Source organism: Arthrobacter sp. UYEF20 (assembly GCF_040546335.1).
Taxonomy (GTDB): Bacteria; Actinomycetota; Actinomycetes; order Actinomycetales; family Micrococcaceae; genus Arthrobacter.
In genome coordinates, this window is the sequence record NZ_JBEPNP010000016.1 from 1 (window position 1) to 54,057 (window position 54,057).

63 protein-coding genes and 2 pseudogenes (1 of these 65 only partly in view) are annotated in these 54,057 nt (G+C 65.2%); 34 read left to right on the forward strand and 31 right to left on the reverse strand.

The features are described 5' to 3' along the window. Positions 1-90: 90 nt before the first annotated feature. A complete protein-coding gene (locus ABIB26_RS16670) occupies positions 91-1,140 on the reverse strand; it encodes an ABC transporter substrate-binding protein (protein WP_354245502.1) in 1,050 nt (349 codons plus the stop codon). Between the two features lie 137 nt (positions 1,141-1,277). On the opposite strand from ABIB26_RS16670, the gene ABIB26_RS16675 reads away from it, so the two are divergent. Both ABIB26_RS16675 and ABIB26_RS16680 read left to right on the forward strand, forming a co-directional pair. Further along, entirely contained in the window at positions 1,278-2,054 is a 777-nt protein-coding gene (locus tag ABIB26_RS16675) for a DUF6390 family protein (protein WP_354245505.1), read from the forward strand. Between the two features lie 878 nt (positions 2,055-2,932). After that, complete coding sequence (locus ABIB26_RS16680; RefSeq protein WP_354245507.1) at positions 2,933-3,226, forward strand: hypothetical protein; 294 nt, start codon at positions 2,933-2,935, stop codon at positions 3,224-3,226. A gap of 120 nt (positions 3,227-3,346) precedes the next feature. On the opposite strand, the gene ABIB26_RS16685 is transcribed toward ABIB26_RS16680, so the two are convergent. The 4 genes from ABIB26_RS16685 to ABIB26_RS16700 all read right to left on the reverse strand — a co-directional run bounded on the left by ABIB26_RS16685 (position 3,347) and on the right by ABIB26_RS16700 (position 5,402). Beyond that, positions 3,347-3,667 (reverse strand): hypothetical protein, encoded by a 321-nt coding sequence (locus ABIB26_RS16685; RefSeq protein ID WP_354245510.1) that lies wholly within the window; start codon positions 3,665-3,667, stop codon positions 3,347-3,349. 98 nt (positions 3,668-3,765) lie between these two features. Beyond that, entirely contained in the window at positions 3,766-4,143 is a 378-nt protein-coding gene (locus tag ABIB26_RS16690) for a hypothetical protein (protein WP_354245513.1), read from the reverse strand. A 75-nt stretch (positions 4,144-4,218) separates the two neighbouring features. Further along, positions 4,219-4,725: a J domain-containing protein gene (locus tag ABIB26_RS16695; protein ID WP_354245516.1), complete on the reverse strand. Its 507-nt coding sequence runs from the start codon at positions 4,723-4,725 to the stop codon at positions 4,219-4,221. A gap of 251 nt (positions 4,726-4,976) precedes the next feature. Continuing rightward, positions 4,977-5,402, reverse strand: coding sequence for an Hsp20/alpha crystallin family protein (locus ABIB26_RS16700; RefSeq protein ID WP_354245518.1), 426 nt, complete (start codon positions 5,400-5,402; stop codon positions 4,977-4,979). Between the two features lie 134 nt (positions 5,403-5,536). Between ABIB26_RS16700 and ABIB26_RS16705 the strand changes: the two genes are divergently transcribed. After that, positions 5,537-5,830 (forward strand): MerR family transcriptional regulator, encoded by a 294-nt coding sequence (locus ABIB26_RS16705; RefSeq protein WP_354245519.1) that lies wholly within the window; start codon positions 5,537-5,539, stop codon positions 5,828-5,830. 340 nt (positions 5,831-6,170) lie between these two features. Here ABIB26_RS16705 and ABIB26_RS16710 read toward each other — a convergent pair whose 3' ends face one another. Further along, positions 6,171-6,554 (reverse strand): Hsp20/alpha crystallin family protein, encoded by a 384-nt coding sequence (locus ABIB26_RS16710; protein ID WP_354245521.1) that lies wholly within the window; start codon positions 6,552-6,554, stop codon positions 6,171-6,173. Between the two features lie 423 nt (positions 6,555-6,977). On the opposite strand from ABIB26_RS16710, the gene ABIB26_RS16715 reads away from it, so the two are divergent. Genes ABIB26_RS16715 through ABIB26_RS16725 form a run of 3 tightly spaced genes read left to right on the forward strand, consistent with a single transcriptional unit; the run spans position 6,978 to position 7,819 of the window. After that, complete coding sequence (locus ABIB26_RS16715; RefSeq protein ID WP_354245524.1) at positions 6,978-7,193, forward strand: helix-turn-helix domain-containing protein; 216 nt, start codon at positions 6,978-6,980, stop codon at positions 7,191-7,193. A 51-nt stretch (positions 7,194-7,244) separates the two neighbouring features. Beyond that, a complete protein-coding gene (locus ABIB26_RS16720; protein ID WP_354245527.1) occupies positions 7,245-7,646 on the forward strand; it encodes a response regulator transcription factor in 402 nt (133 codons plus the stop codon). Next, on the forward strand, positions 7,646-7,819 hold the full coding sequence (locus ABIB26_RS16725) for a hypothetical protein (RefSeq protein ID WP_354245530.1): 174 nt from the start codon (positions 7,646-7,648) through the stop codon (positions 7,817-7,819). The genes ABIB26_RS16720 and ABIB26_RS16725 overlap by 1 nt, the downstream gene beginning before the upstream one ends. Before the next feature lie 486 nt (positions 7,820-8,305). Here the strand turns inward: ABIB26_RS16725 and ABIB26_RS16730 are convergent, their stop codons facing one another. After that, entirely contained in the window at positions 8,306-8,521 is a 216-nt protein-coding gene (locus tag ABIB26_RS16730) for a hypothetical protein (protein ID WP_354245532.1), read from the reverse strand. Positions 8,522-9,700: 1,179 nt separating this feature from the next. On the opposite strand from ABIB26_RS16730, the gene ABIB26_RS16735 reads away from it, so the two are divergent. Together ABIB26_RS16735 and ABIB26_RS23770 are read left to right on the forward strand one after the other, a co-directional pair. Then, entirely contained in the window at positions 9,701-10,045 is a 345-nt protein-coding gene (locus tag ABIB26_RS16735; RefSeq protein ID WP_354245535.1) for a hypothetical protein, read from the forward strand. A gap of 289 nt (positions 10,046-10,334) precedes the next feature. Further along, a complete protein-coding gene (locus ABIB26_RS23770; protein WP_502913697.1) occupies positions 10,335-10,445 on the forward strand; it encodes an Lsr2 family DNA-binding protein in 111 nt (36 codons plus the stop codon). 27 nt (positions 10,446-10,472) lie between these two features. On the opposite strand, the gene ABIB26_RS16745 is transcribed toward ABIB26_RS23770, so the two are convergent. From ABIB26_RS16745 to ABIB26_RS16800, 12 genes are all read right to left on the reverse strand, one after another. Beyond that, positions 10,473-10,673, reverse strand: coding sequence for a hypothetical protein (locus ABIB26_RS16745; protein ID WP_354245540.1), 201 nt, complete (start codon positions 10,671-10,673; stop codon positions 10,473-10,475). Positions 10,674-10,996: 323 nt separating this feature from the next. After that, positions 10,997-11,392, reverse strand: a complete 396-nt coding sequence (locus tag ABIB26_RS16750; protein ID WP_354245543.1) for a hypothetical protein — start codon at positions 11,390-11,392, stop codon at positions 10,997-10,999. Next, complete coding sequence (locus ABIB26_RS16755) at positions 11,389-11,988, reverse strand: Asp23/Gls24 family envelope stress response protein (RefSeq protein ID WP_354245545.1); 600 nt, start codon at positions 11,986-11,988, stop codon at positions 11,389-11,391. The genes ABIB26_RS16750 and ABIB26_RS16755 overlap by 4 nt, the downstream gene beginning before the upstream one ends. Further along, positions 11,985-12,542: an RNA polymerase sigma factor gene (locus ABIB26_RS16760; RefSeq protein ID WP_354245547.1), complete on the reverse strand. Its 558-nt coding sequence runs from the start codon at positions 12,540-12,542 to the stop codon at positions 11,985-11,987. Before ABIB26_RS16760 ends, ABIB26_RS16755 begins: the two co-directional genes overlap by 4 nt. Positions 12,543-12,701: 159 nt before the next feature. Continuing rightward, positions 12,702-13,325, reverse strand: coding sequence for a hypothetical protein (locus ABIB26_RS16765; RefSeq protein ID WP_354245550.1), 624 nt, complete (start codon positions 13,323-13,325; stop codon positions 12,702-12,704). Next, on the reverse strand, positions 13,322-13,903 hold the full coding sequence (locus ABIB26_RS16770) for a DUF6286 domain-containing protein (protein ID WP_354245553.1): 582 nt from the start codon (positions 13,901-13,903) through the stop codon (positions 13,322-13,324). Before ABIB26_RS16770 ends, ABIB26_RS16765 begins: the two co-directional genes overlap by 4 nt. Further along, positions 13,900-14,325, reverse strand: coding sequence for a hypothetical protein (locus ABIB26_RS16775; protein ID WP_354245555.1), 426 nt, complete (start codon positions 14,323-14,325; stop codon positions 13,900-13,902). Before ABIB26_RS16775 ends, ABIB26_RS16770 begins: the two co-directional genes overlap by 4 nt. Continuing rightward, on the reverse strand, positions 14,322-14,513 hold the full coding sequence (locus ABIB26_RS16780; protein ID WP_354245557.1) for a DUF2273 domain-containing protein: 192 nt from the start codon (positions 14,511-14,513) through the stop codon (positions 14,322-14,324). Before ABIB26_RS16780 ends, ABIB26_RS16775 begins: the two co-directional genes overlap by 4 nt. Beyond that, entirely contained in the window at positions 14,510-14,947 is a 438-nt protein-coding gene (locus ABIB26_RS16785; protein ID WP_354245755.1) for an Asp23/Gls24 family envelope stress response protein, read from the reverse strand. Before ABIB26_RS16785 ends, ABIB26_RS16780 begins: the two co-directional genes overlap by 4 nt. A gap of 272 nt (positions 14,948-15,219) precedes the next feature. Continuing rightward, entirely contained in the window at positions 15,220-15,438 is a 219-nt protein-coding gene (locus ABIB26_RS16790; protein WP_354245559.1) for a hypothetical protein, read from the reverse strand. A 30-nt stretch (positions 15,439-15,468) separates the two neighbouring features. Then, positions 15,469-15,780, reverse strand: a complete 312-nt coding sequence (locus ABIB26_RS16795; RefSeq protein ID WP_354245560.1) for a hypothetical protein — start codon at positions 15,778-15,780, stop codon at positions 15,469-15,471. Positions 15,781-16,236: 456 nt separating this feature from the next. After that, entirely contained in the window at positions 16,237-16,827 is a 591-nt protein-coding gene (locus ABIB26_RS16800) for a MarR family winged helix-turn-helix transcriptional regulator (RefSeq protein WP_354245562.1), read from the reverse strand. A 300-nt stretch (positions 16,828-17,127) separates the two neighbouring features. Here ABIB26_RS16800 and ABIB26_RS16805 point away from each other — a divergent pair, with 300 nt between their 5' ends. The 7 genes from ABIB26_RS16805 (at position 17,128) to ABIB26_RS16835 (ending at position 22,271) form a co-directional block, all read left to right on the forward strand. Beyond that, positions 17,128-17,781, forward strand: coding sequence for a hypothetical protein (locus ABIB26_RS16805; protein ID WP_354245564.1), 654 nt, complete (start codon positions 17,128-17,130; stop codon positions 17,779-17,781). A 69-nt stretch (positions 17,782-17,850) separates the two neighbouring features. Continuing rightward, positions 17,851-18,741, forward strand: a complete 891-nt coding sequence (locus tag ABIB26_RS16810) for a S26 family signal peptidase (protein WP_354245566.1) — start codon at positions 17,851-17,853, stop codon at positions 18,739-18,741. Positions 18,742-18,809: 68 nt separating this feature from the next. Then, positions 18,810-19,613: a LamG domain-containing protein gene (locus ABIB26_RS16815; protein WP_354245568.1), complete on the forward strand. Its 804-nt coding sequence runs from the start codon at positions 18,810-18,812 to the stop codon at positions 19,611-19,613. Between the two features lie 164 nt (positions 19,614-19,777). Then, positions 19,778-20,194 (forward strand): VOC family protein, encoded by a 417-nt coding sequence (locus ABIB26_RS16820; protein WP_354245570.1) that lies wholly within the window; start codon positions 19,778-19,780, stop codon positions 20,192-20,194. Positions 20,195-20,398: 204 nt separating this feature from the next. Beyond that, the gene (locus tag ABIB26_RS16825; RefSeq protein WP_354245572.1) at positions 20,399-21,076 is read left to right on the forward strand and encodes a DUF2382 domain-containing protein; all 678 of its coding nucleotides are present in this window, start codon (positions 20,399-20,401) and stop codon (positions 21,074-21,076) included. Positions 21,077-21,474: 398 nt separating this feature from the next. Beyond that, complete coding sequence (locus ABIB26_RS16830) at positions 21,475-21,810, forward strand: ArsR/SmtB family transcription factor (RefSeq protein WP_354245574.1); 336 nt, start codon at positions 21,475-21,477, stop codon at positions 21,808-21,810. After that, positions 21,807-22,271 carry an SRPBCC family protein gene (locus ABIB26_RS16835; RefSeq protein WP_354245577.1) on the forward strand — a complete coding sequence of 155 codons (465 nt, stop codon included), beginning with the start codon at positions 21,807-21,809 and terminating at the stop codon, positions 22,269-22,271. The genes ABIB26_RS16830 and ABIB26_RS16835 overlap by 4 nt, the downstream gene beginning before the upstream one ends. 450 nt (positions 22,272-22,721) lie before the next feature. Here ABIB26_RS16835 and ABIB26_RS16840 read toward each other — a convergent pair whose 3' ends face one another. The 4 genes from ABIB26_RS16840 to ABIB26_RS16855 all read right to left on the reverse strand — a co-directional run bounded on the left by ABIB26_RS16840 (position 22,722) and on the right by ABIB26_RS16855 (position 24,703). After that, positions 22,722-22,958 carry a hypothetical protein gene (locus tag ABIB26_RS16840; RefSeq protein ID WP_354245579.1) on the reverse strand — a complete coding sequence of 79 codons (237 nt, stop codon included), beginning with the start codon at positions 22,956-22,958 and terminating at the stop codon, positions 22,722-22,724. A 123-nt stretch (positions 22,959-23,081) separates the two neighbouring features. Then, positions 23,082-23,351: a hypothetical protein gene (locus tag ABIB26_RS16845; protein ID WP_354245581.1), complete on the reverse strand. Its 270-nt coding sequence runs from the start codon at positions 23,349-23,351 to the stop codon at positions 23,082-23,084. Then, entirely contained in the window at positions 23,335-23,778 is a 444-nt protein-coding gene (locus tag ABIB26_RS16850) for a hypothetical protein (protein ID WP_354245583.1), read from the reverse strand. The genes ABIB26_RS16845 and ABIB26_RS16850 overlap by 17 nt, the downstream gene beginning before the upstream one ends. Positions 23,779-24,085: 307 nt before the next feature. Beyond that, complete coding sequence (locus tag ABIB26_RS16855; RefSeq protein ID WP_354245586.1) at positions 24,086-24,703, reverse strand: recombinase family protein; 618 nt, start codon at positions 24,701-24,703, stop codon at positions 24,086-24,088. Positions 24,704-26,146: 1,443 nt separating this feature from the next. Between ABIB26_RS16855 and ABIB26_RS16860 the strand changes: the two genes are divergently transcribed. Beyond that, positions 26,147-26,698 (forward strand): flavin reductase family protein, encoded by a 552-nt coding sequence (locus ABIB26_RS16860; RefSeq protein WP_354245589.1) that lies wholly within the window; start codon positions 26,147-26,149, stop codon positions 26,696-26,698. Between the two features lie 274 nt (positions 26,699-26,972). Here ABIB26_RS16860 and ABIB26_RS16870 read toward each other — a convergent pair whose 3' ends face one another. Further along, on the reverse strand, positions 26,973-27,530 hold the full coding sequence (locus ABIB26_RS16870; RefSeq protein WP_354245592.1) for an NADPH-dependent FMN reductase: 558 nt from the start codon (positions 27,528-27,530) through the stop codon (positions 26,973-26,975). Between the two features lie 570 nt (positions 27,531-28,100). On the opposite strand from ABIB26_RS16870, the gene ABIB26_RS16875 reads away from it, so the two are divergent. From ABIB26_RS16875 to ABIB26_RS16910, 8 genes are all read left to right on the forward strand, one after another. Continuing rightward, entirely contained in the window at positions 28,101-28,442 is a 342-nt protein-coding gene (locus ABIB26_RS16875) for a YegP family protein (protein WP_211881908.1), read from the forward strand. Between the two features lie 478 nt (positions 28,443-28,920). Continuing rightward, positions 28,921-29,805, forward strand: a complete 885-nt coding sequence (locus ABIB26_RS16880; protein ID WP_211881907.1) for an AAA family ATPase — start codon at positions 28,921-28,923, stop codon at positions 29,803-29,805. A 3-nt stretch (positions 29,806-29,808) separates the two neighbouring features. Then, positions 29,809-30,912: a vWA domain-containing protein gene (locus ABIB26_RS16885; protein WP_354245595.1), complete on the forward strand. Its 1,104-nt coding sequence runs from the start codon at positions 29,809-29,811 to the stop codon at positions 30,910-30,912. Next, a complete protein-coding gene (locus ABIB26_RS16890; protein WP_354245597.1) occupies positions 30,905-32,071 on the forward strand; it encodes an XdhC family protein in 1,167 nt (388 codons plus the stop codon). The genes ABIB26_RS16885 and ABIB26_RS16890 overlap by 8 nt, the downstream gene beginning before the upstream one ends. A 90-nt stretch (positions 32,072-32,161) precedes the next feature. After that, positions 32,162-32,674: a (2Fe-2S)-binding protein gene (locus ABIB26_RS16895; protein WP_211881901.1), complete on the forward strand. Its 513-nt coding sequence runs from the start codon at positions 32,162-32,164 to the stop codon at positions 32,672-32,674. Next, positions 32,671-35,040 (forward strand): xanthine dehydrogenase family protein molybdopterin-binding subunit, encoded by a 2,370-nt coding sequence (locus ABIB26_RS16900; protein WP_354245600.1) that lies wholly within the window; start codon positions 32,671-32,673, stop codon positions 35,038-35,040. The genes ABIB26_RS16895 and ABIB26_RS16900 overlap by 4 nt, the downstream gene beginning before the upstream one ends. Continuing rightward, positions 35,037-35,891 (forward strand): FAD binding domain-containing protein, encoded by an 855-nt coding sequence (locus ABIB26_RS16905; RefSeq protein ID WP_354245603.1) that lies wholly within the window; start codon positions 35,037-35,039, stop codon positions 35,889-35,891. Before ABIB26_RS16900 ends, ABIB26_RS16905 begins: the two co-directional genes overlap by 4 nt. A gap of 22 nt (positions 35,892-35,913) precedes the next feature. Further along, a complete protein-coding gene (locus ABIB26_RS16910) occupies positions 35,914-36,648 on the forward strand; it encodes an SRPBCC family protein (RefSeq protein WP_354245605.1) in 735 nt (244 codons plus the stop codon). A gap of 307 nt (positions 36,649-36,955) precedes the next feature. Here ABIB26_RS16910 and ABIB26_RS16915 read toward each other — a convergent pair whose 3' ends face one another. Then, on the reverse strand, positions 36,956-37,108 hold the full coding sequence (locus ABIB26_RS16915; RefSeq protein ID WP_354245608.1) for a hypothetical protein: 153 nt from the start codon (positions 37,106-37,108) through the stop codon (positions 36,956-36,958). A gap of 318 nt (positions 37,109-37,426) precedes the next feature. Between ABIB26_RS16915 and ABIB26_RS16920 the strand changes: the two genes are divergently transcribed. Beyond that, positions 37,427-39,922, forward strand: coding sequence for an ATP-dependent Clp protease ATP-binding subunit (locus tag ABIB26_RS16920; protein ID WP_354245610.1), 2,496 nt, complete (start codon positions 37,427-37,429; stop codon positions 39,920-39,922). A 622-nt stretch (positions 39,923-40,544) separates the two neighbouring features. Here the strand turns inward: ABIB26_RS16920 and ABIB26_RS16925 are convergent. The 3 genes from ABIB26_RS16925 to ABIB26_RS16935 form a co-directional block, all read right to left on the reverse strand. After that, complete coding sequence (locus tag ABIB26_RS16925; protein WP_354245613.1) at positions 40,545-41,312, reverse strand: hypothetical protein; 768 nt, start codon at positions 41,310-41,312, stop codon at positions 40,545-40,547. Continuing rightward, positions 41,309-41,692 carry a hypothetical protein gene (locus tag ABIB26_RS16930; RefSeq protein ID WP_354245615.1) on the reverse strand — a complete coding sequence of 128 codons (384 nt, stop codon included), beginning with the start codon at positions 41,690-41,692 and terminating at the stop codon, positions 41,309-41,311. Before ABIB26_RS16930 ends, ABIB26_RS16925 begins: the two co-directional genes overlap by 4 nt. A gap of 542 nt (positions 41,693-42,234) precedes the next feature. Then, positions 42,235-42,876 (reverse strand): AAA family ATPase, encoded by a 642-nt coding sequence (locus ABIB26_RS16935; protein WP_354245618.1) that lies wholly within the window; start codon positions 42,874-42,876, stop codon positions 42,235-42,237. A gap of 621 nt (positions 42,877-43,497) precedes the next feature. On the opposite strand from ABIB26_RS16935, the gene ABIB26_RS16940 reads away from it, so the two are divergent. After that, positions 43,498-44,427 (forward strand): CAP domain-containing protein, encoded by a 930-nt coding sequence (locus ABIB26_RS16940; protein ID WP_354245620.1) that lies wholly within the window; start codon positions 43,498-43,500, stop codon positions 44,425-44,427. Between the two features lie 364 nt (positions 44,428-44,791). Continuing rightward, the gene (locus ABIB26_RS16945; protein WP_354245623.1) at positions 44,792-46,018 is read left to right on the forward strand and encodes a hypothetical protein; all 1,227 of its coding nucleotides are present in this window, start codon (positions 44,792-44,794) and stop codon (positions 46,016-46,018) included. A gap of 165 nt (positions 46,019-46,183) precedes the next feature. Here the strand turns inward: ABIB26_RS16945 and ABIB26_RS16950 are convergent, their stop codons facing one another. Continuing rightward, entirely contained in the window at positions 46,184-46,429 is a 246-nt protein-coding gene (locus tag ABIB26_RS16950; RefSeq protein ID WP_354245758.1) for an SOS response-associated peptidase family protein, read from the reverse strand. Positions 46,430-46,788: 359 nt separating this feature from the next. On the opposite strand from ABIB26_RS16950, the pseudogene ABIB26_RS16955 reads away from it, so the two are divergent. The 6 genes and pseudogenes from ABIB26_RS16955 (at position 46,789) to ABIB26_RS16980 (ending at position 52,171) form a co-directional block, all read left to right on the forward strand. After that, positions 46,789-48,029: pseudogene (locus ABIB26_RS16955) on the forward strand (IS256 family transposase). A 265-nt stretch (positions 48,030-48,294) separates the two neighbouring features. Beyond that, the gene (locus ABIB26_RS16960; RefSeq protein ID WP_354245626.1) at positions 48,295-49,143 is read left to right on the forward strand and encodes an IclR family transcriptional regulator; all 849 of its coding nucleotides are present in this window, start codon (positions 48,295-48,297) and stop codon (positions 49,141-49,143) included. Beyond that, a complete protein-coding gene (locus tag ABIB26_RS16965) occupies positions 49,140-49,985 on the forward strand; it encodes a transporter substrate-binding domain-containing protein (RefSeq protein WP_354245628.1) in 846 nt (281 codons plus the stop codon). Before ABIB26_RS16960 ends, ABIB26_RS16965 begins: the two co-directional genes overlap by 4 nt. 28 nt (positions 49,986-50,013) lie before the next feature. After that, entirely contained in the window at positions 50,014-50,748 is a 735-nt protein-coding gene (locus tag ABIB26_RS16970; protein ID WP_354245631.1) for an amino acid ABC transporter permease, read from the forward strand. Then, a complete protein-coding gene (locus ABIB26_RS16975) occupies positions 50,745-51,392 on the forward strand; it encodes an amino acid ABC transporter permease (protein WP_354245633.1) in 648 nt (215 codons plus the stop codon). Before ABIB26_RS16970 ends, ABIB26_RS16975 begins: the two co-directional genes overlap by 4 nt. Beyond that, positions 51,389-52,171: an amino acid ABC transporter ATP-binding protein gene (locus ABIB26_RS16980; protein ID WP_354245636.1), complete on the forward strand. Its 783-nt coding sequence runs from the start codon at positions 51,389-51,391 to the stop codon at positions 52,169-52,171. Before ABIB26_RS16975 ends, ABIB26_RS16980 begins: the two co-directional genes overlap by 4 nt. Positions 52,172-52,482: 311 nt before the next feature. Here the strand turns inward: ABIB26_RS16980 and ABIB26_RS16985 are convergent. Then, positions 52,483-52,725 (reverse strand): annotated as a pseudogene (locus tag ABIB26_RS16985) (transposase); the annotation flags it as partial. 258 nt (positions 52,726-52,983) lie between these two features. Here ABIB26_RS16985 and ABIB26_RS16990 point away from each other — a divergent pair. Further along, positions 52,984-53,268, forward strand: coding sequence for a rhodanese-like domain-containing protein (locus ABIB26_RS16990; protein ID WP_354245638.1), 285 nt, complete (start codon positions 52,984-52,986; stop codon positions 53,266-53,268). Here ABIB26_RS16990 and ABIB26_RS16995 read toward each other — a convergent pair. After that, positions 53,234-54,057: the 3' portion of an EAL domain-containing protein gene (locus tag ABIB26_RS16995; RefSeq protein WP_354245640.1), read on the reverse strand. It continues 175 nt past the right edge of the window; only the last 824 of its 999 coding nucleotides appear in the window; its start codon lies off the right edge, out of view; the stop codon is at positions 53,234-53,236. The two genes, ABIB26_RS16990 and ABIB26_RS16995, sit on opposite strands and share 35 nt — an antisense overlap.

A 54,057-nucleotide genomic window follows, 5' to 3' on the forward strand; every position in this document is an offset into this window, starting at 1 on the left:
GAAACGCCGGCGTGCTGCAGTCATGCTGATCTCTACTTTCAGTAGACCCCCATTTTAAGAGGGCCCACTGTCCGAGAACTCCGCGGCAGCTCAGTATTCGGTGACCTTGCCCCGCAGTTCCGACCGGGCAGCGGGGAACGCGATGTCGGAAAGCCAGTGCCACATGAGCGGCGACTCCTGACTCGGAGGATCCCAGCGGTATCCCCCGAGCGGCACCCGGTAGACGCGCCGTGAGCGCACGGCCGAGATGCTCTGCCAGACCGGGTCTGAGTAGATGTCCTGCGGCATCGCCGCATCGAAGTTACCCAGCAGGATGACTTCGGGGTCCCACTTCAGGACCTGCTCCACGTCCAGGCCAACCATGCCGACGCCCGGCAGCGGGTCCTTGCCGGTGGCGGGATTAGTGCCGCCCACCAACTTGATATAAAAGTCGTTGTAGGTGTCGGCCGCGGCGGCTTTCAGCCCGCCGGTAAACCTATTTAAATATAGAATGCTGGGTCCCGCGGAGGCGCGGCCCGCGGCCAGGGATTTGATTTCCGCGAGCTCTTTGTCGCTGTGTGCTTTGAGCTCCGTGGCCCGCTCCGGCTTTCCCAGCATGGCGGCGAACATGGCGGCCCAGGCGTCCACATCCTCCTGCCTGCCGTTGTATTTCAGGCCGAGCACCGTCAGTCCGGCATTTTCCAGGGGGGCGACCAGCTGGGCGTCCGACCACTGGATCACGACGTCGGGGTTCAGTGCCCGCACACTCTCCACATTGGGGGTGAAATCCTGAGTCGCGACGTCGTGCGGCAGTTCCAGCGCGCGGGGGAACATCGTTCCCATGACGCCGTCACGCATCGCAACCCACGATGCGTTGTGCATGGCGCTCAGATGGTCGGCACCGCCGTCGATGGCGACCAGAAGCGAGGCGGCAGGCATGGGAATGGTCACCACCCTGGTGACCGGTTTGGTGAAGGTGACCGTCTTGCCCCGCTGGTCCGTGATGCTGATGCTTTTGGAATCTGTGGAGGCCGTTGCGGAACCACTGGTGGACGCTGCAGGCTGCCCGCCTGCCGCACCGCATCCGGCGAGGAATGCTGCGGAGCCGCCGGCCACGAAAACCTGGAGCACGGTGCGACGGTTGAGATCGTCAACTCGCATGATAGACCCCCTGTGCGTAGGTTCTTCACAGGATCCGCCCGAAGGTCACGGCTGTCAACGGCAGCCGTGTTCCAGGCCCTTGTCGGCGGACGGTGCCGGTGTTAGGTTCAAAGAACCTTTTGGAGAAGGTGGCCAAAATGATGGTTGTCGACGGTGCCCAGCTGTTTATCCGTTACGCCTACCCGCCCAATTCCCGGGGCAGTTGCGGGCCCCCGGACAGCGATGCCCTGCTGCACTACGGCCAGTCCGGCGTGACGGACCAAGGCCTCCGCGAACTGGCAAAGGGCTTCGCCGGCGCGTGGCCATACCTGGAGCTGATCGCAGGATCCAACGGCATAGCCGACCCGCTCGACGCCCGCGTGGTGGAGGCGTACTGGGTGGGCAACAGCCTTCTGGACTCGGTGGGGATCACGAACATCGGCAATTCCATGGAGGACCGCTTCCGGGCCCGCACCGGACGCCAGTTCCCGCATCTGGCCGAGGGCGTCCTGGCCGGCGGGGTTCCGCATCACAGCTTCCATGTTTTGGAGATCTACCCCTGGCTTGGCCTGCTCCACGACGACCGCCGCCACGCCACGGCCCTGAGCGTCCTGGACCGCTGCAGGATTCGGTGGGGCACGGTGTTGGCGATTTCCGGAGACGAGGCGGTGGTGCGGTCCCGGCAGCTGGTGTGGGACGGCGCGGCTCTGGCCGTGGGCGAACCAATGGTGGAAACAGCCAAGTACGCCGTGAACGGAACGGGTTTTGTGGCTGGCCTGGCGGTCGACGATGTGGTGTCGCTGCACTGGGACTGGGTGTGCGACCGGCTCTCCCCGCTTCAGCTGCAACGGCTGAAACACTTCACGGCGCGCCATCTGCGCATAGCCAACAACGGCGTCGAACACCGCGGTGCGGCGATAGCGCTGGAACACTAGGCCGGCGACGCTACTGCGGCTGCGGCGCGGCGCTGTCCGGGTCCTCCGGAGGCTTCACCCCGGTTGAGTCGCGGGGCGAGGATTCACCCGCCGGCCGGCCGGCGTCGCATCCGTCCCGGTTCCTTCCCGTCCTTGCTTCTGTCCTTCCTGCTTGACCACGTCCTCGCCGCGACGGGTGGTGCTCTCACCGACGCCTTCAGGGGCGGCTGCCGGGTCGTCGGGGGTCTCGTCAGACGCGGGCTGTGCAGGTTCCTTGAGGGGGTTCGCTGCCGAAGGCGCGGGCCGTGCCGGGGGCCGTGCCCTCTGCGGGATCCTCGGCATCGGACGGATTTGTCGGTGCCATGATGCTCTCCTCGATCTGTTGGCCACGGGCGTGCCGTCCTCCATCACTTCATGTCACCTTCCTCGCATCCTTGGGCAATCCCGGGGCTTTCCTCTGAAATAAATTTTAGAAGCCCTCGGGGAGCGTTGCCATAGTCGCGGCGAGCTCCTTTCTCGTGAATATGTGCCCGGGGATCCAACCGAAATCGTTCTCCCGCGCGGCTGAGCAAAACAGTCACCGCCGGAAGCCTGGACGTCCGGTGGATCCTTTGTGGGCAGGCGAGCAAGGAGTCCACACCGGGCCCCGGCGTCCGCTTAGGCGGCCGTAGTCCGCTGCTCTTCCGGCTGACTTGATATGCATCAGCGGCTATAGATTTTTGATAGCACCGGTGTAAAACTGTTGCAAGAGGATATTCACGAAAAAGCAGTGCACAGTGGTCACGGCCCTCAGGGCATGCCCAGCGGAGCCGCCTGGTCCAGGCCGGGCGGGGAAGGCGCCGCTGGTCGGCTACGAAAAAGGTAACGGGGCAGTGGCCGAGCATGGGCTAAGGAGGCAGATGATGAACATCCAGCCGCAGGAAACTGGCCCGGAGGTGCCGGAGGATGATGCTCTTGAGCAGCGGACGCCGGTGCTGCCGGAGAACACCGAGGAGCTTCCCGACGCGGGCCGGCGGCCCGATGATGTCCCGGAAGCGGATTTCCTGGAGCAGCGCACGGCCGTGCAGCCCGTCAGTGCCGGGTACGACGGAATCGACGCCGGGGCAGGTGCGGACCTGATCGAGCAGGCGACCGGATCCTTCGCCGACGGCGAAGACGATTACCCCGACGCCCGGGAAGAATCCGACTATTAGAACAAGGCCGCCATGGCCGTGGCGGGTCCGTCCGGTGTGGGCGGGGACGGCGGGAGTTTCTCTTTGGGTGGCCGGGCTCCGGCCGCAGTGGTGCGTTCTCTGCCGGGGCGGGATGTTTCGTTATTGGTCAAGGACGCTGCCGATGAGTTCCTTGAGGATTTCCCAGAAGTCGCGGGCGCGGTATGAGGTGACCGGTCCCCTGCCCTGGGCTTCGCGGACGGCGTCGGCCAGGACGATGGCCTCGGCGAAAAGTTCGGCGGTGACAGCGGGCACCCGTTCCGGTTCAAGGGTCAGGGTGTGCCGGACCAGCTCGCGGGAGTGCTGCTCTGTGTCGCCGCCGGGGTCCAGGTGCAGACCGTTGCGTTCCAGCCGGGTTGATGCTGTGTCGAAGCCGTGGTTCACGTGCTGGCCGAAGCCCTCCTCCATGTACTGAACTGGCATTCTCAGTTTTCCTTCCAATGGGGTCTATTGCCCTGCCTGGCGGACACGGGTCGTTCCCGGCAGGCGTCCTGGGGGCGGGATCGGGATGCGGGGGCCGGTTAGGGCCGTGTGCCGTAGATGAATTCCTTGGCGTGGTCGACGGCTTTGCGGAAGGCGTCGTTGCGGAGGGTGATCTGTTCTTCGGTGATGGCCTTGGCGGGTTCGGTGTAGGCGGTGTATCCGGGGTGCAGTACCCAGATGCCCCCGACCGGGGGGAGGTAGAACACGCCGAAGGTGCGGTGCCGGGGGTCCTCGTCCCAGATGGGGACCACGGCGACGGCTGCGCCGGTATCGGGGTTGATCCATTGGGCCCGGGGCAGGGGCTGTTCGAGCGTCTCGGGGTCCAGGAACGGCGCTGTTCCTTTGCCCCAGCGTTGTTCAAATCGTTCGTAAAACGCCGGCAAGATGTTGTTGTCGTACGGGTGCCAGGCGCTCATGGCGGTTTCCTTTCCGGATGGCGTGTTTTCTGAACAGCGCGGCAGCAGGGCGTCGGTGACCTGGTCCGGGTCCGGTCATGGCAGGATCTGCCAGATGATCCGGTAGCGGCCCGGGCCGGAACGTTCAATGCGTGGTGCGAGGCGGCGTTCCTGGTGCAATGGTTCCGGGGCGCCGGTGGCCTGCTGGCCGGAGTCCGGGGGCTCGGGGCTTTCCCACCGGACCGGGCCGATGAACAGGAGCGGGGCCGAGGAAGCCGGTCGCCGCTTCCGTGTCTGTGGCGGGGCCGGTTCGGGGACCCGGGACCGCGCCTGCCGCTGGTGTTCCCGGTCGTAGGCGGTCGGCCTTGCCGGATCGCCCAGGAGGGCGTAGGCATCCATGATCTCGTGCAGCTCCTCGGCGGCGGCCCCACTGTCTGCGGCCGCGTTGCCGGCGGCCCCACGGTCTGCGGGTGCGGTTTCGGGTGGGCGGGTATCGGGGTGGCGGGTGCGCAGCAGTGAGCGGTAGGCGTGGGTGACCTCCCGGTCCGTCGCGGAGGGTTTGAGGTGGAGAACGTCGTAGGGATCACGGCGGTGTTCTCGCATGGTTCCGGCTTCCGGCTTCCATCGTCTGTTCTGGTCCCGTGCGCATTCCGGGGGCTCGTTGCGGGGCGCGGGGTGGTGGGGATGGTCCCCGGCCAACGAGGGCCGGGGACCATCGGTGCGGGAGGCATCGTCGGGGGCCGCTTTTTTCGGTGCGCAACTGGCGCGGTGGCGTGGCTACTCTGTGCATCGCCCTTTTACTCTTACGGCGGCCGGTCCAATGCTCCCGGTTCTGCGGGCCTGACCCCGGGGGATCAGGCGTGGATTTCCTGTCGCTGGTTTTTCTCCGATGCGATTTCGATGCGGCGCGGTTTGGCCTTCTCGGCCACGGGGATCCGCAGCGTCAGCACCCCGGCGTCGTAGCTGGCCTTCACCGCGTCGACATCGAGGGCGTCTCCCAAAATGAGCTGGCGGCTGAAGACACCGCGGGGCCGTTCCGCGGCGATCAACTCCGTATTTTCACCCGCCGGGTCCTTGCGCTCGGCCTTCACCGTCAGGACGTTGCGTTCAATGTCGATGTCCACCGAATCGACGGCAACGCCGGGCAGGTCGAACGCGACGACGAATTCTTCCCCCTCCTGCCAGGCGTCCATGGCCATGGCCGCCGGCCGGGCTGTGGTGCCGAGGACCTGCTGGGCGAGCCTGTCGAGCTCGCGGAACGGGTCGGTACGCATCAGCATGGTCTCCTCACTCCTTACAGATTGTTCCTTATCACTTACCCCCAGCCGCCTATCTGTTGTGGCTGGTATAGATTTTTTATAGCACTGCTGTGAAACTGGAGCAAGGGGTTTTTTCAGGTTTTGAGGAGGATCTGATGGAGCCGAACACCGGGAGAAGGACGGCGGTGTATGCCATCTCGGTGGCCGCGGAGCTGGTGGGGACAGGTCAGCAGAACCTCCGGCTGTATGAGCGCAAAGGCCTGCTGGAACCCGGGCGGACAACCGGGGGAACACGCCGCTACAGTGAACAGGATCTGGACACCCTGCGCCGGATCAGCGCACTGCTTCAGGACGGACTCAACCTCGCCGGCATCCGTGTCGTCCTTCAGCTGGAAGCGGTCAACCGGCGCCTGGAAGGTGAACTGGCGGCCGCCCGGACCCGGCGCTGAACAGCCGCCGTCGGAGGCTGCCCCGCCCAGGGAGGGCAGAACGCACAAAGGTCGACCAACAATACGGTCCCCGCACTCGGCCCGCTCCTGTCGGGGCGTGACACCGGGGGGGGGAGAAGAGTCCCCTGTGCGGCATCGTTTCAGGACCCGGTCCGGGCGGGGGCGCGCGGCCGCAGCCTCTAAACTCCCGGGCCACTGCCGCACATCAGCACCCTGCGGTTTCCCCGCGGAAACCGCCGGAGGCCGAAACTGTGCCGGACACGACACGCAACCCGACCGGTGGTTACGCCCAGGCGGTACCGCCGCCGGGCCAGGTGAAGGTGCCCGATGGCGACGGTATCTAGACGCGCGTGACGAGGACCTTCCGGCCCTCCCGGGGTCCTTGTTCCGGTACCGGTACGCGGATTTCCAGGATGCCATCGGTGTATGAGGCCGTCACGTCGCCCGGGTCAACTGCCGCCGGCAGGCTCACGGTCCGGGAGAACGTGCCGTGCCGGAATTCGGAGCGGTATCCTTCTTTGTCCTTGTGCTCGGTTTTTTCCTCATGCCGGACGGTGATCTGGAGTTCGTTTCCAGTCAAGGTGATGTCCGCGTCCTTGTCCGGGTCTATGCCTGGCACCTGGGCTTTCACGACCAGGGAGTCGGCGTCGCGGTACTCTTCGACTCGGAGCCAGGACTCCCGGTCTCCTTCGAGGAACCGTCGGACGGGTTCGGGAACGTCCACCCCCGCGCGGCGGAGAATGTTGCTCCTCGCTGTTACCTCCTATCGATGTCCCGGGCCCGCTTCGGGGACGGCGGGGCCGGGAGATGGATTATGGAACAAGTGCTAAAACGTGGCATCGCCTGATCGACCACATGCACATCGTCCTCGTGCCGATCGTCCTGGGCCGGCGCGAACGGCTCTGGGATGGACCCGAAGGACTCGAAAAACGCTTTGAAATCGAAGCGACCCCATCTCCGCACGGAGTTCTCCATCTGATCTTCACTCGTCGCACGGCCCGGTAGTCCGACTTGGGAGCGATCGCCCGTGAACGACCGTCCGTGAGACACCCTGCTCAATCAATGCCCAAAGCGGCGCGTCGTGTGGTTACGTCCACTAAGCGTGGTGTAACGGTACGCGGCCGAACGGGCGGCTCACGCGCGGGCGGTGGCCACGGCCAACGGCCGGCGGACCGGGCGCCCGTCCGTGGTCGATGCTGACAAGCTCGAACACGCTGCACTGCTCCGGGCCAGCGGCTCCTCCGCCCGGGAGATAACCGCTAAGACCGGACTGAAACGCACGACGCTGTACCGGCACCTGCCGCCCCGCTCCCCCTCCGCCGCCGCCGCCGCCGGGCAGGTTGTCATTCTTCCTGGTGCGTAGGACAGGGAGAGAAGGCCCATAGAATGGTGAGGAATTGGCCGGGGGGACCACATGAATTCACACGGGATTTGCCTTGTCATCGAAGATGACCTCGACATCCGGGAACTGCTCGTACTGATCCTCTCCGGCATGGGCTTTGAAGTACGGGCCGCAGCCACCGGGGCGGCAGGGATTCGCGCGGCCAAGGCACTGGATCCGACCCTGATGACGTTGGATCTCGGCTTACCGGACATAAGCGGCCACGACCTTGCCCGCAGCCTCAGGGAATATTCAAATGCGCCGATCATCATGATCACCGGACGGGCCAGTGCCGGTGACGAACTCGACGGCATGGCCACCGGTGCTACCGCCTACCTGACCAAACCCCTCCGGCCTGTACAGCTCAGGGAACTGTGCCCGCTGCCGTCGCCTGTCACTGCGCCAGCGCATGATGGGTTCAGTGGTGAGGACTGATGCCTGACCCGTCCACTCTTGCCTTTAGCCTGACGTACACGGGCACCCTCGTGGTGGCCCTGCTGATGTTCCTCGGCCAGGTCGCCGCATTCACAGCCCTGCTGGCCCTGGCCGGGGCCGTCAGACTGCTGGTCGTGTCGGTGCGGGCACTACTGCGCCCACGTTCCGACTGACGCTGTACTCGCCAGTAGCAGCCACGGAAAACACGGTTGGAGCAGCGCATGTAAATGGCCCCGGCAGATACCGGGGCCATTCGTCCACTCCACCTGAGTGCTGCCGGGCGTTTTGCATACCCGGCTGGCACCAGCATGTCACGCTGATGCACTCCGGGGTCCCAGGCCCCGGCGGCCTATCGGCATGGGATCACAACGGAAAGATGTATCAACGGAGAGGGTTGAGCCTGCCCCCTTTCCCGGGAGCCTTCACGCTGCCTTCGACAGTGTGAGCGTGGGGATCACTGGGATCATCCTGTCGCTGTCGCCCACCCCCGGAGCAGGGACGACTGCGTCGGCGCCGCACTGATGGGACCGATCGTCATCCTGGAGGCATGCTCCTGCATCGGAGTCGGCTCTTTCTGCCGGAACCGGCGGCCACTGCCTTAGCCGGACGGTCAGCCCAGCGGTCGACCGGGTCACGGCCCGGAGGCATCGGAGGTCTCCTCAGCGGGTATCTTCGATGTCTTCGGCCGCTTCGGCGGTTGCGTCCGGATCCTCTTCCGGCTCGAAGGTGTTCGGCTCCGTGCCCGCACCGAGCCCCACACCATCCGGTGAGCCGGGAATGGTGCCATCCCGGCCGAGGCCAGCAGGGCCTGTCAGCTTCCGGTCACTGGTGGAATCGTCGTCGCGGGGCTCTTTCCCTGCCTCATTCACGCTCATCGTCGTCTCCAGGATCCGCCTGCGGGTGGAACTTCACGGTAGCATTCCCGCGATGGAATAGTAAGCGTACTTCCGGTCTGCGTTCACCGAAGGATCGTGAGCAGCCCGGGTATCCGGTGGCGCGTGTCGAGCCAGCGTCGAAGGCGCATAGGTGCCCTTGAACAGTTTCCCCATCCCACCGTGGCGCAGCGTCCTCAGCCCGGACGGTCGCGTACGGCCTGTAGGCCAAGTACTCAGCCGGCCAGGAAAACGAGTACCGGCTACTGGTGTACGCCCCGATCGGGCGAACTACCGTAAGTGTCAGCAACAGGAAATGAACTATATCCGGGCGCTGAATCTTTCCCGGGCCTCATCGGCCCCGGGCCAGACTGTGCCGGCGGCGTGAGAGCTTTCTGAGACCGGGCTCTCCCCCAGCCGCCGCCGGCACTACGTCCCCCACTTCACCAGCCCTGACGGGGAGCGGGACTGGATCACTCCGCCCGCGAAGAGGAGCCCACCAGATGGCTACGGGCGCATTCAGGCTAGCTGTCGGCACCGCCCGGACGAGCCGGGAAGTCGGCGGAGGCTTTTCACCTGCGACAAATTGATCTGCACCAATAGGAGGCTGCAATGCTCTGGAACTGGACCCTCTCCGCATGTGTCACGGCCGGGCCACGTGCCCATGCAGGTGATCTTCGAATGCAGAAACTACGAGGAACATAAGGCATCCGACTTTCACCAAGCTTCCTATTACATGTCGGGCGCCGCAGGGTGCCGGCCAGTCAGATGTTGAGCCTGTCCACCTCGTCGAGGACTTCGGTCGCCGCCCACGGCGCTGGCTATCTCGTCCTGTGGATCTACGGGCTCATCTTCGGCGGAGGCGTTTCCCCGGCGATCTTTGTGACGCTGCACAACGCCGAAAAACTGGCTGCATCTGCTCTTGGGTATCGGAATGATCGCGCTCGGGCTCATCCTCTCCCGGAACGCGACGGCGACACACCGCTCTGCGGCCCGGATGTAACACCGGCTGACGGATCAGGAACGCTCTTCGTTCAAATGGCGGTGGCTTAGCGTGCTGATCAGGCAGGCCAAAACTACGCTGGAAGTGTCCGGACGTTGAGCAGCGGACGTGGTCCGGTGGCTGCCGGGGGGGTGTGCAGGGCCGCTGTGCGGAGTGCCTGCTCCGGCTACAGTAACGGCATGAGCGTGGAAAAACCTGCCTTGCCTGACGTGCACGTCATCCTGGAGCACATGGTCCAGACCCTGGCCACGGGCACGGAACGGATCCAGCAGCGTCTGGCGGATGCGTACGCTTTCAGCCGTTTCGGCGCTGAGATGTCGCAGGGGGATCTTCCGCCGGGGATCTATTCCCTGCAGCTTGATCTGCGGGCAGCGCTTTCGACGGTGCACGACGCGGAGCGGGGCAGCGCAACCGCCAGCGGTGCCTTGCTCACCGATGACCAGTGTGTCATTTTCGTCCTGAGGATCCTCGCCGCGGAACGCGAGATGCGGAAGCTTTCCGACGAAAATCCGAAGAGGCATTAGCCCGTACGACCGTCCATCAGCAACTGGCACCGCCCGACGCCCGACGCAGGCAAAGAGGGTAGCGGGCGGGCGTCCCGCCATTCCGGGGATCCAACGGCGGTAACCCCGGCGCCTGAATCCGTCGCCGATAGGTCTTCGGCAGTTGAAACAGTGACGTTCGCCATGGACGGCAGCACCTACGGGATCGACCTCAATGAGGCTCACACCACGCAATTGCGCGTTGCTTTGCGCCGTTATGTGGAAGCTGCCCGCAGGACAATAAAGTCCCGGGGCAAGGTCCGTCCGGTGGATCAGGGAAGGGGAGGAAAAATCCACCCAGGTCCGTGCCTGGGCCAAAGAACAGGGACTTCCCGTCAGCGACCGTGGCAGCATCCCGGCAACGTGCTGGAAAAATACGTAGCGGCCCGCTGACAGACACACCCGGAATCTATGTGGTGCCTGCCTGCATGTGGCGGGCGGCAATGGGGTCCAGGAACTGCGGTGTTCCCGACCCGGTGGGGTTTTGGCTGGCCGGCCCGGTGTTGTTGTTGTGGTCGATGAGGCCGTCGATCTGGTGCAGGATCCATTCCCGTACGGCCTGCTCTTCCTCCCAGGATTCGACGTACGTCCAGCGGGCGGCGATTTTCATCTCGGAGTTCGGGCAGTGTCTGGCGTTGGGCGCCGCGGCGGAACTGATCGGTGATGGATTCGCGCGCCTGGCGGCGCTGTTCCTCGTTCCACCGTTCCGGTTGAACGATGGAGCCGGATTCGTCGCGGATGACCGCGCCGGGACGTTCGTTCATCGGGAGCATCGGGTTCAGCGTCCTTTCCTTGTCGGGGTTTGTGTGGTCATGTCGTTTCCAGTATTGCTGTTCCGTCCAGCAACATGCAGCAGTCCGCAGCAGGAAAAGCGATGCGCGGATGGACCGGCGCCATGGCACGGCCTGAAGATCGGGCTGGGGCTCCGGAGAATTACCGCCTTGGCGGAGGATTCATCGGCCGGGCGCCGGGCCGGGCCCGGGTTCTGGTGTGTGCGGGCCGGTCGTGTGTGATGGAGCAGATCTGCACGGTGATGCGGGTTGCGGTGTGCGGATGCCCGGTCTGCAGCGCCGTCCGGAGGGTGCGGGCTGCCTTGCGTGCGATGTCCGGGGCGGGGGTGTCCAGGGCGACGCCGAGCCGGACCCGTACGGTCGTGTTCCCGTCCTCGGTCCGGACCTCGACGGGCGGAGTGTCCGCGGGTGGGTCCCCGCCGGTCAGGCGGGTTCGGGCCTGCCTGGCGGCGAGGCGCCAGGCAGGATCTGCGGGGTAGACCGCGAGGACTCCGTCGATGCCCAGCAGCAGGTCGCGGAGCAGGTCGGCTGTGGTCATGTTCCGATCCTTTCCGGGGTGGCGCCGGCGGTGTCTTCGACGAGGTCGGTGACGGTGATGTCGATGGCGGTGATGTTCAGTTCGGTGTGCAGGGCCAGGGCTCCGGAGAGTGTGCTCCTGAGCGTGTTGGCCAGCGCCGGTACGGGGTGTCCCCAGAACGCGGTGACGTTGATGTGGACGGTTATCGGGGCTCCGGCGGTGCTCAGGTCCCCGTGCAGCCGGCATTTGCCGATGGTGGCGCCGGGGAGGGTGTCTCCGACGGTGCGGATGAGGGCGATGACGGCGCCTTCGGTTTCTGAGAGGTCATCGTCCGGGTGCGCGCCGGCGAGGGGGATGGCCCGGCCGGCCCTGGTTTCGAGGCGGAGGTTCTCCAGGATGGTCTGCAGCCATGGCTCGTCGCCGCTGCCGGCCTGCCGGATGTCCAGGGCGATGAGGTCGGCGGTCAGGTCATCGAGGCGGCGCAGCGCCGCCAGCCCCGCCTGGCACTGCGGGCAGCTGCGCAGGTGTGGTGCGTCCGGGGAGGAGCCGGTGTGCAGGTAGTCGCTGAGTTCTTCCAGGGTCCGGCCGCAGTCGGGTCCGATGTTCTCGGGTGTCAACGCCAGGCCTCCATTTCCTTGATCAGGGTTGTCCGTGCCCGGGCCAGCCGGCCGCGGACGCTTTCGGTGCTGATCCCCAGGGTCCTGGAGATTTCCTCGCAGGACTGTCCGCCCATCTTCCGCAGTACCCAGCATTGGCGCTGCACCTCGGGCAGCCTGCCCAGGGCCGTGGCCAGGGCGGTCATGGACGAGACGGTGACGGCCGCCGATTCCGGCCCGGGCGCCGGGTCGGCGGCGGCCCGGGTTTCCTCGTCGAGTGCGGTGTCGTATGTCCGCCGGCGCAGGACGTTGATGGCGCAGCGGGCGGTGATCCGCATCATCCATCCTCTGACCGCCGCGGGATCCCGCAGCGCGGGCAGCTGCGACCAGCAGTGCATCAGCGCTTCCTGGACGACATCGTCTGCATCGGCAAGGGACCCGGTCAGCCGGCGGGCGTAGGCCCGCATGAGCGGGCCGTGGCGCCGGGCCAGTGCCTCGAAGGCTGCCGTGTCGCCGTCGCCGGCACGTTCGGCCAGCAGCGCATCCGAAGCTGCTGCCAGCCGTCGCGGCGTCATTCCGGGTCCTGTCATCGGCGTCGCTTCCCTTCCGCTGCTGCTCCCCAGAATAGGCGTGCCGCCCGGGACACGGTCGTGGGTGCCAGCCGTGGCGGCGGCGCCTGCTCCGGGTTGACGGCGGGGGCGGCGGGCTGCTGGCCGGTCCACCGGACGAACGGTTCATTGGACCCGCTGCGTGCCGGCGAAGCGGTTCCGCAGCCCGGTACTGATCCTGATCAGGACCGGGATGCTCCGGCCCAGTACCTGTTCAAGGCCCTGGATGGCTTCCTCGGCGGTGTCGGTGATGTCCCGCGGGGACGAGCCTTTGGCTGCCTGGATGGCGATCTTCAGCCCGCCGGTGCCTTTGATGTTCCAGCTGGTGACGCCGACGGATCGGATCCGGTCATCGTGCCCGAGGGCGTCCCTGATGGCCGCGGCGGCCAGGGAGGTGTCCACCGTGGTGGTCCCCGTGACCGGGCCGGCTCCGTGGTCTGCGGCTTCGGGCACGCCGATATGGCTGGTACGACCGCCGCCTTGGGAAAGGACCCAGCCCAGCACCAGGATGATCGCGATGACCAGCACGGCCAGTGCCGCGAGGGTCCACCAGCTCACGCCCAGGTTCCCGGCCGGTGCCGCCGCCAGCCGGCTGCGGATCCAGACCCGGGCGTTGCTGGCCCGGGCGGTCCAGACGGCGGCGGCCTGCGGGCTGTGGCCTGCCGCGGCGGTGAGGGTGCCGGCCGCTATCAGGACCAGCCCGAGCAGGCCCAAAAGGACGCGGTTGAGGCCGCGCAGAGTGCCTCTCATACCCCCACCGCTCCCTGCCTGCTGATGGTGATCGTCAGTTTCGGTGCCGGGACCAGCGCATAACGGTCAAGTTCGCTCTCCACGGCGGTGCGCACGGCGTCCCCGTCCACCGGGACACCCGAGGTCGGGTGGATCAGCACCTCGAGGCGGCGCCTGCTGACCCGGGCCGTGACCTGTTCGGGAACGAGCCGTGCGGCATGGCGGGCCGTACGGGCGATGGCGGCGGCAACCACGTCGTCATCGACAACGACGGCGCCGGGTCCGCCGCGTAGGGTGTGGCGGCCCCTGGTGCCGGGAAGCAACGCCAGCAGCACCAACACCAGCCCGGCCAGGGCCAGTGCGGCGCCGCCGGCGATCATTCCCGCAGGCAGGGTCGCTGCCGGCAGCCCGGCGAGCCAGCCGAGGGCCGCCGGCGGAGAAGCCAGCAGCGGGCGTGCACGGGCCATGGACAGGACAGCCTCGGTACCGGCCCAGGCGAGGATAAGAACGAGCACGATGCCCGTGACGACGGAGGCCGCGGCCCGGGAGGAGTGGGTTTCCCGGCGGGCCAGCCTGCCCCTGCTGGCGGGCTCTTTCATCGGACCCGCTCCTGTGCGGGGTGGTGCGCGGCGGTCAGGCGGATGTCGATGCCTCCGATGTCCGCTCCGGTGAGCCGGTGCAGCCGTTCGGCGATCGTGGCCCTGGCGGCGCCGGCCCGCTCATACAGTGTTCCGCCTCCGGCGCTGACCTGTTCGGGGTGGCGGGCAGCCTCGGCCAGGGGCAGGACGGTGACGGGTACCCGCACGCTGATGGCCAGCCGGCCCGCGTCGTCCCGGAGGCTGACCTTCACCTCGCCCGCCGGGACCGTGAAGGCTTCGGCGGTCACGGCCCCGATCGTGTGTGTCAGGGCGTTGGGGGCGATCCTGGTGTGTCCGGCCTGCGGTCCTGTGCGGTGCCCGATCCGCACCGCGTCGGGACGGACAGAGTTCAGATGCTCGGAACTCACGCGGGCGGAGGTCATGGTGACGATCGCTTGCCGCGCAGTGCGTCGAAGGCGCCGCGGAGATCGAGCCGGCCCTCGGCGGACCGGCCCAGGACGGCGCCGATGGCCATGAAGACTGCCACCAGAAGCATTCCCCAGAAGCCGAATACCAGGGCGCTGACCGCCAGGGTCGCGCCGACGGCCGTGCCGGCGACGGTCGGACTCATAGGACCCTCGGTTCCTTGTGCTCGACCTCGGCACCCTCGTCATCGGAGGGGACGTGGACGTCGGTGATGTCGATATTGACTTCGGTCACTTCCAGCCCCACGATGTCCTCCACGGCACGGTAGATGGCGTCACGGACGTCCCCGGCCACGTCCTGCAGAGGGTGCGGATACTCGACAACCAGGGACACGTCGACGGCGGCCTGGGTTTTTCCGACCTCCACACTGATGCCCTGGGACAGATCAGTCTGGCCCACGGCCCCGCGCAGCGCGCCCATGGCGCGGGCGGCACCGCCGCCGAGCGCGTAGACGCCCGGGATGTCCCGGGTGGCAATGCCGGCGACCTTGGCCACGACGGCATCTGCGATGGTCGTCTGGCCCTTCCCTTCCCGCCCGCCGGTCCGGCGGGCGGCAGCCGGCGGCTTAACGGACGACACAGCCGGGGATGCAGCGGGGTCCGCGGACGGCGGGCCGGAGGACTCTGCGAACGAATCAACAGTCTCGGTGTGCTGCAGTTCATTGGGCTCGTTGATCAAAACACTCACTCCTGGATCCGAATCGGCGGTCATCCCGGTGATGCCGTCACCCCTTGGACGCTCCGCCCCGGCCCTGCCGCACGCCCGAATGGCTGTGATGTTGATCACATGCATTCGCAGGCGATATCCGGTCGCCCGGAAAGCCGGCTGACCCCGCCGGCACGGGGCGGCGTTCAGGACCCGCCGTTGCCCCGGCGCCGGTAAGCGAAATACGCCAGCGAGGCCGCCGCGGCGAGAAACAGAAAGCCGGCCAGAATCGCCGAGACGACATTCGGCCCGGACAGCAGCACGGCGAAGCCTCCGGCCAGGCACGCCGGCGGAAGGAGCACAGCCGCGATCCAGAACCAGCCCTGCCGGCGCGGACCGGACCGGCCGTCCCGTTGCCCGGTCACAGGTTTTCACTGCCGTCCGGGGAACCATCCTTACGCATCCGGCCCGCCCGCTCCCCGGAACCGGAGCCACAACTCGCGTCTGCTCGCTGCCAGAGCATCGATGACCTCCTGCCTGGACCCGGCAGCCTCCGCCACCCCGAGAACCCGGCCGATCTCCCGCCACGGGATCCCGGCGGCAACAGCCCCCTGGATCGCCTCACCAAGGGCCTTCTCCACGGCCGTGGAAGCGCGGCAGCATACGTGCAGGTCCTCCACCGGATCCTGCCCCCGGCGTCCCCGCCGCCGCAGGCGCATCCGGACTGCCCGCCGTAACGGGCGGACCAGCTGACGGTGTGTGAACATGCCTGCCCCCTCTCCCCGGGTCCCTACACTTTCAGGCTAAGCCGAGCGGATGAACCGCACCAGTGGCCCAAAGGCTTCCGTCGAAAGCCGGCACCCCCCGGGTACCGCCCGAAGTCCCGGGACCTTCACCGCGGAGAAGGAGGGCACCGGCGCAGCGCCGCGAAGAAACAATCCGTGACCGCTCCGCCCCTGGTCCGCGGGCCTGGGATCCCGACAACGGCAATCCGCCCGAGGAATGGACAGGGGGCGCCGGGGGATAGGCTCCCGGTGGATTCCGAGGTCCGCGTGCTTCAGAGCCTCTTCGGGTCCGGCCGGCCTTTGATGCCTCTGCACCGGAAATTCATCATGGCAACCTCCCCCGGCCGGTTGCCTCTGACCAGACCACGTGGCCCTGGCGCCGCGCCACCGAAAAATCCATCATCCGGCGCGGCAACAAGCGCTCCGGGACGAGATGCTTCAGCCGGATATCGGTCCGTCCTGCTCCTGGCCGGCTCCGGGCGCTGAGAGGTCCTCCAGTGCCGTGGCGGTGCATTCGAGGAATTCAGCCAGTCCAGGAACAGACGGTGCGGCCTCACCGAGGATGGTGCCAGAGACCGCGCGGTGGAAGTGATCGTAGACCCAGTCCATGGCATGCGTGCCTGCCGGTGTGAGCTGCAGCAGCAGGCTTCGGCGGTCTGCCGGGTTGGGTCCTCGACGCAGGAAGCCTGCCCGTTCGAGCCTGTCAATCATCGAGGTGACGGATCCGGTGGTGATGTTCAGATCCAGGGAAAGATGTTTGGGCGTAAGGTCACCGCTGTCGCGGACAAACGCCAACGCGTTGAGCTCTGCCACGCTCAGCCCCAACTCCTTGGCCAGGCGGGCCCGCAGCCGCCCGTTGCCGATGTCCAGGTGCCGCATCGCCTTGACGATCGCCCGCACATCCGCAGCCGCCGTGTCCTCCGCCCCGCCCCGGGCGGGGCGGACTGCCGGCCGGGCCGGCTGTTGCGGGGTGCGCGCGGCGGGGTCGATCATGATGTGGTGCTCCTGCAAAGATGAGCCGAGTGGCAAGTAATCATTCTACTTTGGCGGAACGGCCACTGGCCGGGCAGTCCCCAGGGGGCCGGCGAAGGATGACACGGCTTGGCAACGATGTATCTCGGCAATCAAGCAATCCCTGCTAGTGTTCACTCCGGGCAGCATGAAGCAGCAGCGACCTCCCTCAGAACCGGCCGTGTGTGTGTTGGTCGACGAGCCGCGGGGCCGCGTGACGGTCAGCTGTGTCTTCTGCCCGCTACTCTCCCGTGTGCTGCCACGGCCGGAAGCCGGCCCGCAGCCGCGGCCTGTCCGTTGTCGTGAAAGGTCTTCACCATGTCTGATTCTGCTGCCGCGCCGAAGCGCCGCCATTTTGCCCCGATCGTCCTGCTGGCCGGGCTGGTCGGTACGGTGCTGCTGTCCCTGTCCCTGACCGGAACCCTGTCCGGTTTTGTTGCCAGCATCACCAACAGTGCGAACACGGCCGCGTCCGGCTCGCTGGTCATGCAGGAGCAGAGCACGGGTACGGCGCCGGTGACGTGCCTGAGCACCGACGGCGGCAGCGTCTCGACAAACTCTGCGACGTGCTCGACGATCAATAAATTCGGCGGCAGCACCGTCATGGTCCCCGGCGGTCCTGCGGTGACAACGGCCATCACGATCAAGAACGCCGGTTCCGTCGCGGCACGCACGTTCACGCTGACCCCGGGAACGAGCTGCACCCAGTCCCTGAACGGCGCCCAGAACGGCACCGCCACGGACCTGTGCGCGAAACTGAACGTCGTCATCACCTCCGGCGCCACCACCGTCTTCACCGGCACCGCGGCCAGCCTGGCCGGCGCACCGGCCGCCGCGATCACCATGCCCGCAGCCCCCGCGGCGGGCGCCAGCGTCCCCTTCAGCATTGCCGTGACCCTGGACACTTCCGCAGGCAACACCTACCAGGGCCTGGCCGCGTCACTGCCCCTGACCTGGACCTTCGCCAGCTAGACCCTGACCCGCACTGCCCGGCGCGGCACACCGCCGCACCGGGCAGCCCCTCTCCAGCGAAGGTGACACATGACAATCCTGGACACCCGGCCCGCTCCGGACACCACCCGGACGCCCGCGCCCCGGCGCCGCAGGGGAGCCTGGCGCCGGGGTGCCGTCGTTGTACTGGCCACGATCCTGGGTGTCCTGCTGACCGGGGCGCTCCTGTTCTCACTGGCCGGCGGACGCTGGTTCGTGATCAGCACCCCGTCCATGGCAGAAGCGGCCCCGGTGGGCACGCTCGTCCTCACCTTCCCGGAGCCCGCAGAGGACATCCGCGCCGGGGACATCATCACCTTCCATCCCCCGACCGCGCCGGATCAGACCTACACCCACCGCGTGCGGGCCATCACCGCGGCGGGAGGAATCCTCACCCGCGGGGACCTCAACGGCGCGGATGACCCCTGGACCCTGACCGGCGGCGACCTGGTGGGAAAATCCATCACCGTACCCGGCCTCGGATGGCTCATCCGGGCACTGCCCATTCTCATCCCCGGCATCGCCGGGCTATGGATCCTGACCGGACGGTTTACCCCAGGCCCCTGGCGGCTGCCGCTGAGGGTGGTCGGGGTGCCGCTCGTCATTTCCGTGGCCACCATCATCCTGCGCCCCTTCATCGGGATCAGCGTCCTCACCGCAGGGATGGCGGAGGGAACGCCCCAGGCGACGGTCGTCTCCACCGGCATGCTCCCCATCAGTGTCCATGCCGACGGCGGAGAACCGGCACATCTGACAGCCGGCAGCGTCGGACAGGTCCCGCTTCCCTCCCTGGACCGGACGGACCACTACCAGATGGCCTCGGCCCTGGACCTGCCGGCCACCGGGTGGATCCTGCTGATGCTGGTCTGCGCGCTCCCGCTCCTGTGGTCCCTGGCCTGCAGCCTTCCGGCACTGGTCAAAGACCGGAGCGACCGGGCATGACGTTCCGCCCGCCCGCGGATGCTGGGCGGCGCCGGCCGCCCGGGCCCCATAGTCTTGTCACCGCAACCGTGCTTGCCGCACTGTGTCTGCTGGCCCTGTTCACGCCCTCCACCACCTCGGGATACTCGGCACGGCTCACCAACCCGACGAACACGGCAGGAACAGCAGCCTACTTTCTGTGCACCGAGGCGGTGCGGGCAGACATCGCCGGCGCCCTGTTCGCCTACCGCCTCAACGAAGCGACAGGCTCCGCCTTCGCCGGCGACTATTCGAACAACAACACCCCAGGCACCTACCGGGGCCCGATGACCGGCGACACCGCCACGAAATCTGCCTGCCCCCGGGACGCCGGCGGCGCCTACACGCTCAACGGCTCCACCAGCTACGTCTCCACCCCGACCCAACGGGCATCCGGGAACACCTTCAGCATCGAGGTGTGGTTCAAAACCTCCACCGGCGGGGGGAAACTGATCGGGTTCGGAAACGCCCAAACCGGCGCCTCCACCACCTACGACCGCCACCTGTACCTCACCGACACCGGCCAGGTCGTTTTCGGCGTCTACCCCAACCAGGTCAAAACCATCACCAGCCCCCTCAGCTACACCGACGGAACATGGCACCACGCCGTCGCCACCCTCTCCGGCGCCGGCATGAACCTGTACATCGACGCACAGAAAGTCGCCACCGACACGGCCACCACGACCGGCCAAAACTACGCCGGGTACTGGCGCATCGGCTACGACAACCTGGCAGGCTGGGGGGCAACCCAACCCGCCAACTTCTCCTACAAGGGATCCCTGCGCTTCGCCGCCGCCTACACCACCGCCCTGACACCCGGCCAAGTCACCGCGCACTACAACGCCGGCCGCTGACCCCGCCGCAACGGCCTCCGTCGGTCGACAGCCGGCAGGCTGCCCGGTGAAACCGCCGCCGCGGCCCGTGCCTTGAACAGGGGGTGGAGGCCCCGGGTCTTCCCCTGCCTGCCGCCTCTGATCAATAATCACAGCGTAGACCCGACGAACGAGGAGCCTCACCCATGACCACCCGCCTCAACCCCTACCTTGGATTCCGCGACACGGCCCGGCAAGCGATGGACTTTTACCAGACAGTGTTCGGCGGCGAGCTGAACCGGAGCACCTTCGCTGAGTACAACGCCAGCGACGCACCGTCCGAACAGGACAAAATCATGCACTCCACGCTGACCACCGACAGCGGACTCGTGCTCATGGCATCCGACACGCCGAACAGCATGGACTACAGGCCCGGCAGCAACTACTCGGTCTCCCTCAGCGGCGATGACGACGCCGAACTCCGCCGCTACTGGGACAAACTCACCCAGGGAGGCGCGGTCACCATGGCCCTGGAACCCGCGCCCTGGGGCGACACCTTCGGCATGTGCACCGACCAATTCGGCGTCAACTGGCTCGTGAACATCGGCCCCGCCCAGCCTTAAGCCGTCACCGCGGGCCCCGCACCGGCCAATCCGCCGCCGCACCACATTCCTCCCCCGCCCACCGCCCACCGGCAACATGCGCCACGGCCCGGCCCGCTGCGGCTCCCGGCGCCGGCAACCGGACAGGCCCCGGCACCCCCATCCACCACACATCCAGTATCCGGAATCCGAATCCGAATCCGAATCCGAATCCAAGGAGTCATCATGATCGCCAAGGAAGACATTGACGGCCTGCTCCAAGGCCACGGCAACGTTCTGAGCCCCGACGGGGAAAAGATCGGCGGCATCGGCCAGGTCTACCTCGACGATGACACCGACAAGCCCAGCTGGGTCACCGTGAAGACGGGGCTGTTCGGCCTACGTGAGTCCTTCGTCCCGCTCGAAGGAGCCTGGATCCAGGGCGAGGACCTCATCGTCCAGTACGACAGGGACCAGATCAGGGACGCTCCCCTCGTGGATCCCGACGGGCACCCCGGGCCGGACGAAGAAGCCCGGCTCTATGAGCACTACCGGCTCGGCGGCGGGACGCGCACCTACACCGATGCCATCGATGCCGGCGGCAGCCGCGGCGACATCGACGGACCCGTCGAAAACGACTACGAGTACGAGGACGCCCCCGGCGCCGGAGGCCGGGACGTCCCCGGCCAGGCCGCCGATAATGCCCGGGCCGGGAAAAAACTGAACGCGGGCCCGGAGGGGCAGGACACCGGGCGGGCACGGCTACGCAAATACGTGGTGACGGAGAACGTCACCGGGACGGTCCCCGTCAGCCACCAAGGGGCGGCGGCCGGGCACGGACCCGTTCCCGGCGACGACACCCTCGACCAGGAACTGCGCCAGGAAAACACCGACGCCGGCGGCGAGGGTGAACACCTGCGCTGACAGCTGAGAAGCCCATCCCGGGCCGGCCGCCCCGATCCATACCAGCAGCCGCCAGAGCGGCGCGCCAGGTGGAGGCGGTTGAACTCCTCCCGGGAGACAGAGTTCCCCCGCACATGCCGTGAAGGGGGCTTGTGAAAAAGTGAAATATCCGACTGCAGGTTCAAGTGGTGATCGCAACACTTGAACCTGCCCACGTTAAGCCCTGGGCGCTGGACCCCACAGGCCGGGTTGCGGGAATCCCATGCGGCCATCGCTTCCCGCAAAGGCCGCTATGGACACCGCGGCGAACCACAGGTGGACGCCCGCCCACCTTGATCGCGGAGTTGACCCCTCGCCGTGGCACATGTGCCCCACGCACGTTATTGAACTTAATGGTTCACTAACCTATAGTGGACCATATGGTTCATCAACAGGTTCTCGACCGCACATTCGCGGCACTCTCCGACCCGACCCGCCGCGGCATCCTGACCCGGCTCGGCGACGGCCCGGCAACGATCGGCGAACTGGCGGAACCGTTCGGGATGACACTGACCGGCCTCAAGAAACATGTACAGGTGCTGGAGGATGCCGGGCTCGTCACCACGGAGAAGGTCGGCCGATCACGCCAGTGCCGTCTGGGCACCGAACGATTGGACGATGCCATGCAATGGATAGCGCTCTACCAGCGCCTCTGGGAACGTCGACTCGATGGCCTTGAGGCCTACTTCACCCTCAAGAAAGGAACAGGCAAATGACCGAAGAAACCAGCACCATCGAACTGACGATGACACGGCTCCTCCCCGCCACCCCGGAAGAGGTTTTCGACGCCTACACCGACGCCGGGAAGCAGAAGATCTGGTTCGGCATCCTCGACACCGAACCAGGCATCATAGAGATTGAGGTGGATCTGCGGGCGGGCGGTGAACAGCGGGCCGTCTGGGGACCCAACCGCGATGAGCTGTTCCACGAGACGCAGGTGTTCAGGGTGATCGACCGCCCGCACCGGCTCGTCACCACCTCAACCGGCGGCGGTCCGGACGGAATGACCATGACCACCGAGATCGAGATCACCTTCGAAGAGCAGGACGGCGGCACCCTCATGACGGTCGTGCAGAGCGGATTCCCCGCCGTTGAGGTGCGCGATTTCTTCACCCAGCAGGTCTGGGCCGGTGCCTTCGACCGCATCGAGGCCTACCTCGTGCGCGGCCGGGCGTAAAGGCAAAGAGGCGATGATCAAGGTAGTTCCGGCCACCCGACACATCGTGAAGCGTTCGTAGCTGGCGGCCGATACCTCCTTCGCGGCCGCCACCGCAGCCATGATGCTGCCGGGCGTGCTGCACGTGCCGAAGCCCCGGTCTACCGATCGGCCGGGGCTGGGTGCAACCATCTGAATTGATGCATGTGTTGAGGAGCGGACGGCGCTGATCGTCTAGTCCGAGCAGGTCGAGCCATTCACCATTCCGCCTTCATGGCAGTTGCCGAGATTCATGACCATGGCCTCAGCCCTATGGTGCAGACAACCCTTGGTACTCTGTGCGGCCGACTTCTGAAAATGACCAGACATCGTGACGGGAGGGCGATCGGCGGAGCACCATGGGAATTCGGCAAGTATTCTGGCCCCAACTAGGACACCCGACAAAACCTGAGCGTCGGATATTCCACTAATTCACAAGCCCCTAGTTGCGTCATCGTGGGATTTCGCCTGGATAAAGAGCCTGTCCTCCTCGGAGAGCAAGGTCTCTCCGTGGGTGTCGGTGTCGGTGTCGGTGTTTTCGCCGGTTTCGGTGTTGATGGCGGTCGTGATGGTGCGCGGCACGATCACGCATCCCGGGTTGTCGATGAACCATTGCCGGGTGGCCGGAGAGAGCCGTTTCCACTGTTCCTTGATGTGCATGTCAGTCATTTCTGCCTCGTAGGGGTTCGGTTCGGATCAAGAGTCTGCGCCGCAGGCGTGTGCATGACGGTACGGGGCAGGAATGCCTGCTCCGGTGTGCCGGCCGGACCCGGGACGGTCCTGCGGGGCGGTTCAGCCATTCCAGGTCACCGTGATGGCCTCACCGGATGCCAGGGCCGTGACGTGCAGGGACAGATCGAGGCCACCGGGTGCGCGGCAGGAATCAGAGCCTGTCGTGTCCGCGATCTGCTCGATCAGCAGGCTCACGGCACGGGCCAGGGCCCGGCCCCAGTCAGCGGGACGGGTGCTGGAGGCGTGCACGGTGACCGTCTGCCCCACCTCTCCCCCGCCGGTCCGGGTCAGGGTCTCTGCTGCCGGTTCCGGCTCAGGGGCTGTCTGCACAGGGAATCTCCATCCGGAATCCGCAGCGGCAATGCAGGACCCGGGTGCGCAGATAAACCTCCAGGTGTCTCTTGCGGGTCCGTCCGGCCGGGACCGCCGTGGCGGTCAGGGAGCGCCCCGCCGTGGTGCCGGTTCTCATGGGTTCACCGCAGTGGAGGTAGGGTCCGTGCTCGTTGTCGGGGACTTCCGGCGGGAACTGGCGAAGAATCGACGGGTCGATGCGGCCGGAAAGGACATCGTGGGCGTGGAACCCGTCACATTCCAGGCAGGTGTAGCTGACCTCGATGGAGGTGCCCGGCCAATTGGCGGAGCCTCCCACGGTCTCGATAAACAGATAGGCATCCGTCCCGCACGCGCTGCACCACGGACGGGTGCTGCTGCCGCGGGGTGCATTTCGGCGGGACGGTAACCGGGAAGCAGGCGCCATTGCCTTATCTCCTTGATCAGGAACTGCCGGCCAGCGGCCGACAGGTAGCCCCATTGTAGGAGGCACTCCCGCCCCCGTCCACGGCCGGGGTGCCTTGAGGTGCAGGACCGCGCGGCAGGCCGCGGCGATGGCTTTCGGGACCGGCGGCGGGCTGGGGCGAGCCACGAGGCATGGGGGATCCTTCGGTGCTCTACCGCCGCCGGCCTGCGTCAAGTCTACGTTCCGGAGCCAGCCGGCCGTTAGGGCGGTTGAGCGGGCCTCTTCGGTTCGCCGGGAGCGCCTATAGGGCCCAGTACTCCTGACGGTGTCATGAGGTGCCAGTGAGTTTGCGCTCCGTGGTGATAGGGGTGGCTGTCAGTGTTTGTTGGTGCCGGTACAGGGTGGCCCGGGACCAGCCGACCAGCTGGGCGGCCTGTTGCGCGGTTTTTCCTTCGGCGCGGGCCGTGGCGACGATCTGGAGCTTTTCGGCGGTCAGCGCGGGGTTGATTACTGGGCGCCCGAAGATGGTGCCGGTGGCGCGGGCGGCTGCGATGCCGGCGTTGACGCGTTCTGTGATGAGTTCGCGTTCGTACTCGGCCAAGGTCGCGAGCATGTTTAACATCAGGCGTCCGGTATTGGTTTCCGGGTCTATGCCGTCGGCGATCGAGCGGACCTTGATCCCCTTGTCCCGGAGCCCGTTGACGGTGTTCAGAACATCGAGCAGTGACCGGCCGAGCCGGTCGATGCGCCACACCACGATCGTGTCACCGCTGTGGGCGTAGCCCAGGAGCTTTTGCATGCCGGGGCGGCTTTTGGCTTCCTTGCTTCCGGAGGTCACATCGGAGTAGATGTCCCGGGCCAGGACACCCGCAGCGGTGAGCGCGTCGCGTTGGAGCCGGTCGTCCTGGCCGGCGGTGCTGATCCGGGTGTATCCGAGAAGTGCCATGACCGTAGTCTGTCCCATAAACCCCTAAAGACGTGCGTGAGACACAGCGCTCTATGAGACGACTTGTCAAGACATGGCGGTTCCGTGCCGCGGCGCGAAATTTCCCCGTCTTCCTGGGGCCCGACCGGGGTGTCTTGAAAATCTAAAGCTTTGCAAGACACTCCACGGATGTGCCATTGCTCGGCAACGGCCGTCGAGCCTACCCGCCCAGCTCTCGTCGTCGTCAGGACAGTGCCCAGGCCCAAGAGCTTGTGTGGGTCCGGAACGCAGGAGAGCGCGTCCAGCAGCGTGGCCAGCGTGACGCCCGGGTCCATTGTCACCAGCCGGCTGCTCCAGCCGGCCAACAAGGGTCTGGATGGGCGAAGACGGGCATGCCGGCATCAGCGCCACAACCCCGCACACGACTTTGCACCAGCCCTGGGTGCCGAGTCGGAGCAGGGCTTAGCGTGGGATTTTTTCCGTTTCCAGTAACCCAGATGAGATTGACATAGACACAGCATCGGGTTGGTTGACTGTTCCTGATGCGCCGTCAAGGGCACCGACGTGGCACTCCGTGAAACGCATCTGACTCACCGATGGCGGTTCTCAGGCGCTTCGCTGTGCCGCTGCCGTCCCGGATCGATAGGGTCTCACACCTGCCTGTGAGCCGCCGCGCAGCAGGGCCGTCACCGGCCGGGCGCTGCTGCCAGGATAGTCACCGGGCTCGGCAATGCTGGGGGCCGCGCCCGGTGACCAGACCCGAAGTGCGCGGACACCGTGCAACATCAGGACGGGGCAAGTCTGGTCGAAACTCCTTGTGAAAACCCCGAACGTAGACCCCGCCCGCGGGCAATGCACCCACCCCACGCCGGGGAGGGTCGTCCGCTGCGCGGCGGGCTGTGGGTGGCCGCGTCGGCAGGACTCCTCCGGTCGCGGTCGTTGTCTGCTCCCGGCAAGGTTTGAAGGACGTGCCGCCGTTCACCGTATGCGGTTACGAACGTTCAGGCAATGAGTCCGGGGCCAATCAATGCCTGGACTTCCTCGCTTCGGTTCCTCAAGCGCCGACGCACCGTTGACGAAAAGCCCGCCTCAAGCCGCTCAAAGGCCGTTACTGGCTCGCCGGGGGCTCCTCGGGGCCGTCTTCGGCTTCGGTCTTGTGGCGGGCCTCCTGCTGATGCTCCTCAAGCTTCTGTTCCGCATCCCGGCGACGCTGGCCCACGGTGCGCATCCCCTGGGTGGGCGGCGCTGCCTGATGTTCTCTGCTTGCCGGCGCCCGGTCATTCCTTCCCGCTCCATCAGTGGCGGGGGGCGCCGGACCTTTGTTTTCACTTTCGCTCATGCAGGCATGGTCCCACGATGCAGCCACGGGAAAAAGCGGCGCTCAACGCAGAAGGTTGATGCAGGGATGTCCAGTGCATGGAATAACAGCACTCCTATGGTTCGGCGCGTGAAACGATGTACTTTATGGAGAGTCCAGGGACGTTGGACGCGCACCGCCTTGACGGCGGACAGCCCTCCCAGGCGGACATCGATCTGTACCGCGTGCTCAGCGCGGACATCTCCGCCGGCGTCGCTGTGGTTTCCACATCCCTGCGCAAGCGCGACTACGCGGCAACGGTGACTGCTTTTCTCTCCGTCTCCTATGACCCTCCCACGATGCTGGTCAGCCTCTACGCGGGCTCACGCATCGGCGAAGCGGTCGCCGCGACGGGTACATGGGCGTTGAGTCTTCTGCGCAGCAAGCACCAAGGCGCGGCGGACTGGCTGGCCAGTCCAGGGACCCCGGTTGAGGGCCTGCTGGCCCAGGTCCCGTACCGCCGTGGCCCGGCCACCGGATCGGTGATCCTCGACGGATCGATCGCGTACTTCGAGCTGAGAACGGTTGCCATCCATCCGGCGGCTACACATCTGCTCGTCGTAGGAGAGGTAGTTGCGTTGGGCGGTGACGCTCCGGGGTCGGAGGTACCGGACCCGCTAATACATTTTGCTTCCGCATACCACCGCCTGGCGCTTTAGAAGCTGCCCGCCCGGATGTACTAACCGGTACGTTGGTGACGCGTTTGGTGGGTGAGGCGCCTTTGAGTGCCGTGTGGGGCCTGTGGTGATTGTAGTGCTCGATGAAGTCCTCGCTTGGGGGCGGTGCCGAAACCACAGTTACAGCAGAGTCCAGTGGTGACATCGCCGTCGTCGCGGCAGGCGGCGCCGACGAGGGAACCGTTGCTACCTGCCGGACGCATCCCGTCGGCGGATGCTCCGGGAGGTTCCTGCCGTGCTTTAGCCGCTTTCTCCTTCAGGGGCGCAGCGTTTTGAGGGCGCCGGCCCACGCGATGACCTGGTCGAAGACCGGTCCCAGGCCCTGCACCGCCAGGGGCGACGGGGTGAACGTGGTGTAGTTTTCGAACTCCGTGGCCAGTGGCAGGGAGACCTGGGCGCGGACATCGGCCATCTGCACTTCGGCGGCGATCTGCCGCAGATGTTCCACCGCCCGGGTCCCGCCGGCGCTGCCGTAGCTGACGAAACCGACAGCTTTGTTGTTCCACTCCCGGTAGAGGTAATCGATGGCATTCTTCAGTGCCCCCGGCACGGAGTGGTTGTATTCGCCCGTGACGATGATGTATCCGTCGAAGGAGGCGATGACCTGCGCCCAGGCCTTCGTATGCTCGTTCCGGTACCGCCCGCGGGAGGGCGGGAGCGGTTCATCCAGCAGCGGTAAACCAAAGTCGGCCACATCGACAAGTTCGAACTGTGCATCAGAACGCTTCTTCGCCTGCTCATAGACCCAGTCCGCGACGGCTTTCCCGACCCTGCCCGGGCGGGTGCTTCCCAGCACGATGGCTATCCTCACCATGGCACCTCATCTCCTTGCTTCCATGGCAGCCTGTACCCGTTAAAACACTGTGGGAAGGGCGCTTCTTCCCCTGAGACGGTCGCTGGAGCCATCACCGGACCCCGGGGGCTGCGCAGCACGTTTGCGGTGTCTCAGATACTTGGAAGGGGAACTTCAGGAGATGAAGCGAAGAAACGCCCGAAATCACCCGGAAAGGTGTTCCTAAAGCCCGGTTCAAGAGTCCGACCCGATTCATGTCTCCAGAGATAGCTGCTGAGGCGATGAAGTCGATCATGCCCGGCTGTCCGTCGGCTTTCGTTGGCCATTAGTCGCAGTTCGAATTGGCCGACTCTCAGAGGGTGCTTTCACCCCGGCATGGAATCACGTCGAGACGTTCGACGGCCGGGTCCGACGGTGCGCGGCGGAGCCGGTCCTTGGCCGGCGGGTTCTGTTCTTCTCCGTGGTGAAGGTGGCGGGTCCGCGCGTGCGGGTGCTGGGGGCGTGCCTGCCCCTGCCGGAAGCCTTTGGCCACTGGCGCAGTACCAACCCGGGGCTTGACAGACTTGTGTGCCCGCCTCCAGGAGGACCGCAATGACCGGAACTTTCGAACTCTTCGTTGACGAGGATTTTGGCTACAGGTTCACGCTGAAAGCCCCCGACGGAACCGTGATGGCCCTCTCCAGGTCCTTCCCGGACAAGCAGGCTGCCGTGAGCGGCATCAGTGGGGTGCGCGAGTATGCGGGAATGGGCCTGATCACGGACCTGTCCGAAACCGTCCACCCGGCAGCAGGAATCCCGGCCCGCAGCTCCCGGCACCGGACAAATCGTCCGGCCTTCCCCGGACAGCCATTCCACCGCCAGGCTGCGATCAGTGGCCGCGCGGAGCCTGAACAGGGTTGCCTGATCGCCCGGACCGGACCCGCGGACACCTGACACCGCTGCGGGCGTCGTCGTCTCATTCCAAGGATCTGGAACACCGTGTATTGACGGTCGTCGGCCTCAATGACGGGTAGCACCGTCGTGGCGGTCAGGGCTTCCACGGTTTCCAACCGGCGGGCGCGGGAGTCAGTGTCGGTTGCCGCATATACTCGTGCGTGGAGCTAGGCGATAGTGATGATGCAGACAGCCCTTCTCCGCCAGGTTATTTCGGTCGAGCGGGCGCCCGGATTCCAGAGCGATGAATACGCTGGTGTCCAGGATCGCCCGGATCATCGGATAGGGCCGAGATCGTCGGCCGTGTCGCCGGCGAGTGGTCCTAGGTAGTCAGGCAGCTTTGGGTTGCCGCCGTGATGAACTTCGTCGTGATCGGCCTCGTCTCCGTGACCACGCGGCAGCTGCATGATGTGTTTCCCCACTGGCGACAGGCCTCGAATCCCCGGACCCCGTCGATCAGTGGCCCTATGCTGGTGCCATGACGCAGACGTCGATCAGCTCCGCCGCAGAACTGGCCGAAATGCTGGCGTCCACCGGCTACCTCGCCGATGAAGGCCTGGCCACGATCGGCTACCTCGCCCTGGGCATGGAACGCCCGCTGCTGCTGGAGGGGGAACCAGGTACCGGCAAGACCTCCCTGGCCGAGGCCCTCGCGCAGGCCCTTGGGCTGCCACTGATCCGGCTGCAGTGCTACGAGGGAATCGATGCCACGCAGGCGCTGTACGACTGGGACTTCACCGCTCAAATTCTGCATCTGCGCAGCGTGGAGGCCGGCGGTGGGGCGGGGTTGAGCGTGGCCGAGCTGGAGCACTCGCTCTACGACAAACGATTCCTGCTTGCGCGGCCGATCCTGAAGGCGCTGCAGCAGAGCCCTGCCGTGCTGCTGATCGACGAAATCGACCGTGCCGACGACGAGTTCGAGGCATTCCTCTTGGAAGTGCTCTCCACCTACCAGGTCTCAATCCCCGAGTTCGGCACGGTCAAGGCAGACACCGCGCCGATTGTCGTGCTCACCTCCAACCGGACCCGTGACGTCCACGATGCACTCAAACGGCGATGCCTTTATCACTGGATCGACCACCCGGGGCTGGCCCGCGAGGTGGAGATCGTGCGCACGCGGCTGCCGGAAGTCCCCCCGCTGCTGGCCGAACAGGTGGTACGCGTGGTCCAGCAGATCCGGGCTTCCGACGACATACTCAAGCCTCCCGGCGTGGCCGAAACTCTGGATTGGGCCCGGGCTCTGCACCAGCTCGGCCGGGCCGAGCTCGACCTGGCCTCGGCCGCGGCGAGCATCGGCGCGCTTTGCAAGTACCGTGAAGACACCGAGCGGGTATCGGCAGCCATGGCCCGGATGCTCGGCTGACTGATGGCGGCCGCGGAGCACAGCGCCGAGGAGATCCTCCTGGCATTTGCCGCTGCGGTGCGGTCGGCCGGGGTGATGGTGACCGCGGACCGGGCCCGCAGCTTCGTCGATGCCGTAGGCAGGCTCGCCCTGGACCGCCGCGCCAGCGTTTTCTGGGCCGGCCGGGCAACTCTGTGCGCCTCGCCGGACGACTTGCCGACCTATCAGCGGACCTTCGAGGCCTGGTTCTCAGTGGAGCATTCCTCCGCCACCCGCGTCTCACCGTCTGCAACGTCCGTCAGCGGGGCCTCTTTGGACGACGACGGCGGCGGCCGGGAGGACGGCCGGAACCAACTGAGGGCGATCGCCAGCCGCCGGGAGCGGCTGAGGCACCGGGACGTGGCGACGCTGGATGACGCCGAGCGGGCGTTGCTGCACCGGATGTTCGAGGAGCTGCCGGTGCGGTTGCCGACCCGGCAGACCCGGCGCAAACACCCGGACCGGCACGGCGACGTCGATCGGGTGCGGACCCTGCGCGACCAGCTGCGCCGCGGCGGGGAACCGGGTCCGCTGCGCCGTGCCCGGGCGCCGCGCAAACCACGCCGGGTTGTCTGGCTGATCGATGTTTCGGGCTCGATGGCACCCTATGCGGACAGCCTGCTGCGGCTCGCCCACCGGGTCGTGGAGGCCGCCCCGCATCAGGTGGAGGTCTTCACCCTGGGCACGCGGCTGACCCGGGTGACCGGCGCTATGCGGGTGCCGGACACCGAAAAAGCGCTTGCCCTCGCGGGCCGCGCCGTACCCGACTGGTCGGGCGGAACCCGGCTGGGGGAAGTGTTGCGGGTATTCAACGACCGCTGGGGCCAGCGCGTGGTGGCACGCGGCGCCGTCGTCGTCATTGCCAGCGACGGTTGGGAGCGGGGCGACCCCGCCCTGCTGAGCCGCCAGACCGAGCGGCTGCATCACCTGGCGAGGCGCATTGTTTGGTCCAACCCGCATCGGGGCAAAGTGGGATACGAGCCCATACAGCGGGGGATTACGGCGGTGCTGCCGCACGTTGACTCCTTTATAGGGGGGCACTCAATGCAAAGTTTCGAGGAATTGTTGGACGTGCTTGCCAATGCGTGAGGTCTTGGATGATCTGGTTGCCGCGATACGGGCCGGCCACACCGTGGGACTGGGTACGGTGGTGCGTACCTTCCGGTCCGCGCCGCGGCCGGCGGGGGCAGCAATGATGGTCGACGCCGACGGCCGCGCGGTCGGGTCGGTGTCCGGCGGCTGTGTCGAAGGTGCGCTCTACGAGTTGGCCACCGAGGTCTCCCACGACGGTCGGCCGGTGCTGCAGCGGTACGGCATCACCGACGACGATGCGTTCGAGGTCGGCCTGACCTGCGGGGGGATCCTGGACGTCTTCGTCGAACCGGTCTCCACCGAGACCTTCCCGCAGTTGCCGCAGGTGGCCGACGACGTCGGCGCCGGCCGGCCGGTGGCCGTGGTCACCGTGATCGAACACCCGGATCCGGCCTGGCTCGGCCGCCACCTGGTGGTCCGCCCGGACGGATTCAGCGGATCCCTGGGCAGCGACCGCGCCGACCACGCGGTCTGCGACGACGTGCAGGGCCTGCTGGCTGCCGGCCGCAATGCCACCCTTAGCTATGGGCCGGACGGCCAGCGGCGAGGCGAGGGGATGCGCGTGTTCGCGGTCAGTTTCGCCCCGCACCCGCGGATGCTGGTGTTCGGCGCGATCGACTTTGCTGCCGCCGTCGCCAAACAGGGCAGCTTCCTCGGCTACCGGGTCACGGTCTGTGACGCGCGTCCGTTATTCGCAACGGCGTCGCGTTTCCCTCAGGCGGACGAGGTGGTGGTGGAATGGCCGCACCGCTACCTGCAGGCGCAGATCGGCGCCGGCCAGGTGGATGACCGCACGGTGATTTGCGTGCTCACCCATGATCCGAAATTCGACGTGCCGCTGCTTGAGGTGGCGCTGCGACACAACGTGGCCTACGTGGGGGCGATGGGGTCCCGGCGCACCCACCACGACCGGCTGGAGCGGCTGCGCGAGGCCGGCCTGACCGAGGCCGAATTGTCCAAACTTTCCAGCCCCATCGGTCTGGACCTGGGGTCCCGGACGCCCGAGGAGACGGCCGTCTCGATCGCCGCCGAAATCATTGCGCTGCACTGGGGCGGGGAAGGCGGACGATTGAGCAGCATGGACGCGCGGATCCACCACGAGCCCATGGCCGACCCCGACCATGAGGACGCAGCGCACGAACGTGGGAATCCCTGACCCGCAACCCTTCGGCTTGATGTAACGTGTGACACATCAAGACTGGAAGCCGGGCAGCCGGGCCCGTCCTCCCAGCGAGAGGAGATCTCAATGGCGAGTTCCAAAACGATCACCGTCGAAGTCGACAATGTGAGCTATACCGACGACGTCGAGCCGCGGCTGCTGCTGGTTCAATACCTGCGCGAACGGCTAGGGAAGACCGGGACATTGATTGGCTGCGACACCAGCAACTGCGGCGCCTGCACCGTCCATCTGGACGGCGTCAGCGTGAAGTCCTGCACCATGTTCGCTGTCCAGGCCGATGGCCACCGGGTCACCACCATCGAAGGCTTGGCCCGGGACGGGAAACTCGCCCCGCTGCAGCGGGCCTTCCACCAATGCCATGCGCTGCAATGCGGCTTCTGCACGCCGGGCATGATCATGCAGTCGGCGTCCCTGCTGGAAGAAAACCCTCACCCGTCCGAACAGGAAATCCGGGACGGTCTGGAGGGGAACCTGTGCCGGTGCACCGGGTACCAGAACATTGTTGCCGCGGTCCGGGCCGTCGCGGAGGGCACGGTGTCCTCGGACAGCGACGAAACGGAAACGGCAGGTGTGGCATGACCACCGCCGAAGTCGGCAGGGCCCGCCTCCGCAAGGAAGATGCCCATCTGATCACCGGGCGCTCCAGGTACACCGACAACATCACGCTGCCCGGCATGCTGCATCTGGCGATGGTACGCAGTCCGTTCGCCCACGCGAAGATCACCTCGGTCGACGTCGCCGCCGCGAAGTCCTCCCCCGGCGTCGTTGCGGTGCTCACCGGAGCCGACGTGGCCGCCGAGCAGGGCAGCCTGCCCAACGCGTGGCCGATTACGCCCGACCAAAAGGCCCCCGCGCACCCGGCGATCGCCGTGGATGAGGTTGCTTTCGCCGGCGAGGTGGTTGCCTGCATCATCGCCCGCAGCGCCGCCGCCGCCCGCGACGCCGTCGAGCTGGTCGACGTCGACTACGAGGAGCTGCCCGTCGTCCTGGATCTGGAGGAAGCGGCGAAGGACCAGGTGCTGGCCCACCCGGGCCTGGGCACCAACAAATCGGCCACCTGGGTCTTTGACTCGGGCGAGGCCGGCACCGGTAAACCGATCCGTGAGGCACTGGAGGGCGCCGAGGTCCTCATTGAGCGTACGTTCTACCAGCAGCGGCTCATCCCGTCGTTCATGGAGCCCCGCTCGACCGTAGTGGACCCCACCGGTGAGCAGATCACTGTGTGGTCCGCCACCCAGATACCGCACATTCTGCGATTGATGCTGGCGCTGACCCTGGCCATCCCGGAAAGCAAGGTGCGCGTGATCGCCCCCGACGTCGGCGGCGGCTTCGGCGGAAAATTGCAGGTGACCCCCGAAGAGGCCATTACCGTGCTGGCGGCCCGGCACACCGGCAAGCCGTGCAAATACACCGAGACCCGCAGCGAATCCCTGATGGCGGCCCACCACGGCCGGGCCCAGGTACAGCGGCTGAAGCTCTCGGCCACCAAGGAGGGGATCGTCACAGGACTGGACGTTAATCTGCTGGCGGACATGGGAGCCTATCTGGGCCTGGTCACCTCCGGCATCCCGATCCTGGGCGCCTTCATGTACAACTCGATCTACAAGTTCCCGGCCTACCGGTTCGAATGCACGAACCTGTTCACCAACAAGGCGTGGACCGACGCATATCGCGGTGCCGGACGTCCGGAAGCCACCTTTGCGATCGAGCGGATGATGGACGAACTCGCCGCCGAACTGGGTCTGGACCCGCTTCAGGTCCGGGAAAGGAACTGGATCAAACACGAGGAATTCCCGTTCACCACCGTTGCCGGGCTCGAATACGACAGCGGCAACTACGAGGCGGCGACCGCGAAGGCGCTGGAGCTCTTCGGCTACGATGCGCTCCGGGCTGAGCAGGCCCGGCGCCGCGAAACGAAGGACCCAGTCCAGCTTGGCATCGGCATCTCCACCTTCACCGAAATGTGCGGCCTGGCGCCGTCCCGGGTGCTCGGTGCGCTCAATTACGGCGCCGGCGGCTGGGAGCACGCCCAGGTGCGCGTGCTCCCCACCGGCAACATCGAGGTGGTCACCGGGTCCTCCTCCCACGGCCAGGGCCACGAAACCGCGTGGAGCCAGCTCGTGGCGGACAAGCTCGGCGTGCCGTTCGAGAACGTCGAAGTGCTGCACGGCGACACGCAGATCTCCCAGCGGGGCCTGGATACCTACGGATCCAGGTCGCTGACAGTCGGCGGCATGGCGGTGCTGGCCGCTGCGGACAAGGTGATCGAGAAGGCCAAGGTCGTGGCCGCTCACCTCATGGAGGCCAGCGAAGACGACATCGAGTTCGCCGATGGCAGGTTCAGCGTGAAGGGCACCGATCAGTCGACGGCGCTGGGTGAAATCGCGCTGGCGACTTTTTCGGCACACAACCTGCCGGACGGGTTTGAGCCGAACCTGGATTCCGACGCGACCTTCGACCCGCAGAATTTCTCCTTCCCGCACGGCACCCATCTGGCGGCCATTGAGGTGGACACCGAGACCGGACGGGTCTCGATCCGCAAGTACGTCTGCGTGGACGACGTCGGGGTTGTGGTCAATCCGCTGATTGTGGAGGGCCAGGTGCACGGCGGTCTGGCACAGGGAATCGCGCAGGCACTCTATGAAGAGGCTGTGTACGACGACGCCGGAACCCTGGTCACGGGCTCGTTTGTGGACTATCTGGTTCCCGGCGCACCCGACCTGCCGCACTACACCACGGCACGCACCGAGACGCCCTCGACCACCAACCAGCTGGGGGCCAAGGGGGTCGGGGAGGCGGGTACCATCGCCTCGACGCCCGCCATCGTCAACGGTGTTCTGGACGCGGTGCGGCATCTGGGCGTGAAGGACATCAGGATGCCCTGTTCGCCGTCCCGTGTGTGGGCCGCACTTGAAGAAGCCAAGATGACCGGAGGTGTCCGATGATTCCGAGCGCATTCGACTACGCCGCGCCCAATACCGTCGCGGAGGCGTTGAGCCTGCTGGCCTTGGCCGGCGACTCGGGGAAGCTGCTGGCCGGCGGGCAAAGCCTGATCCCGGTGATGAAGCTGCGTCTTGCCGACCCGCAGATGGTGATCGATCTGGGCCGGGTTGAAGGGCTGGCCGGGGTGCGCGAGGACGGGGATGCCCTGCTGATCGGCGCCATGACACCGCACCACCAGGTGGCCACCGACCCGCTGGTGGCCGCCTATGTGCCTTTGCTGGCAAAGGCCGCGGCAACGGTGGCGGATCCGCAGGTCCGCCACCGCGGCACGTTCGGCGGCGCCCTGGTGCATGCCGACCCGGCGGGCGACCTGCCCGCGCCGGTGTTGGCCGCAGAGGCGACGTTCATCCTGGCCGGCCCGGGCGGGGAACGCCGGGTGGCCGCCGCGGACTTCTTCCAGGGCTACTTCACCACCGCAATCGCCGAGGACGAGATTCTGACCCACGTGCGGGTGCCGAAGTACACCGGCTGGGGCGCGCACTACGAGAAGTTCACCCGGGTGGCCCAGCAGTGGTCCATCGTCGCGGTCGCCGCGATGGTCCGGGTGGAGGGCGGCACCATCGCCGAGGCCCGGATCGGGTTGACCAATATGGCCAGCACTCCTGTGCGGGCCACGGCGGTCGAGCAGGCGCTGGCGGGTGCTCCGCTGACCCGGGACGCGATCGCGGCCGCCAGCTCGCACGCATCCGAGGGGACCGATCCGGCCAGCGATCTCAATGGCGACGCAGCTTACCGGCGCCATCTTGCGGAGGTTTTGACCAGGCGGGCGGTCGTCACGGCCGCGGGGCTCTAGCGGAACACGGCGAGAGGCAGACGTGGAACTCAAACATCACTTCGTCGTTCCCGGTTCGCTGGAGGACACCTGGCATTCCTTCAACCAATTGGAAGATATCGCGCCGTGTTTCCCGGGAGCGGCTCTCACATCCGTGAGCGGCGACCGGTTCACCGGAACGGTCAAGGTCAAGCTCGGACCAATCGCCATGATGTATGCCGGCACCGGTGAATTCCTTGAACGCAACGAGGATTCGCACACCGTGGTCATTGCCGCGACCGGGAAGGACAAGCGCGGCAATGGCACGGCAGGTGCCACGGTGACAGCGGTGCTGACGCGGGATGGCGACGGCACCGCCGTGGACGTGGCCACCGACATGAACGTCACCGGCAAACCGGCCCAGTTCGGCCGGGGTGTCATCCAGGACATCTCGGACAAATTGCTGGCCCAATTTGTCCAGTGCGTGGTCGGGAAAGCGGGCGGCGGGGAGGCCGGGCAGACCGCGGAACCGGCAGCCGGGACGACCACGGGACCTTCGGCGACAGCACAGGACACCGTGGAACCAGCCGAGCCCGCCTCCACGGGCCCGCGGGCCGCGCCACCGGTAACCCGGCCTTCGGCGGGAGAGCCTCCGTTCAAACCCCAGTCCGTGCCGGCGGCCGAATTGGACCTTGGCTCGACCATGTGGCCGATACTGGTGCGCCGTTTTGGTCCTGTCGCGCTCTGCGTCGTCGCCGTACTGGTGCTCATCGTCTGGCTGGCTCGCCGACGCCGCTAGGCTGGCGATCCGCCTTATGCGCACGTGCTTTCCGACGCGACATCGTCGCAGCAGCCGACGACCGTCAAGAACCTGTCCCCCGCCCAAATAGGCAGGACAGATTGACAGTAGGCCACGGTCACTCACGTTTTACTCACCTTTTCCAACTAAATGCAATGACCAGCGATGACATGCCACCGAATGGAGGATCTTCGTTCAGGCCCGGAAATTCTTTGAAAGGAGTATCGCGGGAGGTTTCTTCACGAACTCATTCAAAACGGCTACGACGCGCATCCCCGCGGTACCGGCGGAGACGGAATTCGGATCCTCAGGTGGGAGGACGGACTTCGCAGACGACCCCACCCTGGACGGTGACCTTTTCCAGCAGCATCCGGGCCTTGGCCAGCCGTTTGGCGGATCCGGATCGCTCCAAGGCCTGCTCCCTGAACTCGGGCGGCACGTTCGACGCCCAGCGTTCCATGAGGGCTATTTCGTTCGAAATTGCCCATTTTGCGGGCGATGATGCAGCAGTCGTCCGTCCACCCCGGCGCGGGAGCTGCCATCGGGTCCCTTGGCGACAGCCATGGAGCGCCAAGAATCATCACCGTCAAGATGCCCGCCTGGGCTGTTTCGTGGAATCATTTGGTTTTGCCCGGATAGCCGGCTGAAGTTTCGGGCCCTGTTTGGCCGTGGTCACCGTCAGGAGCTCTGCGCAAAGGGCCTGGATCTGGCGCGAACACCCCAAGGGGGCCTGAGGCGACGTAGCATCAAGGTAGGCGGCAGCCAGGAGTGTGGCGAAATGTTTGAGCGATTTACGGACCGTGCCCGTCGCGTGGTTGTGCTTGCCCAAGAAGAGGCACGCATGCTGAACCACGGTTACATTGGTACCGAACACATCCTGTTGGGTCTGATCCATGAGGGTGAGGGTGTTGCCGCCAAAGCCCTCGAGTCGTTGGGCATTTCGCTCGACGGCGTCCGCGAGCAGGTGCAGGAGATCATCGGCCCGGGCCAGCAGGCCCCGTCCGGGCACATCCCCTTCACCCCGCGTGCCAAGAAGGTGCTGGAGCTCTCGCTGCGCGAGGCCCTGCAGCTGGGACACAACTACATCGGCACCGAGCACATCCTGCTCGGCCTCATCCGCGAGGGTGAAGGCGTGGCCGCCCAGGTGCTGGTCAAGCTCGGCGCGGACCTGGGCCGCGTCCGCAACCAGGTCATCCAGCTGCTCTCCGGCTACCAGGGCAAGGAATCCACCGGCGCCGGCCCCGGCCAGGACCAGGCCGAAGCGACTCCCGCCGGTTCCGTGGTCCTGGACCAGTTCGGCCGCAACCTGACCCAGGCCGCGCGTGAGAACAAGCTGGACCCCGTGATCGGGCGCGAATCCGAAATGGAACGCGTCATGCAGGTGCTGTCCCGCCGCACCAAGAACAACCCGGTGCTGATCGGCGAGCCGGGCGTCGGCAAGACCGCCGTCGTCGAGGGCCTGGCGCAGGCGATTGTCCGCGGCGACGTCCCGGAGACTCTCAAGGACAAGCAGCTGTACACCCTGGACCTCGGGTCCCTGGTGGCCGGTTCCCGGTACCGCGGTGACTTCGAGGAACGGCTGAAGAAGGTCCTCAAGGAGATCCGCACCCGCGGCGACATTCTTCTGTTCATTGATGAGATCCACACCCTGGTGGGTGCCGGTGCTGCCGAGGGTGCCATCGATGCGGCTTCGATCCTGAAGCCGTTGCTGGCCCGCGGGGAGCTGCAGACCATCGGCGCCACCACGCTGGATGAGTACCGGAAGCACATCGAGAAGGATGCCGCGCTGGAACGCCGTTTCCAGCCGATCCAGGTCAAGGAACCCTCTGTCGCCGACGCGATCGAGATCCTCAAGGGCCTCCGTGACCGGTACGAGGCACACCACCGGGTCACCATCACCAACGGCGCGCTGGTTGCCGCGGCGAATCTCTCGGAGCGTTACATCTCGGACCGGTTCCTGCCGGACAAGGCGATCGACCTGATCGATGAGGCCGGTGCACGGCTGCGCATCCGCCGGATGACGGCCCCGCCGGAGCTCAAGGTCTTGGACGAGAAAATCGCCGCCATGAAGCTGGCGAAGGAGTCCGCGATTGACGCCCAGGACTACGAGGGGGCCGCGTCACTGCGCGATGAGGAGCAGAAACTCGTGACCGTGCGTAAAGCGAAGGAACGCCAGTGGAAGACCGGCGGGCTGGACGACATCTCCGAGGTCGATGAGGAACTGATCGCCGAGGTGCCGGCGAATTCCACCGGTATTCCGGTCTTCAAGCTGACCGAGGAGGAGTCCTCCCGCCTGCTGAAGATGGAAGACGAGCTGCATCAACGTGTGGTGGGCCAGGAGGAGGCGATTAAGTCGGTTTCGCGGGCTATCCGCCGCACCCGTGCAGGCCTGAAGGACCCGAAGCGTCCGGGCGGTTCGTTCATCTTCGCCGGCCCCACGGGCGTCGGCAAGACCGAGCTCGCCAAGGCCCTCGCCGAGTTCCTGTTCGGCGAAGAGGACGCACTGATCACCCTGGACATGTCCGAGTACTCGGAGAAGCACACGGTGTCGCGCCTCTTCGGCGCACCTCCGGGCTACGTCGGTTACGACGAGGGCGGACAGCTGACCGAGAAGGTCCGCCGCCGTCCGTTCTCCGTGATTCTCTTCGACGAGGTCGAGAAGGCGCACGCGGACCTCTTCAACTCGCTGCTGCAGATCCTGGAGGACGGACGCCTGACCGACAGCCATGGCCGGGTGGTGGACTTCAAGAACACCGTGATCATCATGACCACCAACCTGGGCACCCGCGACATCTCCAAGAGCGTGGCCACCGGCTTCCAGTCCGGCACGGACACGCAGACCGGCTACAACCGGATGCGCGCCCGCGTCACGGAGGAGCTCAAGGCCCACTTCCGCCCCGAGTTCCTGAACCGGGTTGACGACGTCATCGTCTTCCCGCAGCTGACCCAGGACGAGATCATCGAGATCGTGGACCTGATGATCGGCCGGCTGGAGCAGCGGCTTGCGGACAAGGACATGGGCATCGAGCTCACCACCGCAGCCAAGGTGCTCCTGGCCACCCGCGGCTACGATCCCGCGATGGGCGCCCGGCCGCTGCGCCGCACCATCCAGCGCGAGATCGAGGACCAGCTCTCCGAGAAGATCCTCTTCGGCGAGCTGCACGGCGGCGACATCGTGGTGGTGGATGTGGACGGCGAAGGCGACGACGCCAGGTTCACCTTCGCCGGCAACGCCAAGCCGCGGATCCCGGACGCACTGCCCGCCGCGAGCTAAACGGAAAACCGCCGCTGGCCACCGCCGAGGCGGGCTGAAATCCGGTGTCCCACCTCATTGTCCTGCAGGCCGCACAGGATCGGCACGGGCAAATTCAGGCCCCTACCATCACCTTCCAAGGCTTAGCGTGGTATTTTTTCCGTTTTCTGAAGCGCCCCGCGTGTGGCCGAGAGAGTCACACGCGAGCTCATCAAGATTCGCCTCGCGCAGCTGGGCTACCTAGAAGCGGCTCTCAGCCCAGCGAATCGCGGCGTGCTTCGCCTCGCCCGGCGTCAAGGCCTCGACGACCAGCTCAGACTCATCGCTCCTATGTCTTCATAGAGAACCGCAATCCAAGCCGCTGAACCGGGGTACGACAAGGACTGGCCACACAGATGGACTATGTTCCGACTTACCGTGATCTCGTTTCCCCGCAGACCGGTCCTACCGAACTTCGCGGATTTGTGATTTTACCGGCCGACGCTGACCGCCGATCTGATGCAACTCCCGCAGATAAATCGAGTTTCCACGTGGACTGTACGCCGACAACGGCGCCGACAACGGCGCCTACGACGATGGGTGGATCCGCGGACGGACCTTTGGCCAGGCCTACTGGCCTCAATGGTCTGTCGTCGACGGTGCTTCAAAAGCAGCGGATTCCCAGTCGGCCGGCAGCAGTCTTGAGGGCGTCAGACCGCAGGCCGATGCCGGTTCCCGACGCCACCCGGAGCGTGTCCGCGCCGAGCCCGCCGTCCCGGCGGCGGAGCCAGTACGCGAAGCAGTCCCCGCCGAACTTGCTGGTGTACCTGATCCCGGACGGATGCGTTCCGTCATCCAGCACCAGCTCGCGCATCCAGCCGGCGATGCGTGTGGTGACCTCCCTGTTCGGCGCATGGATCTCTGCCAGTGTCACGTCCGTGCAGCCGGTCGCGGCGTGCAGGTCCTCACCCAGGACGCGGCGGATCGTGGCAATGGTGTCGGGATGACCGATGTCGATCCAGGATTCGGGCGCGCCCAGCTCCAGGCGGAAGAGCCGGCGGCGGTTCCGCCATTGCGCGGGAAGGCAGCCGCGCCCCATGTAGGAACCTTCCTCCCATTCCTCGGCGACCGCGGCCAGGAACTCCTCCAGCGTCAGACCGAGTGCGGCCGCATCCTTTTCAAGAGGGTTCCCGGACCCCAGCTTCTGCGCGAAGAGCGACAGGACTTCCTGGAAGGCCGTCTCCGGCGTCGACGCCAGATAAACCGTGGATCCGGTCGTGTCGAAACGGCCCCACGCGACACGGTCCGAGCCGGCAGACCTCGAGGGCGGACTCAGTGCCCCGTAGTCCCCCACCGCCACGCGATAACCGACGCTGAAACCATCGTTCAACCACAGACCTGTCCGGGTGCAGAGCCGGCCCTCCGGGCTCATGCGTCGTAGACGTCCTGCAGGAACGCGGTCACCGCGGCCGTGACTTCCTTGTGCCGGTCCTCACGGATGGCGGTGATCGGGGTGTCCTCCCCCAGCCACGGGTTTCCCCCGATAAACCAGGCCCGGGCCACATGATCCGACTCGGCATCAGCGAGATACCCCCACAGTCGGTGGGCCAGGCGAAGACGGTTCTCAAAGGCCGGACCGGGCGTAGGGCCGCCCTGTTTGGCCCACCGGATCGGCTGCTTCGCGTCCTTCGACCCCGACAGGGCAGCAACAAGCGTCGGGCCCAGATGCGTGTTCAGCCGGCGGACAAGCTCATGGATGTCCAGCCGCGCCGTCTCCATGTAGCCGCTGTTGATCACTGTAGCGATACTCATACACCCAGAATACACCCCGAACACACCGGAAAGGGTGCTTGAGCCAAACACGGGCAGGACTCTGCGTGGAGCCGCCCGCCAAACGCACAAAAGCTTGTCAACGCGTGATCAGGCCTGACACCAGCTCCTCAAGGGGGCATGTCAGGCTTCTTCAGCGCCTATGTAGCCAGCAATGCTCTGACAGTCTGCTTCGGTCGAGAAAATTTAGTACCAAAGTAGTACTAAAATAGTACTACTTTTTCTCGAGGTCGGCAATGGCCGGCCAAACGATCCTGTTCAGAATGTACTGAATACTTCGTTCTTCCTGGGCACACACAGCCTTGAGCCGCATGTGATCCGTCGGGGTCATCTTAAAGTTGAATCCAACGGACGTCGGTTCCTTCGCAACGGGCTTAGAACGCGCCGGCCATTGAGCCGCTGGCACGGCAGGCTCCTTAGCCTCGGCTGACGGCTCGGGAGCTGTCGTCGCGCCCTGGCTGAATGCCTCAATCCGCTTCTCCAGGTCCGGATCCACCGCTTCCCTGCGTCGATTGGGCGTAACTCTAGGCAAGGCTCATCATCTCCTGTACGAGTACCTGCGTTTCAGCCTTTGCTTTGGAATCGTTCCACTCCACCACTCCCCTACCCAATGGCATGACGTCCATGTAGGCGCTGCGCTGATACATCGTCGTATCGAACAGAGGCAGCTCGGGATAGTCGCCGAGGATATCCTTTGCGTCATCGAGCTTCTTGCTCATTGAATGAGTAGGCGCCTGTGTGAACAGTCCCCTCACCAAGAGCTCCGGATTGAAGTCCCGGAATGCGCCCAGCAAGTCCACGAACTGCGGGAGAGTGTCGAGATCAACGGGAGACGGCTTCATCGGGACCACTAGGAGATCCGACGATGTTGCAGCCGTCCTCATTTCCTGGCTGTCATAACCTCCGACATCAACGAGAACGACGTCGTAATTGGTGTCCAGCTCCTGCAACGTACTGCGAAGGTTTCCCTTCTTCTGAATGCCAATAATGGCGGCATGATCTGGGCTCTGCTTCTCCCGATCGCCAATCCAGTTGGCAGTCGTGCCGATGGGGTCAGCATCGACAACAATCGTTTTGTAACCCAGGCGTGTTAGTTCCGCAGCTGCATTTACCGTGGCAGTGCTCTTGCCCACGCCACCCTTTAGCGAACCTATCGTAATGATCATTTCGTCTCTTTAACTTTCAGTAAGCAACTCGTATCAAAACCAGTTCAATACTAATATTGTTGTGATTCACAACCAAAACAATACCAACATGGTTGTAGTGTTGTACTGTTTTAGTACCAAACTGGTACAACCTTACCTCAACATCCCAGCCCAGAACCGATTCAGGCCGGTATGGGGGCTTGAGGACCAATGCTCGGAAAAGTCACGCTTAGACCGGTGTCGGGAAAGGATCGCCTAACGACACCCGGCCGCGAGGAACAAACCCGGTAAATCCCCGTCGATAAGCCGTGTTGGGAATCAACGACGGAAAACTCTACTGACAACAGAATCGACGTGCTCAAAACAAAATTGCCGCAAGATCAGGGAAGACCAATCACTAGCGTGACTTTCCCGAGGGTTGGTCCGTTGAACCCGGTACTGGTCAGGCCGACGGCGAGGGCTGCCGACAGGAGGACGATTTGAAGACTGCAGATACTCATGACACCCATGTGTACGGCGCAACTGGAAATTGTTACCGTTTCCAGAATCGGTTACAGCCCGGCGGCATCAGGCACCTAAATGGAAGGCCGAGCCGTGTTAGGCTCCGGTTGGCCGACGGAATATCGTTAGGTGGGAAGTCTAATGGGGGAAATGATGAAAAAACGTCGCCGAAAACTCTTGATAGCAACCGTTATTGCTGTCAGTATTTCTTTGGCTGGCATCTCACCGGCCATTGCCTCCCCCGCCGCCATCAGCGTTTCCGCCGCGAAGCCTTTCACTGCTCCTGCAGTGACGATCAATAATCTGCTGAGTTCAACGACTGCGAATGCTTCCGCGAAACGCCTGCTCAGGCCCTCCTACACGGTCGGCAAAGGCGCCACTGTTGTCAGCGCACGCCTAACCGTCGTCACCGCTGCCGGCAAGGTCATCACGCCAAGTGCGACCAGCGTGAATGTCTCACCCGGCTCTTACCGGGTGACGACCACAATCCGGTACACGTACAAACAGGGCGGCAGCACTAGCACTATGACGGTCTCCAGTCTTCAGAACCTCGTGATCTGGGTGGCAAAGCCTGTTCCGGCAACTTCCTATACCGAGGTTTTCAACGGGCTCAATGCTCTTCGGGTGAAGAAGGGGCTTCCCGCGCTGAAGAGCAACCCCGCCCTCAACGGTTTGATTGCTGTATGGGCGAAGAGCCACCAAGCGGCCGGCAACCCAATGGGCCAGATGGCCGGGCTGGACCGACTGACGGGTCCTTCCGTCTACGGAGGCAGCTCGGTCTCCCTGCCCAAGTGGGTGGTCAACGACCTGACGTCCGAGCCGTGGTTTTCGAAAATGCTCTACGACCCTGGCTTCAACACCCTTTTCGTGACCACACAGGTCGTCGACAGGCGAAAGAAGTGCATGTCTATTTCGCCCATATTTCCTAACACCTGGCCGGGGCTGCGTCGTTCCTACCGCGGAGTCGCCAGGAACAACTCCTGGCTCACCCTGCGCACGGCAGGGCTGAACCTGCGCAGGATGGTCAATCTCGGACTTGCCAACAAAAGCGGAACCTGGGCCATCAGCTAAAAGGCCCCGGAAAGCCGCCGGGCAACCCGCAGCACACCCGCCAGCGCAGCCCCAAGAGCCACTCCGCAAAGCCTCCAAGCTCAGCCACCACAAACCGCGAACCGCCGCCAGACGGACACCCGAACCGCCCCAGGCCCGTCACCGACAAGCACTCCCGGCCAGATCGACCTTTGTTCAGCAGTGTCCTAGGGTCGTCACGGTGCAGGTGAGCAGCCATTCCCCCTGCTCCGGCAGGGACGGGTCGGCCAGAGCTGTAATCGGCTGGCACGCCGGGCCGCCGGGCCGCGCGCATCGGCGCTTCCCAGTTACTATGTCACTTAGACCCTCTGCCGGGTGCCAGCGGAGGCTGAATATTGGGGGAAAATTGAAGAGAGTAGTTCTACGCCTCGGTGCTGCCGGGACACTTGCCGCACTGGCGGTCTCAGCCGTCGGTATCCCGGCCAAGGCCGCCGACCAGCCGGCAAAGCCCGGGATCTCGACCGAGGCCGCGGCCCTGTCCGCACTCAAGACACCGAGCTACGTGGAGATCGGCAGCAACCCTGAGGTCGGGGCGAATTTCGTGGCCAGCTACGGAAGATACGACAACAAGGTTCCAACCAAGGACACCTACCAGTGGTTCCGGAGCGGTGTTTCGGTTCCAGGCGCCACAAGCGTCACCTACCGGGTCACCGCGGCCGATGTGGGCAAGAAGCTCAGCTACCGAGTCACGCTGTCGGCCGCCGGGTACCGGTCGGTCAGTGCGACGTCGGACAGTACCGCCGCCGTCCCGGCCGTCACTCCCGCACCGATCGTCACCGGCACAGCCTCTCCCGGGAACATCCTGCGCGGCACTCAGAAGAGCTGGGTAATGGCCGTCCCGGTGGTCATGAAGTACCAGTGGCTTCGCAACGGCAACCCCATCCCGGGCGCCACCGCCCTGACCTACAAGCTCACGACGGCGGACCTGAACACCCTGATCGTGCTGCGCACCCAAGGGATCGCCACCGGCAAGGTGGCCGCCAGTTCCTACTCTCTGCCGGTCAAGCCGTCCACCCTGAAGCCGCTGGACATTTCACCTCAGCACCCCTTCGGCGACCCGCGCAACCCTAAGACCGGTCCGTTCACGATCGGCGTGCTGCAGTCCGGCGATACCCTACTGCTCTCAAACCCGGTGTGGAAACAGGCCGGAGTCAAGAGCAGCATTCAGTGGCTGCGTAACGGAGCTGCAATCCCCGGCGCGACCGGCCCGAGCTACGCCGTCACGTCCGCCGACGTTGGCAGCAGGCTCGCGGCCATTATCACCGGCTCCCTGAAGGGTTATGCGGACACCATCGTGGTGGCTAACGTGCCCACGACCGCCGTTGCGCCGGAACCGGCCGCGGGCTCCGTGCCATCCATGACCGGCGACGCCAAGGTCGGGTCTGTTCTGACCGCCGCCTGGAAGAAGGACCCTAAGGCGCGATTCATGTGGTGCCGCAACAATCAGCCCATCAACGGCGCCAACGGTGCGACCTACAAGTTGACGGCCGCTGACAAGGGTGCACTGATTACCGTCATCGGGATGGGGACCGCATACGGGATCAAGTTCAGCCCGGGGGTCGTCGCCCGCTGATCCGTCGAAAGGGCCAATTGCGCAGCGGCCTGCTGCGCAATTGGCCCTTTCTGCGCTAGGAGCCCGCGGGCTCGATGAGTCCGGGCCTTTGTTCCGTACCGAGTTGACCCGGTCGCTGACGATCCGCGGAGTGAGGGCGGGTTCGGGGACGCTGTCCGGCAGCTCTTATACCTTGGTCTTGTCCCGCGTGTCCGGGTCCAGCGAGTCGGCCCACATCTCCCGCGGAACGATGACCGGCGCCCGGTCGTGGATATGGCCGAGCGTGTCGTGCGCTGTGGCCGTCAGCACGGTGCAGGTGAGGAGCCATTTCCCCGGGTAATCCTCGGGCAGGGCCGGATCGGGCCAGAACTCGTAGAGGCCGGCGAACACCAGGAGGTCCTCGTTCTCCGAGTAGAGGTAGTTGGGGTGAATCTTCTATATCTGTCAAGCTGCGATTGGGATCGCTTCTGTGGCAGATATAGAAGATTCACCCCCCTTTGGACAGATCCCCTGTGGACAGGTGCGTCGGGCCTGACGCAACCCTTGCCCCGTCGGGATGTACAAACTCTCGCCCGGCCTGTCTCGCGAGCCGCATGACCTGTCTCATATCCCTCATGTCGCAAAACTGGCGAGTTCAGGTGGTGAGTGCAACACCCTGAATTCTGTGGGGGGGTAGCGTCCATTAGCGTGGTGTAACGGCCCACCTCGGGCGTGTTGCCAGACGCAAAGGCGGTCACCGCGTGATCCTCGGAAATGACAGTCCAATGTCTTTCCTGAAGGAGAACTCCGCGATGACCGCACCTTATTCTATCGATCCGACCCGTTTTCTGTCCGAGCAGCTCGAGCAGGCGTCCCCTGACTTGCTGCGCCAGATGCTCCAGACCTTCATCACCGCCCTGATGGGTGCCGAGGCCGACGCCGTCTGCGGCGCCGAATACGGCATCGCCTCCACGGAGCGGGTGAACTCCCGCAACGGGTACCGACACCGGGACTTCGACACCCGTGCCGGAACCCTTGACGTCGCCATCCCGAAGCTGCGCCAGGGCACGTATTTCCCGGACTGGCTGCTGGAACGCCGCCGCCGGGCCGAGGCCGCCCTGACCTCCGTCGTGGCAACCTGCTACCTGCTCGGGGTGAGCACCCGGCGGATGGAGAAACTCGTCGAATCCCTGGGTATCACCCGACTGTCCAAGTCCCAGGTCTCCATCATGGCCCGGGACCTCGACGAACAGGTCGAGCAGTTCCGGACCCGGCCCCTGGATGCGGGCCCGTATACGTTCGTTGCCGCCGATGCGCTGGTGCTGAAGGTCCGCGAGGGCGGGCGGGTTGCGAACGTCCATGCCCTGGTCGCGACCGGCGTCAATGCCGACGGGCACCGGGAAGTCCCGGGGATCCAGGCCACCTCGTCCGAGGACGGGGCCGGCTGGCTCGGATTCTTCCGCGACCTCACCGCCCGCGGACTCTCCGGGGTCAAACTCGTGACCTCCGACGCCCACGCCGGGCTCGTCGCGGCGATCGGCGCGACCCTGCCCGGAGCGTCCTGGCAGCGCTGCAGAACCCACTACGCGGCGAATCTGATGTCCCTCACACCCAAGACCAGCTGGCCCTGGGTGAAAACCCTGCTGCACAGTGTTTACGACCAGCCCGACGCGGACGCCGTGCACGCCCAGTTCGACCGCGTCCTGCGCGCCCTGGAAGAGAAGCTGCCAAAGGTCGCCGACCACCTCGAAGCCGCCCGCGCCGACGTGCTCGCGTTCACGCCGTTCCCGAAGGGACTCTGGCGGCAGGTGTGGTCCAACAACCGCAGGAACGCCTCAATCGCGAGATCAGAAGGCGGACAGATGTGGTCGGAATCTTCCCCGACCGGACCTCGTTGATCCGCCTCGTCGGCGCCGTCCTGGCCGAGCAACCCGATGAATGGATCGAAGCCCGCCGCTACCTCGGCCTTGAACTCATCCAGCAGGCTCAAGCCACTGGCACGCCGACCACAGAGGAGGCAGGGAACACCAAAGAACTGGCGCTCAGCGCCTAAACGAACCAAGGATCACGCGGCAACCGCGTTACACCACACACTTGGACTTGACCGCTCAGTGAGGCAAGTCCGGCATGCTCGCACTGGATGTTGGGCACTCAACATCTCTCCGCAATCACTTCGAAACGAGGGTTCTTAACGCCGTCCAATTTCGTGAAACGTGGTTGTGCATGGCAAAAGATATTTTTGGTGAGTTGGCAAAAAGCCATTGCCTCGTCTGAATACCGCGTCTACGATAAAGCAACACATGAAATGGAGTTTTGCAATGCAAAACATTGAAGACGAAGCGCTCCCCGTCAAACGTAATGACTCGTCGTCGCTGCGGAAGGCCTTGGGAATCCTGGGTGCACTGACGGGGCCCACAGCCTCAGGTCATGGTGCCTCCCTGAGTGAGCTTTCATTGGTCCTTGGGATGAACAAGAGCACTCTTCTTCGCCTCCTTGAACCCTTGCGGGATGTCCAGCTTGTAGAGCAGAACCGTGACGGCCGATACCGTCTCGGCGTCATGGCGGTCACCCTGGGCGGCGCATACCTTTCCGGACTGGATCTGCGAGAGCAAGCGAGGCCCATACTGGAGCGCCTGGCTGCAAAGACCGGCGAGACCGTTCATCTGCTTGTCTATGGAGAAGGCCAGGTGACATACATCGAAAAAATTGCTGGCCCGTCATCTATTCAGATGGCGTCCAGAGTCGGAGACCGGGCACCGGCATATTGCACGGCCTCCGGAAAAACATTCCTTGCCTATCTACCCTTCAGCGAATTCGAGGCTGTGGTGGCCGCCGGCATGCCCGCGCGGACGCCGCACACGATTACAACTCCAACGCGTCTCCTGGACGAGCTCGAAGCCATCAGGGAAGCCGGGTACGCGGTCGATGACATCGAGAATGAACTCGACATCCGCTGTGTCAGCGCGCCCGTTTTCGACCACAACGGTCACATAGTGGCCGCCATCAGCGCCTCCGGACCGGAGACCCGGATTCACGGCACCATCGTTGCGGCAGTGGCCCGCGCTGTACGCAACGGTGCCGATGATCTCTCCTTGCGCCTAGGTGCTCCCCAACCGCTAGTCCCCGTTCACGCCAATATCGATCCAGAACAAGAGGCAACAAAATGAAAGTTTCCAAGCGATTCAGAGGCATCACAGCAGCGCTGACGGTGGCCGCCGCGACACTGGCAGTTTCGGCATGCACACCCATCGCAGGCGGCGGCCCGGGTGCCGCCGGGGGCGATTCCACGTCAGCACTGGCACAGATCCAGCAGCGGGGCACCCTGAAGGTTGCCGACTGCCTCAGTTTCGCGCCCTTCGGATTCAAAAACGACCAGGGACAGCCTGACGGCTACGACATTGACATCGCCAATGCCATGGCAAAGGATCTCGGGGTCAAGCTTGAGGTGACGGACACGACCTCAGCCAACCGCATCCCGAACCTCCAGACCGGCAAAGTCGACTTGGTGATCTGCAACTTCACCCGCAACGGTGAACGCGCAAAGCAGATCGAGTTCACCGACCCATACGTCGTTGCCAGCCAGGCGCTGCTGGTCAAGAAGGACAGCACGATCAACACCGTCCAGGACCTTGAAGGGAAAACCGTCGCCGCAGTCAAGGGATCCACCAACACCGACGTATTGAAGAAGGTCGGAAGCAGCGCGAAAACCCAGGACTACGACTCCTCCGCGGCTGCCATCCTCGCCGTCCAGCAAGGCCAGGCCGACGCCTTCATCGAGGACACCAACTTCCTGGCCTACCAGGCGAAGCTGGACAACACACTGCGTGTCACCAAAGACCAGCTGGTTCCGCTGGAATACAACGCCATGGGCATCAAGCAGGGCGACCAGGTCTGGCTGAACTGGGTCAACCAGTTCCTCTTCCGCTACAACGCTTCCGGCGAGAACTCCAAGGCCTACCAGGAGCGGTTCGGCGTGAAACAGCAGTACCCGCTGAACCCCCAGTACTGATACCCATGGCACCGAACGGAGGTACCCCGTGTACCAATGGCTAACCGTCTTCAGCTACCTGGAGGAATTCCTGCAGGCGGCACTGCTCACCCTCGAAATCACACTGCTCGCCTTCGCCCTCGCGGTGGTTCTGGCCATCGCGGCCGCGCTCGGGAGGGACTCCCACAGGGCCGTTCTGCGCCTCGTGGCCGGATTCTATGTCGAAGCGATCCGTAACACCCCGGTCCTTCTGCAGATCTTCGTCGCCTACTTCGCCATCCCGGCCATGGGTATCAACCTCACAGCCTTCGCCGCCGGAATAATCGCCTTGGGCGTCAACGTCGGCGCCTATCTTGCCGAGGTGTTCAGGGCCGGCATCTCCTCGGTCCCGACCGGACAGATCGAAGCCGCCGGCATCCTGGGGCTGAACCAGCACACGATCTTCACCAGGGTGGTCCTGCCCCAGGCCCTGCGCAACGTCTACCCTGCTGTGATCAACAACCTGATCCAGATCCTGCTGGGCACATCCCTGCTTTCGGCCATCGCCCTTCCGGAACTGACCGGTACAGCGTTGACCATCAACTCGCGGACACTGATCTTCCTGCCGGTCTTCGGCATGGCACTGGTGCTGTATTTGGTCCTCAGCAACGGACTGTCCTTCATCGGAGCGCTCATCGGACGGGTCGCGTTTAAGCCGGCCCTAGTACTACCCAAGGCAAACCTGGGTGCACGGCTGGTGGCCCGGCGGGCGGCCTCGGCCCGGAAGAAAGAAATGGCCACATGAACCTCTCGCTCCTGATCCCGAGCCTGCCGCTCCTCGTGCAAGGACTGGGTGTGACGCTGGCACTGTCGCTGGCGGCCATCGCCGGCGGCACGCTCCTTGGCCTGGTGGCCGCAACCCTGCGAACGTCCCGGCTGCCGGTGCTCTCCCAGATCGCCCGCCTCTATATTGAGTTCCTGCGCGGATCCCCGCTGCCGATCACCTTGTTCTTCGTCTATTTTGGCGCCGCGTACGCCGGCTACGACATGAACATCTTCGCCGCCTCCGTGGTCGGCATCAGCATCTACCAGGGCGCCTACATCGCCGAAATCATCCGCGGCGGCATCGAAGCCGTTCCCAAGGGCCAATGGGAGGCCTCCAGGATTCTGGGGCTGTCGACGAGCCAGACCTTCCTCTCGGTGGTCCTGCCCCAGACCCGCCGCATATCCCTTCCCCCCCTGGTCGGGCAGTACATTGCGCTGATCAAAGACACCTCGATTGCCTTCGTCATCGGACTGGCAGAGCTCGTCCGCCAGGGCCAGTCCGTGGTCGACAGAATAGGCCAGCCCGTCATCGTCTACCTGGTGATCGCCCTCATGTACTTCATCATCTGTTATCCGCTCTCACGCTGGGTGAGCGGCCTGTCCAAAAGGAGCCAAGCGGCATGACAAACCAAAACGCCGGGACCAGCCCGGTTATCAAACTCTCCGCCGTCACCCCGGTTATCAAACTCTCAGCCGTCACCAAGTCCTTCGGTCCGGCACAGGTCCTTAAGGGGATCGACCTGCACGTCAATGAAGGCGAAGTCCTGACCCTGATCGGAGCGTCAGGCTCGGGCAAGAGCACGGTACTTCGAATCATGAGCGGTCTTGAAACCTCCGACGGAGGGGAAGTCTGGGTCAACTCCGTCCCGCTGCACGATCCGCGCCGGGCCAAGGAAATACGCGGCCATGTCGGTATGGTCTTTCAGCAGTTCAACCTCTTTCCACACCTGACAGCCCTGGGCAACGTCACCCTTGCCCTGGTCAAGGCACGGAAGATGTCCGCCGCGGACGCCAAAGCCAAAGCGATGGCAGCACTGGAGCACGTCGGGCTGACGGAACGCGCGGGCAACTATCCCTCCCAACTCTCAGGTGGACAGCAGCAACGCGTGGCCATCGCCCGCGCCCTCGCCGTGGAGCCGGCCATCATGTTCTTCGACGAGGCCACCTCCGCGCTGGACCCTGAACTCGTGGGCGAAGTCACCGGCGTGATGCGCAACCTCGCCAGTGAAGGAATGACCATGGTCGTGGTCACCCACGAAATGGGCTTCGCCCGCCAGACCGCCGACCGTGTCGTCTTCATGGACCAGGGCGTCATCGCCGAGCAGGGAACCCCGGAGGAAGTGTTCGGCAACCCCCGCAACGACCGGACCAAGCAATTCCTGCACCGCGTCCTCGATGTCTGATCGCCTCTGGACCCAACCGTCCCCGGGTGCGCACCCGTACTACAAGTCCGCCCCGGGGACGGGCGCAGCCCGATCCCCGGGGGGGACCCCCGTGCTCGCCCCCGGAGAGGTATTCTCCCCAGTCATGGTGCTGAAAGAATCCGCACTGGAACACAATCTCGTCGCGATGGCCAAGTACTGCACCGACCATGGCGTCGACATCGCCTGCACGGCAAGACCTCCCTCTCACCGGAACTGACTGCGGCACAGATCAATACCGGGGGCTTGGGGGGTGGGGACCATCCCATCAACGGTGTACCCCGGCGGATTGTTTAGTAGTTTTCAGCGGTCGGGAATCGGTCGCTGAAGTTATGGCGAAGGCGTTCAAAGCGGGCTTCTAGCGCATTGTCCATCGGGTCCTGCCGGCACCGGTCGCATCGAGGGATCGGGTGACCAGATAGAGGCGCTTTAGCGCAGCCTGCTCGGCCGGGAAAATAGCCCCGGGCCTTGACGGCGCGCCGGTACCTGGCGTTCAGTGATTCGATGGCGTTGGTGGAGCAGATGACGCGCAGGATACACCGTTAGTGAGATAGTCCCCCGACAAGTTACTGGCCGGTTACATGTCGGGTAGGGACACCTACAGGAGTACCAAGCCCAGAACGATTCATCGAAATTTGCAGTCATTCAGGGTCTCCTCACCCGCTGGGCGGACTTGCCGTGGAAATGCGTCGCCGTTCAGAGCCATGCGATGCCGTGCCAGTGCCACGATACGCGCCAACAGCCGGGTCGACTCCTCGGGTATCAAGTCCGTCGCCGTCGGGTAGGTTGTTCGAATGAACGCCGCTGCCGAGTATTTCCGCGCCAAACTCCGATTCGAGATCGATGTCATGGATGTTGCCGAGGGGCTCCGCGTCCAGGGCTTTGTGCTCGTCGACACCAGGCGCCGGGAGTCCTGGGATCACGGGCACGTTCCGGGGGCCGTCCACCTGCCCCCGGCGGAAATCCCGATGCGGGCGGCGGAAGTGATCCCGGCCGGCAGCAAAGTGGTGGTTTACTCGTGGGGCCCCGGCTGTATAACCGTGGTCAAAACCAAATCGAAGCTATTGGGGGAGAAATGACCGATCCCGTCTTTGAAGGAGCCGGCAGGTTCCAGTGGGCCCAGTCCTGGGGGCGCGTGGTGGGCCGCCCGAGGAAGTAGCCTTGCACGGCTGTCACGCCGAGAGCGGCGACAGCTGCCAGTTCGTCATTGGTTTCGATCCCTTGGGCGATGAGCGCTGCTCCGAGCTGCTCGGCGAAGCCGACCATGGCCTCACCGAAGGCATGGCGGAGGGTGTCCGTATCGATTCCGGCGATGAGGTTGCGGTCCAGTTTGATGATGTCGGGTTGGAGCTGTCTGATGTGGCGGATCGAGTCGAAGTACGAGCCGGCGTGGTCGATCGCGAGCCGGACTCCGCGCTGCCGCAGGGGTGCCAGCGCGGCGACCAGGGCGGCGGCCTGCTCCGCGGTCAGGGCTTCGGTGAGTTCAAGGACCATGCGGTCAAGGGCCAGCATGGATTCCTCAAGCAAGCCCGGCAGCAGGGGGTCCAAGCAGGTGGTCGGGGAAAGTTTCAGCGCCACGTACAGGTGGGTCGGGAGGTGCTGCGCGGCGGCGAGGGCGGACTCCAAGGACGTGAATTCAAGTTCGCTTCCCAGCTGCGCCTCGGCGGCTTCCGCGAACCAGTAGCCCGCGTTTTCGCTCCCGTCGGTGACGAACCGTGTGAACGCTTCGACGCCGACAACGGAGCCGGTGGAGAGTTCGTAGATCGGCTGAAAAGCGGTCAGCAGCATCCTGCCTTTCAGGACCGCCTCGATCCGCGAGGCGCGCTCCGCCGCTGCCGGAGCCGGAGTTCCGGCCTGCAGCTGAATGG

Excerpts from the sequence above, each read along its gene's own strand:
- ABIB26_RS16760 (WP_354245547.1), bottom strand. The coding sequence starts at position 12,542 with ATGACGCCGCGACGGCTGGCAGCAGCTTCGGATGCGCTGCTGGCCGAA.
- ABIB26_RS16855 (WP_354245586.1), bottom strand. The coding sequence starts at position 24,703 with ATGGCACTTCTCGGATACACCCGGATCAGCACCGCCGGCCAGGACGAC.
- ABIB26_RS16925 (WP_354245613.1), bottom strand. The coding sequence starts at position 41,312 with ATGAGCCCGGAGGGCCGGCTCTGCACCCGGACAGGTCTGTGGTTGAAC.
- ABIB26_RS16675 (WP_354245505.1), top strand. The coding sequence starts at position 1,278 with ATGATGGTTGTCGACGGTGCCCAGCTGTTTATCCGTTACGCCTACCCG.
- ABIB26_RS16870 (WP_354245592.1), bottom strand. The coding sequence starts at position 27,530 with ATGGTGAGGATAGCCATCGTGCTGGGAAGCACCCGCCCGGGCAGGGTC.
- ABIB26_RS16780 (WP_354245557.1), bottom strand. The coding sequence starts at position 14,513 with ATGAGTCCGACCGTCGCCGGCACGGCCGTCGGCGCGACCCTGGCGGTC.
- ABIB26_RS16880 (WP_211881907.1), top strand. The coding sequence starts at position 28,921 with ATGACGCAGACGTCGATCAGCTCCGCCGCAGAACTGGCCGAAATGCTG.
- ABIB26_RS16670 (WP_354245502.1), bottom strand. The coding sequence starts at position 1,140 with ATGCGAGTTGACGATCTCAACCGTCGCACCGTGCTCCAGGTTTTCGTG.
- ABIB26_RS16890 (WP_354245597.1), top strand. The coding sequence starts at position 30,905 with ATGCGTGAGGTCTTGGATGATCTGGTTGCCGCGATACGGGCCGGCCAC.
- ABIB26_RS16940 (WP_354245620.1), top strand. The coding sequence starts at position 43,498 with ATGGGGGAAATGATGAAAAAACGTCGCCGAAAACTCTTGATAGCAACC.
- ABIB26_RS16885 (WP_354245595.1), top strand. The coding sequence starts at position 29,809 with ATGGCGGCCGCGGAGCACAGCGCCGAGGAGATCCTCCTGGCATTTGCC.
- ABIB26_RS16695 (WP_354245516.1), bottom strand. The coding sequence starts at position 4,725 with ATGCGAGAACACCGCCGTGATCCCTACGACGTTCTCCACCTCAAACCC.
- ABIB26_RS16825 (WP_354245572.1), top strand. The coding sequence starts at position 20,399 with ATGATCGCCAAGGAAGACATTGACGGCCTGCTCCAAGGCCACGGCAAC.
- ABIB26_RS16805 (WP_354245564.1), top strand. The coding sequence starts at position 17,128 with ATGTCTGATTCTGCTGCCGCGCCGAAGCGCCGCCATTTTGCCCCGATC.
- ABIB26_RS16765 (WP_354245550.1), bottom strand. The coding sequence starts at position 13,325 with ATGAGAGGCACTCTGCGCGGCCTCAACCGCGTCCTTTTGGGCCTGCTC.
- ABIB26_RS16905 (WP_354245603.1), top strand. The coding sequence starts at position 35,037 with ATGATTCCGAGCGCATTCGACTACGCCGCGCCCAATACCGTCGCGGAG.
- ABIB26_RS16775 (WP_354245555.1), bottom strand. The coding sequence starts at position 14,325 with ATGACCTCCGCCCGCGTGAGTTCCGAGCATCTGAACTCTGTCCGTCCC.
- ABIB26_RS16690 (WP_354245513.1), bottom strand. The coding sequence starts at position 4,143 with ATGAGCGCCTGGCACCCGTACGACAACAACATCTTGCCGGCGTTTTAC.
- ABIB26_RS16730 (WP_354245532.1), bottom strand. The coding sequence starts at position 8,521 with ATGAGCGTGAATGAGGCAGGGAAAGAGCCCCGCGACGACGATTCCACC.
- ABIB26_RS16750 (WP_354245543.1), bottom strand. The coding sequence starts at position 11,392 with ATGACCACAGCCGACCTGCTCCGCGACCTGCTGCTGGGCATCGACGGA.
- ABIB26_RS16770 (WP_354245553.1), bottom strand. The coding sequence starts at position 13,903 with ATGAAAGAGCCCGCCAGCAGGGGCAGGCTGGCCCGCCGGGAAACCCAC.
- ABIB26_RS16990 (WP_354245638.1), top strand. The coding sequence starts at position 52,984 with ATGAACGCCGCTGCCGAGTATTTCCGCGCCAAACTCCGATTCGAGATC.
- ABIB26_RS16795 (WP_354245560.1), bottom strand. The coding sequence starts at position 15,780 with ATGTTCACACACCGTCAGCTGGTCCGCCCGTTACGGCGGGCAGTCCGG.
- ABIB26_RS16895 (WP_211881901.1), top strand. The coding sequence starts at position 32,162 with ATGGCGAGTTCCAAAACGATCACCGTCGAAGTCGACAATGTGAGCTAT.
- ABIB26_RS16980 (WP_354245636.1), top strand. The coding sequence starts at position 51,389 with ATGACAAACCAAAACGCCGGGACCAGCCCGGTTATCAAACTCTCCGCC.
- ABIB26_RS16920 (WP_354245610.1), top strand. The coding sequence starts at position 37,427 with ATGTTTGAGCGATTTACGGACCGTGCCCGTCGCGTGGTTGTGCTTGCC.
- ABIB26_RS16700 (WP_354245518.1), bottom strand. The coding sequence starts at position 5,402 with ATGCTGATGCGTACCGACCCGTTCCGCGAGCTCGACAGGCTCGCCCAG.
- ABIB26_RS16745 (WP_354245540.1), bottom strand. The coding sequence starts at position 10,673 with ATGAAAATCGCCGCCCGCTGGACGTACGTCGAATCCTGGGAGGAAGAG.
- ABIB26_RS16935 (WP_354245618.1), bottom strand. The coding sequence starts at position 42,876 with ATGATCATTACGATAGGTTCGCTAAAGGGTGGCGTGGGCAAGAGCACT.
- ABIB26_RS16875 (WP_211881908.1), top strand. The coding sequence starts at position 28,101 with ATGACCGGAACTTTCGAACTCTTCGTTGACGAGGATTTTGGCTACAGG.
- ABIB26_RS16835 (WP_354245577.1), top strand. The coding sequence starts at position 21,807 with ATGACCGAAGAAACCAGCACCATCGAACTGACGATGACACGGCTCCTC.
- ABIB26_RS16915 (WP_354245608.1), bottom strand. The coding sequence starts at position 37,108 with ATGGAACGCTGGGCGTCGAACGTGCCGCCCGAGTTCAGGGAGCAGGCC.
- ABIB26_RS16840 (WP_354245579.1), bottom strand. The coding sequence starts at position 22,958 with ATGACTGACATGCACATCAAGGAACAGTGGAAACGGCTCTCTCCGGCC.
- ABIB26_RS16810 (WP_354245566.1), top strand. The coding sequence starts at position 17,851 with ATGACAATCCTGGACACCCGGCCCGCTCCGGACACCACCCGGACGCCC.
- ABIB26_RS16960 (WP_354245626.1), top strand. The coding sequence starts at position 48,295 with ATGCAAAACATTGAAGACGAAGCGCTCCCCGTCAAACGTAATGACTCG.
- ABIB26_RS16900 (WP_354245600.1), top strand. The coding sequence starts at position 32,671 with ATGACCACCGCCGAAGTCGGCAGGGCCCGCCTCCGCAAGGAAGATGCC.
- ABIB26_RS16860 (WP_354245589.1), top strand. The coding sequence starts at position 26,147 with ATGGAGAGTCCAGGGACGTTGGACGCGCACCGCCTTGACGGCGGACAG.
- ABIB26_RS16685 (WP_354245510.1), bottom strand. The coding sequence starts at position 3,667 with ATGCCAGTTCAGTACATGGAGGAGGGCTTCGGCCAGCACGTGAACCAC.
- ABIB26_RS16705 (WP_354245519.1), top strand. The coding sequence starts at position 5,537 with ATGGAGCCGAACACCGGGAGAAGGACGGCGGTGTATGCCATCTCGGTG.
- ABIB26_RS16680 (WP_354245507.1), top strand. The coding sequence starts at position 2,933 with ATGATGAACATCCAGCCGCAGGAAACTGGCCCGGAGGTGCCGGAGGAT.
- ABIB26_RS16830 (WP_354245574.1), top strand. The coding sequence starts at position 21,475 with ATGGTTCATCAACAGGTTCTCGACCGCACATTCGCGGCACTCTCCGAC.
- ABIB26_RS16720 (WP_354245527.1), top strand. The coding sequence starts at position 7,245 with ATGAATTCACACGGGATTTGCCTTGTCATCGAAGATGACCTCGACATC.
- ABIB26_RS16725 (WP_354245530.1), top strand. The coding sequence starts at position 7,646 with ATGCCTGACCCGTCCACTCTTGCCTTTAGCCTGACGTACACGGGCACC.
- ABIB26_RS16850 (WP_354245583.1), bottom strand. The coding sequence starts at position 23,778 with ATGGCGCCTGCTTCCCGGTTACCGTCCCGCCGAAATGCACCCCGCGGC.
- ABIB26_RS16965 (WP_354245628.1), top strand. The coding sequence starts at position 49,140 with ATGAAAGTTTCCAAGCGATTCAGAGGCATCACAGCAGCGCTGACGGTG.
- ABIB26_RS16735 (WP_354245535.1), top strand. The coding sequence starts at position 9,701 with ATGAGCGTGGAAAAACCTGCCTTGCCTGACGTGCACGTCATCCTGGAG.
- ABIB26_RS16820 (WP_354245570.1), top strand. The coding sequence starts at position 19,778 with ATGACCACCCGCCTCAACCCCTACCTTGGATTCCGCGACACGGCCCGG.
- ABIB26_RS16930 (WP_354245615.1), bottom strand. The coding sequence starts at position 41,692 with ATGAGTATCGCTACAGTGATCAACAGCGGCTACATGGAGACGGCGCGG.
- ABIB26_RS16975 (WP_354245633.1), top strand. The coding sequence starts at position 50,745 with ATGAACCTCTCGCTCCTGATCCCGAGCCTGCCGCTCCTCGTGCAAGGA.